This is a genomic window from Vibrio sp. Vb1729, from assembly GCF_033338655.1.
In the GTDB taxonomy this organism is placed as follows: Bacteria; Pseudomonadota; Gammaproteobacteria; order Enterobacterales; family Vibrionaceae; genus Vibrio; species Vibrio alginolyticus.
On record NZ_JAWOTB010000012.1, the window covers coordinates 1 to 57671 of the forward strand.

General features: G+C 45.4%; 54 protein-coding genes (1 of these 54 running past the window's edge). 31 read left to right on the forward strand and 23 right to left on the reverse strand.

All coding sequences use genetic code 11. The features are described from left to right. Positions 1–93: 93 nt before the first annotated feature. Positions 94–1272 (reverse strand): 2-octaprenyl-3-methyl-6-methoxy-1,4-benzoquinol hydroxylase, encoded by a 1179-nt coding sequence (locus R7E29_RS08435; RefSeq protein WP_025768908.1) that lies wholly within the window; start codon positions 1270–1272, stop codon positions 94–96. 257 nt (positions 1273–1529) lie between these two features. Here R7E29_RS08435 and miaB point away from each other — a divergent pair, with 257 nt between their 5' ends. The 5 genes from miaB to lnt all read left to right on the forward strand — a co-directional run bounded on the left by miaB (position 1530) and on the right by lnt (position 7148). After that, complete coding sequence (miaB, locus tag R7E29_RS08440; protein ID WP_005373038.1) at positions 1530–2954, forward strand: tRNA (N6-isopentenyl adenosine(37)-C2)-methylthiotransferase MiaB; 1425 nt, start codon at positions 1530–1532, stop codon at positions 2952–2954. Between the two features lie 73 nt (positions 2955–3027). Further along, entirely contained in the window at positions 3028–4125 is a 1098-nt protein-coding gene (locus tag R7E29_RS08445; protein ID WP_005373033.1) for a PhoH family protein, read from the forward strand. A gap of 2 nt (positions 4126–4127) precedes the next feature. Beyond that, complete coding sequence (ybeY, locus tag R7E29_RS08450; protein WP_005373030.1) at positions 4128–4592, forward strand: rRNA maturation RNase YbeY; 465 nt, start codon at positions 4128–4130, stop codon at positions 4590–4592. A gap of 105 nt (positions 4593–4697) precedes the next feature. Beyond that, positions 4698–5597 carry a CNNM family magnesium/cobalt transport protein CorC gene (gene corC, locus R7E29_RS08455; protein ID WP_005384118.1) on the forward strand — a complete coding sequence of 300 codons (900 nt, stop codon included), beginning with the start codon at positions 4698–4700 and terminating at the stop codon, positions 5595–5597. Between the two features lie 33 nt (positions 5598–5630). Continuing rightward, entirely contained in the window at positions 5631–7148 is a 1518-nt protein-coding gene (gene lnt / locus R7E29_RS08460) for an apolipoprotein N-acyltransferase (RefSeq protein ID WP_054576929.1), read from the forward strand. A gap of 84 nt (positions 7149–7232) precedes the next feature. Here lnt and R7E29_RS08465 read toward each other — a convergent pair whose 3' ends face one another. After that, on the reverse strand, positions 7233–7703 hold the full coding sequence (locus R7E29_RS08465) for a zinc ribbon-containing protein (protein ID WP_005373024.1): 471 nt from the start codon (positions 7701–7703) through the stop codon (positions 7233–7235). A gap of 153 nt (positions 7704–7856) precedes the next feature. Here R7E29_RS08465 and leuS point away from each other — a divergent pair, with 153 nt between their 5' ends. The 12 genes from leuS (at position 7857) to lipA (ending at position 20390) form a co-directional block, all read left to right on the forward strand. Continuing rightward, complete coding sequence (gene leuS / locus R7E29_RS08470) at positions 7857–10430, forward strand: leucine--tRNA ligase (protein ID WP_005391313.1); 2574 nt, start codon at positions 7857–7859, stop codon at positions 10428–10430. 152 nt (positions 10431–10582) lie between these two features. Further along, positions 10583–11122, forward strand: a complete 540-nt coding sequence (gene lptE, locus R7E29_RS08475; RefSeq protein ID WP_005384122.1) for an LPS assembly lipoprotein LptE — start codon at positions 10583–10585, stop codon at positions 11120–11122. A 5-nt stretch (positions 11123–11127) separates the two neighbouring features. Continuing rightward, positions 11128–12147 (forward strand): DNA polymerase III subunit delta, encoded by a 1020-nt coding sequence (holA, locus tag R7E29_RS08480; protein WP_054576930.1) that lies wholly within the window; start codon positions 11128–11130, stop codon positions 12145–12147. An 88-nt stretch (positions 12148–12235) separates the two neighbouring features. Further along, positions 12236–12553, forward strand: coding sequence for a ribosome silencing factor (gene rsfS, locus R7E29_RS08485; RefSeq protein WP_005373015.1), 318 nt, complete (start codon positions 12236–12238; stop codon positions 12551–12553). A 4-nt stretch (positions 12554–12557) separates the two neighbouring features. Next, complete coding sequence (gene rlmH, locus R7E29_RS08490) at positions 12558–13028, forward strand: 23S rRNA (pseudouridine(1915)-N(3))-methyltransferase RlmH (RefSeq protein ID WP_017821762.1); 471 nt, start codon at positions 12558–12560, stop codon at positions 13026–13028. Between the two features lie 29 nt (positions 13029–13057). Then, positions 13058–14974: a penicillin-binding protein 2 gene (gene mrdA / locus R7E29_RS08495; protein ID WP_005384126.1), complete on the forward strand. Its 1917-nt coding sequence runs from the start codon at positions 13058–13060 to the stop codon at positions 14972–14974. Then, positions 14974–16095, forward strand: a complete 1122-nt coding sequence (rodA, locus tag R7E29_RS08500; RefSeq protein ID WP_005384128.1) for a rod shape-determining protein RodA — start codon at positions 14974–14976, stop codon at positions 16093–16095. Before mrdA ends, rodA begins: the two co-directional genes overlap by 1 nt. A gap of 2 nt (positions 16096–16097) precedes the next feature. Then, entirely contained in the window at positions 16098–16901 is an 804-nt protein-coding gene (locus R7E29_RS08505; RefSeq protein WP_017635670.1) for a septal ring lytic transglycosylase RlpA family protein, read from the forward strand. Positions 16902–16992: 91 nt separating this feature from the next. Then, complete coding sequence (locus tag R7E29_RS08510) at positions 16993–18171, forward strand: serine hydrolase (protein WP_005384132.1); 1179 nt, start codon at positions 16993–16995, stop codon at positions 18169–18171. 139 nt (positions 18172–18310) lie between these two features. Beyond that, a complete protein-coding gene (gene ybeD, locus R7E29_RS08515; protein ID WP_005384135.1) occupies positions 18311–18589 on the forward strand; it encodes a DUF493 family protein YbeD in 279 nt (92 codons plus the stop codon). 176 nt (positions 18590–18765) lie between these two features. Further along, positions 18766–19428 carry a lipoyl(octanoyl) transferase LipB gene (gene lipB, locus R7E29_RS08520; protein WP_005384137.1) on the forward strand — a complete coding sequence of 221 codons (663 nt, stop codon included), beginning with the start codon at positions 18766–18768 and terminating at the stop codon, positions 19426–19428. Beyond that, on the forward strand, positions 19425–20390 hold the full coding sequence (gene lipA, locus R7E29_RS08525) for a lipoyl synthase (RefSeq protein WP_005391329.1): 966 nt from the start codon (positions 19425–19427) through the stop codon (positions 20388–20390). Before lipB ends, lipA begins: the two co-directional genes overlap by 4 nt. Before the next feature lie 418 nt (positions 20391–20808). On the opposite strand, the gene glyA is transcribed toward lipA, so the two are convergent. Further along, entirely contained in the window at positions 20809–22059 is a 1251-nt protein-coding gene (gene glyA, locus R7E29_RS08530) for a serine hydroxymethyltransferase (protein ID WP_054576931.1), read from the reverse strand. Positions 22060–22406: 347 nt separating this feature from the next. On the opposite strand from glyA, the gene R7E29_RS08535 reads away from it, so the two are divergent. The 3 genes from R7E29_RS08535 to R7E29_RS08545 all read left to right on the forward strand — a co-directional run bounded on the left by R7E29_RS08535 (position 22407) and on the right by R7E29_RS08545 (position 25651). Further along, the gene (locus tag R7E29_RS08535; RefSeq protein WP_017635671.1) at positions 22407–23009 is read left to right on the forward strand and encodes a YitT family protein; all 603 of its coding nucleotides are present in this window, start codon (positions 22407–22409) and stop codon (positions 23007–23009) included. A gap of 90 nt (positions 23010–23099) precedes the next feature. Then, positions 23100–24620 (forward strand): transcriptional regulator, encoded by a 1521-nt coding sequence (locus tag R7E29_RS08540; protein ID WP_005381956.1) that lies wholly within the window; start codon positions 23100–23102, stop codon positions 24618–24620. 131 nt (positions 24621–24751) lie between these two features. After that, on the forward strand, positions 24752–25651 hold the full coding sequence (locus R7E29_RS08545; RefSeq protein WP_054576932.1) for a hypothetical protein: 900 nt from the start codon (positions 24752–24754) through the stop codon (positions 25649–25651). A gap of 89 nt (positions 25652–25740) precedes the next feature. On the opposite strand, the gene treC is transcribed toward R7E29_RS08545, so the two are convergent. The 4 genes from treC to gmhB form a co-directional block, all read right to left on the reverse strand. Next, a complete protein-coding gene (treC, locus tag R7E29_RS08550) occupies positions 25741–27426 on the reverse strand; it encodes an alpha,alpha-phosphotrehalase (protein WP_054576933.1) in 1686 nt (561 codons plus the stop codon). 87 nt (positions 27427–27513) lie between these two features. Continuing rightward, on the reverse strand, positions 27514–28938 hold the full coding sequence (treB, locus tag R7E29_RS08555; protein ID WP_005383602.1) for a PTS trehalose transporter subunit IIBC: 1425 nt from the start codon (positions 28936–28938) through the stop codon (positions 27514–27516). A 176-nt stretch (positions 28939–29114) separates the two neighbouring features. Continuing rightward, positions 29115–30062 (reverse strand): trehalose operon repressor TreR, encoded by a 948-nt coding sequence (gene treR, locus R7E29_RS08560; protein ID WP_054576934.1) that lies wholly within the window; start codon positions 30060–30062, stop codon positions 29115–29117. 74 nt (positions 30063–30136) lie between these two features. After that, a complete protein-coding gene (gmhB, locus tag R7E29_RS08565) occupies positions 30137–30688 on the reverse strand; it encodes a D-glycero-beta-D-manno-heptose 1,7-bisphosphate 7-phosphatase (RefSeq protein ID WP_005381961.1) in 552 nt (183 codons plus the stop codon). 341 nt (positions 30689–31029) lie between these two features. Between gmhB and metN the strand changes: the two genes are divergently transcribed. The 3 genes from metN to R7E29_RS08580 are packed head-to-tail and all read left to right on the forward strand — an operon-like array spanning position 31030 to position 33573. Continuing rightward, entirely contained in the window at positions 31030–32064 is a 1035-nt protein-coding gene (gene metN, locus R7E29_RS08570; protein ID WP_005381962.1) for a methionine ABC transporter ATP-binding protein MetN, read from the forward strand. After that, positions 32054–32731: a methionine ABC transporter permease gene (locus R7E29_RS08575; protein ID WP_005383604.1), complete on the forward strand. Its 678-nt coding sequence runs from the start codon at positions 32054–32056 to the stop codon at positions 32729–32731. Before metN ends, R7E29_RS08575 begins: the two co-directional genes overlap by 11 nt. A 32-nt stretch (positions 32732–32763) precedes the next feature. After that, complete coding sequence (locus R7E29_RS08580) at positions 32764–33573, forward strand: MetQ/NlpA family lipoprotein (RefSeq protein ID WP_005381966.1); 810 nt, start codon at positions 32764–32766, stop codon at positions 33571–33573. Positions 33574–33699: 126 nt separating this feature from the next. Here R7E29_RS08580 and R7E29_RS08585 read toward each other — a convergent pair whose 3' ends face one another. Beyond that, positions 33700–34476 (reverse strand): Zn-ribbon-containing protein, encoded by a 777-nt coding sequence (locus R7E29_RS08585; RefSeq protein WP_005383605.1) that lies wholly within the window; start codon positions 34474–34476, stop codon positions 33700–33702. 2 nt (positions 34477–34478) lie between these two features. After that, positions 34479–35024, reverse strand: a complete 546-nt coding sequence (gene syd / locus R7E29_RS08590) for a SecY-interacting protein (RefSeq protein WP_005381970.1) — start codon at positions 35022–35024, stop codon at positions 34479–34481. Positions 35025–35132: 108 nt separating this feature from the next. On the opposite strand from syd, the gene queF reads away from it, so the two are divergent. From queF to xni, 5 genes are all read left to right on the forward strand, one after another. After that, positions 35133–35978 (forward strand): NADPH-dependent 7-cyano-7-deazaguanine reductase QueF, encoded by an 846-nt coding sequence (gene queF, locus R7E29_RS08595; protein WP_005383608.1) that lies wholly within the window; start codon positions 35133–35135, stop codon positions 35976–35978. A gap of 164 nt (positions 35979–36142) precedes the next feature. Further along, positions 36143–38425: a tetratricopeptide repeat protein gene (locus R7E29_RS08600; protein ID WP_017635678.1), complete on the forward strand. Its 2283-nt coding sequence runs from the start codon at positions 36143–36145 to the stop codon at positions 38423–38425. 98 nt (positions 38426–38523) lie between these two features. Then, complete coding sequence (locus R7E29_RS08605) at positions 38524–40089, forward strand: sensor domain-containing diguanylate cyclase (RefSeq protein WP_005381978.1); 1566 nt, start codon at positions 38524–38526, stop codon at positions 40087–40089. Positions 40090–40380: 291 nt separating this feature from the next. After that, complete coding sequence (gene ppnN, locus R7E29_RS08610; RefSeq protein WP_005383611.1) at positions 40381–41757, forward strand: nucleotide 5'-monophosphate nucleosidase PpnN; 1377 nt, start codon at positions 40381–40383, stop codon at positions 41755–41757. A 58-nt stretch (positions 41758–41815) separates the two neighbouring features. After that, positions 41816–42598: a flap endonuclease Xni gene (xni, locus tag R7E29_RS08615; RefSeq protein ID WP_005381982.1), complete on the forward strand. Its 783-nt coding sequence runs from the start codon at positions 41816–41818 to the stop codon at positions 42596–42598. A 109-nt stretch (positions 42599–42707) separates the two neighbouring features. Here xni and rlmM read toward each other — a convergent pair whose 3' ends face one another. The 7 genes from rlmM to pomA all read right to left on the reverse strand — a co-directional run bounded on the left by rlmM (position 42708) and on the right by pomA (position 49602). Next, entirely contained in the window at positions 42708–43799 is a 1092-nt protein-coding gene (rlmM, locus tag R7E29_RS08620) for a 23S rRNA (cytidine(2498)-2'-O)-methyltransferase RlmM (protein WP_017820611.1), read from the reverse strand. Beyond that, positions 43796–44194, reverse strand: a complete 399-nt coding sequence (locus R7E29_RS08625) for a DUF423 domain-containing protein (RefSeq protein ID WP_047010151.1) — start codon at positions 44192–44194, stop codon at positions 43796–43798. The genes rlmM and R7E29_RS08625 overlap by 4 nt, the downstream gene beginning before the upstream one ends. Next, positions 44184–44807: an alpha/beta family hydrolase gene (locus R7E29_RS08630; RefSeq protein ID WP_054576935.1), complete on the reverse strand. Its 624-nt coding sequence runs from the start codon at positions 44805–44807 to the stop codon at positions 44184–44186. The genes R7E29_RS08625 and R7E29_RS08630 overlap by 11 nt, the downstream gene beginning before the upstream one ends. Then, positions 44788–45708, reverse strand: coding sequence for a transcriptional regulator GcvA (locus tag R7E29_RS08635; RefSeq protein ID WP_005383616.1), 921 nt, complete (start codon positions 45706–45708; stop codon positions 44788–44790). Before R7E29_RS08635 ends, R7E29_RS08630 begins: the two co-directional genes overlap by 20 nt. 510 nt (positions 45709–46218) lie before the next feature. After that, positions 46219–47667: a tRNA uracil 4-sulfurtransferase ThiI gene (thiI, locus tag R7E29_RS08640; RefSeq protein WP_053302994.1), complete on the reverse strand. Its 1449-nt coding sequence runs from the start codon at positions 47665–47667 to the stop codon at positions 46219–46221. Positions 47668–47878: 211 nt separating this feature from the next. Further along, positions 47879–48826, reverse strand: coding sequence for a flagellar motor protein MotB (locus tag R7E29_RS08645; protein ID WP_042521210.1), 948 nt, complete (start codon positions 48824–48826; stop codon positions 47879–47881). Positions 48827–48840: 14 nt separating this feature from the next. Beyond that, positions 48841–49602 carry a flagellar motor protein PomA gene (pomA, locus tag R7E29_RS08650; protein WP_005381564.1) on the reverse strand — a complete coding sequence of 254 codons (762 nt, stop codon included), beginning with the start codon at positions 49600–49602 and terminating at the stop codon, positions 48841–48843. 263 nt (positions 49603–49865) lie between these two features. On the opposite strand from pomA, the gene xseB reads away from it, so the two are divergent. From xseB to dxs, 3 genes are read left to right on the forward strand one after another with little or no spacing between them, the layout of a single operon-like run. Next, positions 49866–50108 (forward strand): exodeoxyribonuclease VII small subunit, encoded by a 243-nt coding sequence (gene xseB, locus R7E29_RS08655; protein ID WP_005381566.1) that lies wholly within the window; start codon positions 49866–49868, stop codon positions 50106–50108. 21 nt (positions 50109–50129) lie between these two features. Beyond that, positions 50130–51014, forward strand: coding sequence for a (2E,6E)-farnesyl diphosphate synthase (gene ispA, locus R7E29_RS08660; protein WP_042521208.1), 885 nt, complete (start codon positions 50130–50132; stop codon positions 51012–51014). 20 nt (positions 51015–51034) lie between these two features. Beyond that, entirely contained in the window at positions 51035–52900 is a 1866-nt protein-coding gene (gene dxs, locus R7E29_RS08665; RefSeq protein ID WP_054576936.1) for a 1-deoxy-D-xylulose-5-phosphate synthase, read from the forward strand. A 58-nt stretch (positions 52901–52958) separates the two neighbouring features. On the opposite strand, the gene pgpA is transcribed toward dxs, so the two are convergent. The 7 genes from pgpA to ribD form a co-directional block, all read right to left on the reverse strand. Then, entirely contained in the window at positions 52959–53465 is a 507-nt protein-coding gene (gene pgpA, locus R7E29_RS08670; protein ID WP_005381569.1) for a phosphatidylglycerophosphatase A, read from the reverse strand. A gap of 91 nt (positions 53466–53556) precedes the next feature. Beyond that, a complete protein-coding gene (thiL, locus tag R7E29_RS08675) occupies positions 53557–54522 on the reverse strand; it encodes a thiamine-phosphate kinase (RefSeq protein ID WP_047102095.1) in 966 nt (321 codons plus the stop codon). 78 nt (positions 54523–54600) lie between these two features. Beyond that, positions 54601–55068, reverse strand: coding sequence for a transcription antitermination factor NusB (nusB, locus tag R7E29_RS08680; RefSeq protein WP_005381571.1), 468 nt, complete (start codon positions 55066–55068; stop codon positions 54601–54603). After that, positions 55068–55538, reverse strand: a complete 471-nt coding sequence (ribE, locus tag R7E29_RS08685) for a 6,7-dimethyl-8-ribityllumazine synthase (RefSeq protein WP_005381572.1) — start codon at positions 55536–55538, stop codon at positions 55068–55070. Before ribE ends, nusB begins: the two co-directional genes overlap by 1 nt. A 169-nt stretch (positions 55539–55707) precedes the next feature. Then, a complete protein-coding gene (gene ribBA / locus R7E29_RS08690; RefSeq protein WP_005381573.1) occupies positions 55708–56817 on the reverse strand; it encodes a bifunctional 3,4-dihydroxy-2-butanone-4-phosphate synthase/GTP cyclohydrolase II in 1110 nt (369 codons plus the stop codon). A gap of 172 nt (positions 56818–56989) precedes the next feature. Then, on the reverse strand, positions 56990–57643 hold the full coding sequence (locus R7E29_RS08695) for a riboflavin synthase (RefSeq protein WP_005383626.1): 654 nt from the start codon (positions 57641–57643) through the stop codon (positions 56990–56992). A gap of 8 nt (positions 57644–57651) precedes the next feature. After that, on the reverse strand, positions 57652–57671 hold the 3' portion of the coding sequence (gene ribD / locus R7E29_RS08700) for a bifunctional diaminohydroxyphosphoribosylaminopyrimidine deaminase/5-amino-6-(5-phosphoribosylamino)uracil reductase RibD (RefSeq protein WP_017635684.1). It continues 1108 nt past the right edge of the window; only the last 20 of its 1128 coding nucleotides appear in the window; its start codon lies off the right edge, out of view; its stop codon occupies positions 57652–57654.

Consider the following 57671-nt stretch of genomic DNA (forward strand, 5'->3'; position numbering starts at 1 on the left):
TTTAAAATACAAAACGCCCGATGAAGTACATCGAGCGTTTTAGTTAAAAAGTGTCAACCCATATCAGGACGGGTCAGTGATTTGAGTAGCTTACTACATACCTAACGCGTATTTCAGTACTTGAGCCTTAATTGGCCCTGAGTTTTCAGCAAGCTTCAATGCAGCATTACGTACGAACTTCAATGGCCCTAGATCGTTGCTAAAACCTTTATAGAAAAAGTCCATGCCCGTCTGCATGAGTAAGTTGTCAGGTCGACGTGCGCGTTCGTATTTCGCGAGTAAGGTATCTTCCAGCTTTTCTTGTTGTTCTGTTACCGAAAGGAGAACGTCTACATCTTTGAAGCCTAAGTTTACCCCTTGCCCTGCAAGCGGGTTGATCGTATGGGCAGAGTCACCCACTAACACGCAATTTTTGCTTGAGTAGCTTTGCGCATGACGACGAGTGAGTGGGAATGAGCCAAACTGTAAAACTTCAATATCGCCTAATTCAGCAGGGAAATGACGTAAAATTTCTTCTCTTAGTTGAGGTTTACTCATCGCACACAGTTGTTTAATACGTTTAGGCGAGTCATACCAAACCAAAGAACCTTGGCCTACTACTTGACCATCGTCGTTACTCAAAGAGCACAGAGGTAAAAATGAACGTGGGCCTGAAGGTGTAAATTGTTGCCAAGTAATATCTTGCTGAGGCAATTCTGTTTTCACGTTAATCAACATGCAGTGTTGTCGGTAATCCCACGCAGTTACACCAATTCCAGCCAATTGACGAACTTTAGAGTTTGCACCATCAGCACCAATCACCCAGTTAGCTTCAAACTGCTCCCCACTTTCTAGTGTCACAAGATTTATATCTGCAAACTCAATGGCTTTTAATCGCTCAGGACACATCACGGTTAGATTTTCATGCTGAGAGAAGACTTGCCAAAGACCTAATTGGATTAGGCGGTTTTCAACGATGTAACCTAGCTGATCCAATGACAATTCATCAGAGTGAAAACGAGTACGGCACTCTGGGTGCTCCCAAGTTTCTAAGCGCCGATAAGGACAAACTCGCATGCTCTTGATCTCTGACCATGCTCCGAGTGAATCAAGTAACTCCACCGACTGGTGCGAGATTGCAGATACACGAATATCCATCGCCTGAGCGGCATCAAAAACTTTAGGTTTTGTACCTTCAACCAAGACAACGCTTCTGCCCTGCTTGGCAAATCCAACAGCGACGGCTGCCCCGACCATACCGCCACCGATCACGGCGATGTCATACTTGTTCATTTTTCACTCTTCATCGTGCTGATTAATTGGCGTTTTTTATTGTACTTTCCATGGCTATTTTTACAAAATTGTTTAACAAAAAACCTTGTTCTGCATAGGGCGAAAAACTAGATTTCATCAGGCTTTGCAGAGAATTAGCTAGATCACTAGTCAGGTGCTTTTTAAAGCAGTACAATACGCCGCTTACCGCCGTGATGGCGGCTATAATTTGAGCAATAGCTCTCCGATTTAAGTACAACTGAACGAGCGAAAGTGAGATGAGTAAGAAACTGCTAATTAAAACCTGGGGCTGCCAGATGAACGAATACGATTCATCAAAAATGGCCGACCTGCTTAATGCTGCAAACGGCTACGAGCTGACGGAAGAGCCAGAGGAAGCAGACGTACTTCTACTTAACACCTGTTCGATCCGTGAAAAAGCGCAAGAGAAAGTTTTCCACCAGTTAGGCCGCTGGAAAACACTAAAAGATAAAAAACCTGGCGTAGTTATCGGTGTAGGTGGTTGTGTAGCAACGCAAGAAGGTGACCATATTCGTGAACGTGCACCATACGTTGACGTTATTTTTGGCCCACAAACTTTGCACCGCCTACCTGAGATGATCAAACAATCTCAGTCCGATGATGCACCAGTTATGGACATTTCGTTCCCAGAGATCGAAAAATTCGACCGCCTACCTGAACCTCGCGCTGAAGGTGCGACAGCATTCGTTTCTATTATGGAAGGCTGCTCTAAGTACTGTACTTACTGTGTCGTACCGTACACTCGTGGTGAAGAAGTAAGCCGTCCAATGGATGACGTACTGTTCGAAATCGCCCAACTTGCTGAACAAGGCGTACGTGAAGTAAACCTTCTGGGTCAAAACGTAAACGCGTACCGTGGTCCTATGCACGATGGTGAGATCTGTTCATTTGCAGAGCTGCTTCGTTTGGTTGCGTCTATCGATGGTATCGACCGTATTCGTTTCACGACGAGCCACCCGTTAGAATTCACAGACGACATCATCGCAGTATACGAAGATACGCCAGAACTTGTGAGCTTCCTGCACTTACCTGTGCAAAGTGGTAGTGACCGTATCCTAACGATGATGAAACGCCCTCACACCGCTATCGAATACAAATCGATCATCCGTAAACTGCGTAAAGCTCGTCCTGATATCCAAATCAGTTCAGACTTTATTGTTGGTTTCCCTGGTGAGACAGACAAAGACTTCCAAGACACCATGAAGCTAATCAAAGATGTAGACTTTGACATGAGCTTCAGCTTTATTTTCTCTCCACGTCCAGGTACGCCAGCAGCGGATTACCCTTGTGATGTGTCAGAACAAGTGAAGAAAGAGCGCCTTTACGAACTACAGCAAACTATCAATGCTCAAGCGATGCGTTACTCTCGCTTAATGCTTGGCACAGAACAACGTGTTCTAGTTGAAGGTCCTTCGAAGAAAAACCTAATGGAACTACGCGCTCGTACAGAAAACAACCGTGTAGTAAACTTTGAAGGTAGTGCAGACCTAATTGGTCAGTTCGTTGATGTGAAGATCGTAGACGTATTTGCAAACTCACTGCGTGGTGAGCTAGTACGTACTGAAAAAGACATGGATCTTCGTAGTGTGATTTCCCCAACGCAGATGATGGCGAAAACACGTCGCGAAGATGAGCTGGGTGTAGCTACTTTTACGCCGTAAGCTCGTATAAATAGCCATAGAGAGCCTGGTCGTTATCAGGCTCTCACTAAGTGGCAAAAAATGAGAGGCAACATTGAGCAATAAAATCGTAACTCTAGAAATTAACCTAGAACCTTCAGACAACCGCCGACTAGCTAGCCTGTGCGGTCCATTCGATGACAACATCAAGCATTTAGAACGTCGTCTAGGCGTTGAAATTAACCACCGTAGTGACCACTTTACGATTGTCGGTAAACCTCATACCGCATCAGCTGCGCTGGATATCCTGAAAACTCTATATGTTGATACCGCACCTGTACGAGGTGAGATCCCAGATATTGAGCCTGAGCAAATCCATCTAGCGATCAAAGAGTCTGGTGTTCTTGAGCAGAATACTGAGTCTAACATCGAGCATGGTAAAGAAGTCTTCGTCAAAACCAAGAAAGGTGTGATCAAACCACGTACGCCAAACCAAGCGCAGTACTTGGTTAACATGGTCACGCATGATATTTCTTTTGGTATTGGCCCTGCTGGTACAGGTAAAACCTACCTTGCTGTAGCAGCAGCTGTTGACGCACTAGAGCGCCAAGAGATCCGCCGTATTCTACTTACTCGTCCAGCGGTTGAAGCTGGTGAGAAATTGGGCTTCCTGCCTGGTGATTTAAGCCAGAAAGTCGACCCATACCTACGTCCGCTATACGACGCCCTATTTGAAATGCTGGGCTTTGAGCGCGTAGAGAAGCTGATTGAACGTAACGTGATTGAGGTCGCCCCTCTTGCTTACATGCGTGGTCGTACTCTAAACGACGCCTTCATCATTCTTGATGAGAGTCAGAACACCACTGTTGAGCAGATGAAGATGTTCCTAACGCGTATTGGTTTTAACTCTCGCGCGGTTATCACTGGTGATGTCACGCAGATTGACTTACCTCGTGGTGCTAAATCGGGTCTTCGTCATGCTATTGAAGTACTAAGCGAAGTTGACGACATCAGCTTTAACTTCTTCTTAGCCGACGACGTTGTACGTCACCCTGTGGTTGCTCGTATCGTTAACGCGTACGAGAAGTGGGAAGCGCAAGACCAGAAAGAGCGTAAAGAGTTCGAGAAACGCCGTCGTGAAGAACGCGATGCGAAGTTACTAGAAGCAGCAAAGGCCGAACTGAATGCACAAGTTGCTTCAACTAAGGAATAATCATGGCGATTGAACTTGATCTGCAACTGGCAGTCGAAAATGAAGAAGGTCTGCCTTCGCAGCAAGATTTCCAATTGTGGCTAGATAAGACAATTCCTCTCTTCCAGCCACAAGCCGAAGTCACCATTCGTATTGTTGATGAACAAGAAAGTCATACGCTCAATCATGAGTATCGCGGCAAAGATAAACCAACTAATGTGTTGTCGTTTCCATTTGAAGCACCTCCTGGTATGGAAATAGATTTACTTGGTGATTTGATTATTTGCCGCCAAGTTGTTGAAAAAGAGGCGGTTGAACAGAGCAAGCCTCTGCTAGCACATTGGGCGCATATGGTTGTACATGGCAGCTTGCATCTGCTAGGTTATGATCATATAGAGGATGACGAAGCCGAAGAGATGGAGTCCCTCGAAACCGAAATCATGCAAGGTATGGGTTATGAAGATCCTTACATTGCTGAAAAAGAGTAGCTATTGGCCACTCGACAGGGAAAGGCGAACCACCTAAATGACTCTCGTGTTCGCCTCTCTATGTGTGCTATCACACTTCTGATAGCGTTACTTAATTGAGAAACAATGAACGAAGATAATTCTCCCTCTTCTAACGAAGATAAGAAAGAAAAGGCAGAAGGTCCGAGTAGAAAGTCCTTCTTTGAACGTCTAGGTCAACTATTTCAGGGCGAACCAAAAGATCGCCAAGAGCTTGTGGATGTTATCCGCGACTCTGAAGTTAACGACCTGATTGACCATGACACTCGCGATATGCTCGAAGGTGTTATGGAAATCTCCGAAATGCGTGTGCGTGACATTATGATCCCGCGTTCGCAAATGGTTACCGTTGAGCGTACTCACGACCTTGATACCTTGGTTGCTTTGATTACCGATGCTCAACACTCTCGCTACCCTGTGATCAGCGAAGATAAAGACCATGTGGAAGGCATACTTCTAGCGAAGGACTTACTTAAATACTTAGGCTCAGGCAGTAATCCATTTGATATCGAAGAAGTCATTCGACCAGCGGTTGTGGTACCGGAAAGTAAACGCGTTGATCGACTGCTGAAAGAATTCCGTGAAGAACGTTATCATATGGCCATTGTTGTCGATGAATTCGGTGGTGTTTCTGGTCTTGTGACCATTGAAGATATCCTTGAGGAAATCGTCGGGGATATTGAAGATGAATTCGATGAAAGTGAAGAGACGGACATTCGTAAGCTGAGCAAGCATACGTTTGCTGTCAGAGCGCTGACAACCATCGAAGAGTTTAATGAGACATTCGGAACCAACTTCAGCGATGAGGAAGTTGATACCGTTGGTGGTATGGTCATGACTGCCTTTGGTCACTTACCTTCTCGTGGTGAACTGGTTGAAATTGAAGGCTACAACTTCAAAGTCACCGCTGCCGATAACCGTCGTGTCATTCAACTCCAAGTGACGATCCCAGACGAAGAAACCCTGGTTGAAGCCACTCAAGAGTAACGCGATACCCATTGGGAATCTCAGAAAATTACAATGATGAATGAACTCTTTCATCGCCTTAAGCGGCCCTTAGTGGCCGCTTTTGTTGGCGCCTCTACTACACTCGCTTTCGCTCCTTACCAGCTGTGGCCTATTGCCATTCTTAGCCCTGCAATTCTACTGATTCTTCTTGCTAACCAAACTCCGAAACGCGCACTATGGATTGGTTATGCTTGGGGGTTAGGTCAATTTGCAACTGGCGTTAGCTGGGTTTACGTCAGTATCTCCGGTTTTGGCGGTATGCCGCTCATTGCCAATTTATTTTTAATGGGCTTGCTTGTTGCCTACTTGGCTGTTTATTCAGGCTTATTTGCTTGGCTCAACAACAAGCTGTTTCCTCAATTTACGCTCACAAAAGCACTTCTCGCTGCACCTGCTTTATGGCTGATCAGTGATTGGTTACGTGGTTGGGTGATGACTGGATTCCCTTGGTTATGGCTAGGCTATAGCCAGATAGATGCTCCACTCGCAAGCTTTGCACCAATTGGCGGCGTAGAACTGCTTACTCTATTTATCCTTATCAGCGCAGGGGCGTTAGCCTATGCATGGATTCATAAGCAGTGGCTGATGGTGATTATCCCTGCGGTACTACTCAGTACTGGCTTTGGGATTCGCAACTACGATTGGGTAACACCCCGACCAGAAGACACGACTAAGCTCGCACTGATTCAAGGTAACGTAGACCAAAACCTAAAGTGGCTACCAAGTCAACGCTGGCCAACCATCATGAAATATGCTGACTTAACTCGTGAAAACTGGGACGCTGACATTATCGTTTGGCCAGAAGCAGCAATTCCCGCTTTTGAAATTGAAGTGCCTTCATTTTTGAGCAATATCGACAGCGCTGCAAAAATGAATAACAGCGCAATCATCACCGGTGTCGTCAACCAAGCTGAAGACCGACAGTTCTACAACAGTATTCTGTCCCTCGGCATCACACCATACGGTGACTACAGCTTCGATTTAAGCGAACGTTACCATAAGCATCACCTACTACCGTTTGGTGAGTTTGTACCATTTGAAGATATTTTGCGCCCATTAGCGCCATTCTTTAACCTACCGATGTCGTCGTTTAGCCGTGGGGCTTTTGTGCAGCCAAACATCGTTGCGAATGGCATGCACATGGCACCAGCGCTTTGCTATGAGATCATCTTTAATGAGCAAGTGCGTCAAAATGTGACTGACGAAACAGACTTCATTCTAACGCTTTCAAATGATGCATGGTTTGGTCACTCTATCGGTCCTCTTCAGCATATGGAGATCGCCCGTATGCGTGCCTTAGAGTTAGGTAAACCGCTCATCCGCTCGACTAACAACGGATTAACAGCGGTAACCGATCACAAAGGTAAAATCGTTGAGCAAGTACCGCAGTTTGAAACTGCAGTACTGCGCGCAGAGCTCACCCCAACCAATGGACAAACGCCATATCGAGTCCTTGGTACTTGGCCATTGTATATTTGGGTTGGGTTAAGTTTAGCGCTGGCTTTCGGCTTAAGAAGAAAACAGAGCTGATAACAGCTTGAAAGTAGAAAAGACAAAAAAGAGGCGACTAAGCCTCTTTTTTATTCATAGCATTATACTGTCGTTACGCGCCATTTATGGCTTTAATGACTGACGAGTAAAGCCTTTGTGACCACATTTAATACACGGAATGATTACAGTTGGGTGGTTATACGTTGTCTTGTGACCACACTCATCACAGACTAAAGTGCCTAAGCCTATCACCTCTCCTGCTTCATATAGCCCTTGATGCTCTAAGTCATCGAACAACTCAACCCACTCAACTTTAGTTCGGTCAGTAATCTCTAACAGCCCTTGCCATATCGAGTCCGCAATCGTTAAGTAAAACGGGCCGCTTTTGCTATCCTCGTAACTCTCTGAAAACTCTTTTAAGTCTGCTTTAAGGTACGCTTTGATTAAAGCCAATTCATCTTTGGTCAAGTCATTAGCAGCATCCACCACTTTGCCCGACGTCTCAATCGCTTTGTTAACTTCTTCCGGACTGTGCTTCAAGGTTTCAATCACATCCTCGAGCATTTCCTCATAACCTGTTTTACGTTTAGGCATAACTGACCTCCATCTTTCTCCTACCTGCGTCACTTAAGGGCGCATGGGTACAGATTGGCTATTGTTGTGATCCCTAGCTTTAGGTATTCTATGACGATCTATTTAAGTCTGTTCTAACCGAACTCACAAATTCCAAGATAACGGATACCATCGATGCAAGAACAATACAACCCACAAGATATTGAACAAAAAGTTCAAAAGCACTGGGATGACAACAAAACCTTTGTTGTAAGTGAAGACCCAAATAAAGAAAAATTCTACTGTCTGTCCATGTTCCCATACCCAAGTGGTCGACTGCACATGGGTCACGTGCGCAACTACACTATCGGTGATGTAGTATCTCGTTTCCAACGCCTACAAGGTAAAAACGTGATGCAACCAATCGGTTGGGACGCATTCGGTCTACCTGCAGAAAACGCAGCAGTAAAAAACAAAACTGCGCCAGCACCTTGGACTTACGAAAACATCGAATACATGAAGAACCAACTTAAGCTTCTAGGCTTTGGTTACGATTGGAACCGTGAATTCGCAACATGTACACCGGAGTACTACCGCTGGGAACAAGAGTTCTTCACTAAACTTTACGAGAAAGGTTTAGTTTACAAAAAGACTTCTTCTGTTAACTGGTGTCCTAACGACCAAACTGTTCTTGCAAACGAGCAGGTTGAAGACGGTTGTTGCTGGCGTTGTGATACGCCTGTAGAGCAAAAAGAAATCCCTCAATGGTTCATCAAAATCACTGAATACGCTCAAGAGCTACTAGACGACCTAGACAAGCTTGAAGGTTGGCCTGAAATGGTGAAAACCATGCAGCGCAACTGGATTGGCCGCTCTGAAGGCGTTGAGCTGAAGTTTGAAGTTAAGGGTCAACAAGACCTAGAAGTTTACACAACACGTCCAGATACGCTAATGGGTGTGACTTACGTGGGCATCGCAGCCGGCCACCCTCTTGCAGCTCTTGCTGCAGAGAACAACCCAGAGCTTGCAGCGTTTATCGACGAATGTAAGAACAACAAGGTTGCAGAAGCTGAGCTAGCGACAATGGAGAAGAAAGGTATGGCTACTGGCCTTACTGCTATTCATCCATTGAACGGCCGTGAAGTTCCTGTTTACGTAGCAAACTTCGTACTGATGGACTACGGTACAGGCGCGGTAATGGCAGTACCTGCACACGACCAACGTGACTACGAGTTCGCAACGAAGTACGGTCTAGACATCGTGCCTGTTATCAAGCCTGCTGATGGCAGCGAGCTAGACATTTCTGAAGCGGCATACACAGAGAAAGGCGTACTGTTCGATTCTGGTGAATTCGACGGCCTAGAATTCCAAGCGGCGTTCGATGCAATTGCAGCGAAGCTAGAAGCAGAAGGCAAAGGCACTAAGACTGTAAACTTCCGTCTACGCGACTGGGGTGTATCTCGTCAACGTTACTGGGGCGCACCAATCCCAATGGTAACGACTGAAGACGGTGAAGTTCACCCAGTACCTGCTGACCAACTACCAGTGATTCTTCCAGAAGACGTGGTAATGGACGGCGTAACTAGCCCAATCAAAGCAGACAAAGAGTGGGCGAAGACAACCTTTAACGGCGAACCTGCTCTACGTGAGACAGATACGTTCGATACGTTCATGGAATCTTCTTGGTACTACGCGCGTTACTGTTCACCACAAGCGGACGACATCCTAGACCCAGAAAAAGCAAACTACTGGCTACCAGTAGATCAATACATCGGTGGTATCGAGCACGCTTGTATGCACCTACTGTACTCACGCTTCTTCCACAAACTACTGCGCGATGCGGGTTACGTAACGTCTGACGAACCGTTCAAGCAACTACTGTGTCAAGGCATGGTACTGGCTGATGCGTTCTACTTCGAGAACGAGAAAGGCGGCAAAGAGTGGGTAGCTCCAACAGACGTAGCCGTTGAACGTGATGGTAAAGGCCGCATAACTTCTGCTAAAGACACTGAAGGTCGTGATGTAACGCACTCAGGCATGATCAAGATGTCTAAGTCTAAGAACAACGGTATCGACCCTCAAGAAATGGTAGACAAGTACGGCGCAGACACAGTACGTCTATTCATGATGTTCGCGTCTCCAGCGGACATGACACTTGAATGGCAAGAGTCTGGCGTAGAAGGTGCGAACCGCTTCCTAAAACGTGTTTGGAAACTAGTGAAAGAGCACACAGCGAAAGGCGCAGCAGAAGCAGTAGATACCGCAGCGCTTTCTGGTGATCAAAAAGCACTTCGCCGCGACGTTCACAAGACTATCGCGAAAGTGACGGACGATATCGCTCGTCGTCAAACATTCAACACCGCGATCGCTGCGATCATGGAGCTGATGAACAAACTAGCGAAAGCGCCTCAAGAATCTGCGCAAGATCGTGCAATCCTTGACGAAGCACTGAAAGCTATTGTTGTCATGCTTTACCCTATCACTCCGCATATCTCATACGAGCTATGGGCAGCACTAGGTGAAACAGACATTGATAACGCGGCATGGCCGACGTTTGACGAAAAAGCGCTAGTTGAAGACGAAAAAACTATCGTTGTTCAAGTTAACGGTAAGCTACGTGCGAAGCTAACAGTCCCAGCTGATATCTCTAAAGACGATATCGAACAGCTTGGTCTAAACGACGAAAACGTGGTTAAGTTCACTGATGGCCTGACTATTCGTAAAGTCATTTACGTTCCAGGTAAACTGCTGAACATCGTTGCAAACTAATCACAGCTGTCAATTTGTCTCTGTGTAGCGAACTTATTTGTTAACCAAGAGTCATTAAACAGGGTAGTTAGCTACCCTGTTTATTTACCTCAAACCATTCACATGAGTGGTTTAAGGTAAATAACCCCTTCAATTTAGGATGAATACAATCAATGCGCTTTTTCTCTTTGATTAAACTACCAGTGGTATTGGTATTAGCGGGGCTTCTTTCTGCCTGTGGTTTTCACCTTCGCGGCGAGTATTCCGTACCGGAAGAGCTGCACACTATGTCTTTCTCCAGCTACGATGAATACAGTGAATTAACTCGCTATGTTCGCTCTCAACTCGAACTGAACAAAGTTGAACTTGTTCAACCATCATCGACGGTACCCAACCTTCATTTGACGGAAGCGACAATCGATGAGCGTACACTATCGCTTTATCAAAATAGCCGTGCAGCAGAAAAAGAGCTGACATACGTAGTAAAATACCGTGTGACAATTCCTGGCTATGGTTCTAAAAACTTTACGACAACAGTAAACCGCAACTACCTAGACAACCCGTTGACCGCACTTGCAAAATCTGTTGAGCGTGACGTAATTGAAGACGAGATGCGCTTGCAAGCTGCAAAACAGATGATGCGCCAGTTGGGCCGTATTCGTGCCGAATATGAAGCAGGACAAATCTCTGAGCCAGCGAACAAAAACTCTTAGTCACTATGCGAATTTATGCCGATAAGCTAACGGATCATTTAACTAAACAAGTTAAACAGGTTTACTTAATCTTTGGTAATGAGCCGTTACTGATTCAAGAAAGCCGCCAAGCCATCCAAAAGGCAGCGTTTCAGCAAGGTTTTGAGGAAAAACACCGTTTTGCGGTGGATGCTAGCATCGACTGGAACCAAGTTTACGACTGTTTCCAAGCGATGAGCCTGTTCTCAAACCGTCAATTGATCGAGCTTGAAATTCCAGAGAGTGGCGTGACAACCGCCGTCAGCAAAGAGCTGCAAACACTGTGTGATATGCTGCATGATGACATCATGCTCGTCATTGTTGGTAGCAAACTGACCAAAGCCCAAGAAAATGCGAAATGGTTCAAAGCATTAAGCTCAAAAGGCGACTGGGTAAGCTGTTTGTCGCCAGATCTACAACGCTTACCTATGTTCATTCAGGCACGTTGCCGCACGTTGGGCCTAAAACCCGATCAACAATCACTGCAAATGTTGGCTCAATGGCATGAAGGTAACCTATTTGCATTGACACAAAGCTTAGAGAAATTGGCCCTACTCTACCCGGATGGTGAGCTGACCATCATACGTTTAGAGGAAGCCCTAAGTCGCCATAACCACTTCACTACCTTTAACTGGATCGACGCCTTACTGGCAGGTAAAGCAAACCGTGCACAACGTATTCTTCGCCAACTTGAGGCGGAAGGGGTTGAGACCGTGATCTTGATTCGAAGTGTACAAAAAGAGTTGAGCCAACTTTTAAATATGCATCAAGACTTAACTCAAATGGGAATGAACCAGGTATTTGAGAAATATCGAGTTTGGCAAAACAAGCGTCCACTCTATAACGCAGCACTGGCCCGCTTATCAGCGAGTCGTATTTGTGCATTGCTCTCCTTGTTGGCTCAAGCCGAGATAAAAGCCAAAACTCAGTATGACGAGTCTGTATGGCCAACTATTCATCAGTTGAGCTTAGAAACCTGCTCTCCTGATATTAAGCTGGCAATTTAAAAATCAAAGCGTGATATAGTGCGCGACCTGTTTTGCAAGCAAGAATGTAAAACACTGTAGAGATAAGAGACAAACCGAGGAAAACCGAGTGCTTCGCGAAGAACTGAAAGACTTTTTAGCTGATAAAGCCGACGACATGAAAGCGGAAGACATTATCGTCCTAAATGTGGAAGATAAATCAAGCGTGACAGATTACATGATCATCTGTACTGGTACATCCAAACGCCACGTTTCATCCATCGCTGACCATGTTGCAACAGAGGTGAAAAAAGCCGGTCTTGAGCCACTAGGAATGGAAGGTGAAAACGAAGGTGAATGGGTAGTCCTTGATATGGGCGACGCCATGCTTCACGTGATGCAAGAAGAGCACCGCGAACTCTACCAGCTAGAAAAACTCTGGGGTTAATCTTTTGAAAATTCAACTAATTGCTGTTGGCACAAAAATGCCAAAATGGGTTGAGGAAGGCTTTCAAGAATATCGTCGCCGTTTCCCGCATGATATGCCGTTGGAGTTGATTGAAATCTCTGCTGGCAAGCGTGGTAAGAATGCCGATATCGCTCGCATCCTGCAAAAAGAAGGGGAAGCGATGCTCGCTGCGGTACCAAAAGGCAACCGTATCGTCACGTTAGATATCCCAGGTAAAAAATGGGACACTCCTCAACTCGCTGAGCAGTTAGAAGCTTGGAAATTAGATGGCCGTGATGTATCAATATTAATCGGCGGTCCTGAAGGACTCGCTCCTGCATGCAAAGCTGCAGCAGACCAAAGCTGGTCATTGTCTGCCTTAACGCTACCCCACCCTCTAGTGCGTATCGTAATGGCAGAAAGCTTGTACCGAGCGTGGAGCATCACCGCTAACCACCCTTATCATCGCGAATAATCATTGTTTAACTTTAGAGCCAAGCGTTAATGATTCGTAAACGCCGCAGTCAAATCCGAGATTATCAAGCCGAAGCGCGTCTGTTTGCCAGCCGCGCTATTGTTGCTTTTATCGGCATTGTTGTCTTGATGGGAGCTCTGGTTGCCAACATGTACAACATTCAGGTGAACCAGTTTCAAGACTATCAAACCCGCTCGAACGATAACCGCATCAAAGTGGTGCCTATCGCGCCTAACCGAGGTCTAATTTATGACCGAAATGGCGTTTTACTGGCAGAGAACCGTCCCGTCTTTAACTTAGAACTGACCCCAGAAAAAATTAAAGACATTGATGCAACCATCCAAGAATTACAAACTATTCTGGAAATTACACCAGACCAGATTGAACGTTTCCACCACGAGCGTAAACGGACTCGTCGATTTAAATCGGTCCCACTGCTTACCCAACTGAACGAAAAACAAGTAGCGGTATTCTCCGTCAATCAGTACCGCTTTCCAGGTGTGGAAATAAGTGCGACCTTAAAGCGCTACTACCCTTTCAGCGAAGTCTTAACCCACGTGATTGGGTATGTTTCTCGAATTAATGATCGCGACATGCAACGCCTGATCCGAGAAGAAAAAGACGCAAACTATCAAGCCACTCGCGACATTGGTAAGCTGGGTATTGAAAAATACTACGAAGACCTCTTACACGGTACAGCCGGATATCAAGAAGTCGAGGTAAACAGCCGCGGCCGAGTAATTCGTACCTTAAAGTACGTTCCACCTGTACCCGGAAAAGACATCGTTTTAAACCTTGATATCAACTTGCAGTTGTACGTACACCAATTGTTGGACGGCCGCCGAGGCAGTGCTGTAGTAATCGATCCTAGAGACAACGGCGTACTGGCTATGGTTTCAAGCCCTAGCTACGATCCTAACTCGTTCGTGCACGGAATCTCAGGTAAAGATTATCGCGCCCTTTTGAACGATAAAAACCGTCCTTTGGTCAACCGCACTACACTTGGCATTTACCCTCCGGCCTCTACCATCAAACCATTTATGGCGGTAGCCGCGCTGCAAGAAGGTGTCGTCACACCTAACACCACACGAAATGATCCTGGTTATTGGCGCATACCAAACTCTAACACACGTCCGTTCCGGGACTGGTTGCGTTGGGGACACGGACGCGTCGATATCATTAAGTCGATCGAAGAGTCTGTTGATACCTTCTACTATCAAATCGCTTATGACATGGGCATTGACCGTATTTCGAATTGGATGATGATGTTCGGTTTTGGTGATTACACTGGCATTGATATCTACGAAGAAAGTAAGGCGAACATGCCGACTCGTGACTGGAAAATGTCTCGCCATAAAACCCCGTGGTATAAAGGTGATACGATCCCTGTAGGTATCGGCCAAGGATATTGGACAGCAACACCAATGCAAATCGCCAAAGCAACCTCCGTATTAGTAAACGAGGGAGAAGTGATCGCACCTCACTTGCTCAAAGCGACGATAGAAAATGGTAACGACTTCGAAGAGCAGCAAACGACAGAATACGTGACTTACCCACCAATCAAGAATGTGCCTAAAAAGTACTGGGATATGGCGAAAGAAGGCATGCGTCGGGTAAACCATGGCACGCGCGGAACAGCTCGTCGCTCATTCTACAAAATGAATTATGAAACAGCGGGTAAATCAGGTACTGCACAGGTCTTCGGTCTGGGTGAAAACGAAGAGTACAACGCCGATGAGATCGCCGAGCACTTACGTGACCATGCGTTATTTACTGGCTTTGCACCATTTGATGATCCTAAAGTGGTCGTCACTGTAGTACTAGAAAATGCCGGTGGTGGTTCTAGTAACGGTGCCCCAGTAGTAAGGAAAATTTTTGACCGAGTCGTTCTTGGTCCAGAAGAAATTGAGCCTGAAAACAATGCGAAGAAAGAGGTAAAACAGTAATGAAGATGGATCCCTCTACAGGTAAAAATCGCGCCCTGTTTGAACGCTTCCATATCGACTTACCACTCCTACTTGGCATACTGGCCCTGATGGGGTTTGGCCTGGTGATCATGTACAGCGCCAGTGGCCAAAGTTTACTGATGATGGATCGCCAAGCCATGCGAATGGTGCTTTCACTCGTTGTGATGCTCGTCCTTGCACAGCTTTCTCCACGAACTTACGAAAGCTTGGCACCTTTGATGTTCGTTGGTGGCGTTATACTGCTTTTCGGCGTGCTGTTTTTCGGTGAAGCATCGAAAGGCGCGCAGCGTTGGCTTAACCTCGGTTTTGTGCGCTTTCAACCGTCAGAGCTATTGAAGCTCGCGGTGCCATTAATGGTGGCTCGCTATGTTGGTAGACAGCCCCTCCCACCAACGCTAAGAACACTCATTGTTGCACTGATTATGGTCTGCTTACCAACCATTCTCATTGCAAAACAGCCTGACTTAGGTACCTCAATCCTGATCGCGGCTTCCGGTATTTTTGTTATCTTCCTCGCAGGCATTAGCTGGAAAATAATTGCTGGTGCTGCGATTGCATTAGGTGGTTTCATTCCAATTCTGTGGTTTTTCTTGATGCGAGAGTATCAAAAAGTGAGAGTTCGTACTCTATTTAACCCGGAGTCTGATCCGCTAGGAGCGGGCTACCACATTATTCAGAGTAAAATTGCGATTGGCTCCGGCGGTATTTCCGGCAAAGGTTGGTTGCAAGGTACGCAGTCACAACTAGAATTTCTTCCTGAACGACACACTGACTTTATCTTTGCAGTAATTGCTGAAGAATGGGGTATGATTGGCTTCCTTTGCCTTTTAGCCATCTATCTATTTATTATTGGACGAGGTTTATATCTCGCCAGCCAAGCGCAAACCGCATTTGGACGAATGATGGCAGGCAGTATTGTACTCAGCTTCTTCGTGTATATTTTTGTAAATATTGGCATGGTAAGTGGCATCCTACCTGTAGTAGGTGTACCGTTGCCACTCATCAGTTATGGCGGCACATCAATGGTAACCTTGATGGCTGGTTTTGGTATTCTAATGTCGATTCATACGCACCGAAAAGCATTCTCTAAGGCGACCTAGACATGCAAAAACGCGCTTTATATTCCTTGGTTTTCTCTGCTCTTATTTTGGCAGGCTGTTCATCAACTAGCCAAAAAGAACAAGAAGGCCGTTACGAACTCGAATCCGATGTTGCACCGGATACACCGCTTTCAGTCGAACACATCGAGGATGCGCATCCTAAATATGAACCGTACAGCCTAGGTGGGAACAAAGATTACCACTTGCGTGGCAAAGACTACAAAATAGTTCGCAATGCGAAAGGCTTTAAAGAAAAAGGCCGCGCATCTTGGTATGGGAAAAAATTCCAAGGTCATTTGACTTCTAATGGCGAAATCTATGACATGTACTCAATGACGGCAGCGCATAAAACGCTACCGTTACCAAGTTACGTAAAAGTTACCAATACTGACAACGGCAAAACCACCATAGTACGAGTTAATGACCGAGGTCCTTTTCACGATGGCCGTATCATTGATTTAAGCTATGCCGCCGCGCACAAGTTAGATGTCATAAAAACAGGCACCGCGAACGTGGAAATTGAAGTGATCAGTATCAATCAGCCCACGGACAAAAAGTCATTAGAAGCGCACCCTAGGTACGTTATTCAAGTGGCATCATCAAAAAATGAAGAGCGCGCGCGAACTTTAGGTACCGAGCTTGGTCAAAAATTGGATACAGAAACTTTCCTAGAGAGTGCGAAAGAGTCTTATCGCTTGTTGTTAGGGCCATTTACTGACTATTCCCTGACGCAAGCCACACTAGATAAAGTAAAGTTGCTCGGCTATTCGTCTGCATTTATTAAAAAACACAACACTGCCAAATGACCTCGTGTCATGAATTTCTCTTTGATCCCCCTCTTACATAACTAGGGATTCTGATAAGATGTCTGCAGTTAACCCAAAAATTTGAATTACCATGAATAAAAATAAGTTTGTGAAATCTATTCTCGTTTCTTCGGTTGCCCTTTCTGCAACTTTCGCTCAATCTGCTCTTGCATCACCTATCGTTGTTCCAGATGCCCCTCAAATCGCGGCGAAGGGCTACGTGCTGATGGATTACCATTCAGGTAAAGTACTGGCAGAGAAAGAGATGAACACAAAATTGTCTCCAGCTAGTCTGACTAAGATGATGACCAGCTATGTAATCGGCCAAGAGCTAGCGCGTGGTAATATCTCAGAAGATGATGATGTCACCATCAGTAAAAATGCGTGGGCGAAAAACTTCCCTGATTCATCAAAGATGTTCATTGAAGTAGGCACAACAGTTAAAGTACGTGACCTGAACCGAGGTATCATCGTCCAGTCAGGTAACGATGCCTGTGTTGCGATGGCAGAACATATTGCAGGTTCAGAAGATGCATTTGTTGACCTAATGAACGCTTGGGCCAACACATTGGGTATGACTAACTCGCACTTTGCCAACGTTCATGGCTTAGATAACGCAGAATTGTACTCAACACCATACGACATGGCACTGCTAGGTAAAGCACTTATCCGTGACGTACCAAATGAGTACCGAGTGTACTCAGAGAAGAAATTTACTTACAACGGCATCACCCAATACAACCGTAACGGTCTACTTTGGGATAAGAGCATGAACGTTGACGGCATCAAAACGGGTCACACAAGTAATGCGGGTTACAGCCTAGTAAGTTCAGCAACTGAAGGTCAAATGCGCTTGGTTGCGGTCGTTATGGGTACTAAAGATGCCAATGCTCGTAAGTCAGAAAGCAAAAAGCTGCTAAGCTACGGCTTCCGTTTCTTCGAAACAGTGGCACCGCACAAAGCAGGTGAAACGTTCGTAGAAGAAAAAGTGTGGATGGGTAACAAAGACACCGTAGCACTGGGTCTTGACCAAGATACTTACGTAACACTACCGCGTGGTGAAGCGAAAAACCTAAAAGCAAGCTTCGTCCTTGAAAAAGAGCTAGAAGCCCCAATTAATAAAGGTGATGTAGTTGGTAAGCTATACTATCAGATCGATGGTGAAGATATTGCCGAGTACCCACTAATGGCACTAGAAACCGTAGAGCAAGGTAGTCTATTTAGCCGCATGTGGGATTACATCGTATTGTTATTCAAGAGCTTCTTCTAAAAAGAACGTTAGAGTAGCAAACTTATTCGCAAAGCCGCCTGAATGGGCGGCTTTTTAAGTTTGAGCTCCTCGTCTTGAGTTCCCCCTAATTTGACTGTACTATTTCGCACCGCAACGAATATCTACTGGAGTTATCGATATGCTAACCATCAACTCTGATGCAAAATTAAAAGACCTGCTTGAGTTCCCTTGTTCATTTACTTACAAGGTAATGGGTCATGCAAAGCCTGAACTTCCAGAGCTTGTTCTTGAAGTTATTCAGCGCCATGCTCCAGGTGACTACAGCCCGACCGTTAAACCAAGTGCTAAGGGCAACTACCACTCTGTGTCAATCAACATTACTGCAACCTCTATCGAGCAGGTCGAGACACTGTACAAAGAGTTAGGTGAAATTGACATCGTACGCATGGTTCTATAATTTTTTGATAGATTAAATTTTTTTTGAAAGCAGCCTTGGCTGCTTTCTTTTTATTTATCAAATAGATAACGAGGCTTTACATCACTTTCAGTTAAAAATCTGTTACGCAGCGGTAGAGCATCAGGGTTATCCGGTTTATAATCCAAAAACTTTATATATTAGCAACAGGAATTCCCATGCAACACCAACTTGTTGTAAAACGACTTGGCCGCCAAGACTATGAGCCTGTATGGAAGGCGATGCATGAGTTCACCGACCAACGCACAGAAGAAACCCGTGATGAAGTCTGGTTGGTAGAACATAACCCAGTATTTACGCAAGGACAGGCAGGTAAAGCTGAGCACTTGATTAACACTGGCGATATTCCTGTTGTACAAAGTGATCGCGGAGGTCAGGTTACGTATCATGGCCCTGGTCAGTTGGTCGCCTACTTCTTGATCAACCTACGCCGCAAAAAATTAGGTGTACGAGATCTCGTTACCACAATCGAGAACCTCGTGATCAACACGCTAAAAGCATACAATATTGACTCAGCCGCGCGACCTGACGCACCAGGTGTCTACGTTGCCGGTAAGAAAATATGCTCTCTCGGTTTACGCATTCGTAAAGGATGCTCGTTTCATGGTTTAGCCTTGAACGTAAATATGGATTTAACACCGTTTCTGCGTATTAACCCTTGTGGTTATGAAGGTATGGAAATGGTTCAGGTCAGCCAATTTGGCGGCCCAGACAATGTAGAAGCCGTAGAAAAACAATTAATAGAAGAACTCGTTACTTTGCTCGATTATGAGCAAGTAGAATTCAGCACAGAAGCACCTTCTCAAGGTAATAAAGCATGAGCAAACCAATCCAGATGGAAAAAGGCGTTAAATATCGTGACGCCGATAAAATGGCATTGATTCCCGTAAAGAACATGCCTACAGAGCAGAAAGAAGTGCTACGTAAGCCTGATTGGATGAAGATCAAGCTACCAGCCGACAGCCAACGAATTCAAGACATCAAAGCGGCGATGCGTAAGAATAAACTTCACTCCGTATGTGAAGAAGCATCTTGCCCGAACCTAGCGGAATGTTTTAACCACGGTACAGCAACCTTCATGATCTTAGGTGCTATTTGTACTCGTCGTTGTCCTTTCTGTGACGTTGCTCATGGCCGCCCATTACCACCGGAAGCAGAAGAGCCTCAAAAACTGGCGAAAACCATTGCCGATATGAAGCTGAAATACGTAGTAATCACTTCTGTTGACCGTGACGATCTGCGTGACGGCGGTGCACAACACTTTGCCGATTGTAACCGCGAGATCCGTGCGTTAAACCCGCATATTAAGATTGAAACACTGGTTCCTGACTTCCGTGGTCGCATGGATGTAGCGCTTGATCTAATGAAAGACAATCCGCCAGATGTCTTCAACCACAACTTAGAAACAGCGCCACGTCTTTACCGTAAAGCTCGCCCAGGTGCGAACTATAAATGGTCACTTGAGCTTCTTAAGAAGTTCAAAGAGCAGCATCCCGATGTACCGACCAAGTCTGGTTTGATGATGGGCCTTGGTGAAACCAAAGAAGAAATCATCGAAGTACTGAAAGATCTACGCGCACACGGCGTAACGATGCTGACTCTAGGCCAGTACCTAGCGCCAAGCCGTCACCACTTGCCAGTAGAACGTTACGTTCCACCATCAGAGTTTGACGAGCTAAAAGAAGTTGCACTAGAACTTGGCTTCACGCATGCAGCGTGTGGTCCATTTGTGCGCTCTTCTTACCATGCCGATATGCAAGCTCAAGGTATCGAGATTAAATAAGCTCTCGCTTGTTTTGAAAAGCTTGTTTTGAAAAGAAAGGTTGGCTCAGTGCCAACCTTTTTTGTATCTGGAAAATGATGATAAAAAGCCATTCTACCACTGTCATTCTGAACAGCGAGGAACGAGCGTGATTCAGAATCAGTTTTCAGAATACTGATGATTTTTAGGGAAACTCTGAGTAAAAGAGTGTGCCTCAACAAGATTCCTGATCTCGCCTAGGCTCGTCGGAATGACGTGGTTTGGATATATTGAAAAGGGACAGTGTTGGTAGCCATCCCCTTATCACACTCTCTCGCTATATCTCATTCCAAACGCCAGACAAACAAAAAGGCCCTCAAATGAGGACCTTTCATCAATCAAATAATCAAACCGAATCGCAGAAATAGAACGAGTTCGCCTGAGTTATTTTCAAAAAATGTTAGGCGTAAACTGGTAGACGCTTACAAATTTCTAGCACTTTCTGTTTAGTCGCTTCGATAACTTCTTCGTTGACGATGTTATCTAGAACGTCACACATCCAGTTTGCTAGCTCTTTTGCATCTTCTTCAGTGAAGCCACGGCGAGTGATCGCTGGCGTACCTACACGGATACCAGACGTTACGAATGGGCTGCGTGGGTCATTTGGTACTGAGTTCTTGTTTACAGTGATGTTTGCTGCACCTAGTGCCGCGTCTGCGTCTTTACCAGTGATATCTTTGTCGATTAGGTCAACAAGGAACAAGTGGTTTTCTGTACCGTTAGATACGATTTTGTAGCCACGCTCTTGGAACTGACCAACCATTGCTTTTGCGTTTTTCACTACGCGAGCTTGATAAGCTTTGAACTCTGGCTCCATCGCTTCTTTGAACGCTACTGCTTTACCAGCGATAACGTGCATTAGAGGGCCACCTTGACCACCAGGGAACACTGCTGAGTTCAATTTCTTGTACATATCTTCGCCAGCATTTGACAAGATAAGACCACCGCGAGGACCTGCTAGTGTTTTGTGCGTCGTTGTTGTTACCACGTGAGCATGCGGTACTGGTGTTGGGTATTCACCGGCAGCGATAAGACCAGCTACGTGCGCCATATCAACAAATAAGTAAGCACCTGCTTTGTCAGCGATTTCACGCATGCGTTTCCAATCAACGATTTGCGAGTAAGCAGAGAAACCACCGATGATCATCTTAGGTTTGTGTTCAAGTGCTAGCTGTTCCATCTCGTCGTAGTTGATTTGACCAGCTTCATCGATACCGTAAGGGATAACGTTGTAGTGCTTACCCGAGAAGTTTACTGGTGAACCGTGAGTTAGGTGACCACCGTGTGCTAGGCTCATGCCTAAAACTGTATCGCCAGGGTTAAGAAGCGCCATGTAAACTGCGCTGTTTGCTTGAGAACCTGAGTGAGGCTGTACGTTAGCGTACTCACAACCAAATAGTTGGCATGCACGCTCAATTGCTAGTGCTTCAGCTTTATCTACGTACTCACAACCGCCGTAGTAACGCTTACCTGGGTAGCCTTCAGCGTATTTGTTCGTTAGCTGAGAACCTTGCGCTTCCATTACACGTGGGCTTGTGTAGTTTTCAGAAGCGATAAGTTCAATGTGTTCTTCCTGGCGAAGAGTTTCTTCCTGGATAGCTGCGAACAGTTCCGCATCGTAATCTGCGATGTTCATATCACGCTTAAGCATCTGTATCTCCTGACTCAGATTAGTACTGAAAGTTGCAAAAAAACTGTTGAATGACCCGACGCAAACGTTTTCGTCACCCTAATGGCGCGCATTCTACATAATTTGATTTAGGTCATAAAGAGAAATTTACAATTTTTCTCATGCAGTTTTTTCATGATGACAAGCAATGTTTATCATGCCAGCATTGCAATCGCATAACGACAATCTATTGCCTGTCAAATTTGTGCTTTACACCCTGTAAAACAGCAATTACATAGGTTTACCGTAAATTTTACCCTCTAGCTACCGAAAAGATCATCTTTTTACTACTATGCACGCCTTATTTATCACTAATGACTGCAACATTGATGGAAAAACACTCATTAAAAGAAGACTGGATAGCGATTCTCACGGGTACCTTTTTAGTAGCTCAAGGCGTTTTCTTTCTCCAATCCGCTAACCTTCTAACGGGAGGCACGACTGGATTGGCTCTGCTTATTAGCCAATTTACACCTTTTACCTTTGGTGTGCTGTACTTTTTAGCAAACAGTCCTTTTTACTTACTAGCATGGAAACGCTTCGGCCGTCATTTCGCCATTAATAGTGCCATTTCTGGCGCGTTGGTTTCTATCTTTGCCGATCATCTTTATTTGCTAATCTCGCTCGAATCGGTAAATGAAGTTTATTGCGCCGTCGCAGGCGGGCTTTTAATGGGGCTCGGTATGCTGATCCTATTCCGACATCGCTCCAGCTTGGGTGGCTTTAACGTGCTGTGTTTGTTTATCCAAGACAAATTTGGCATTTCAGTTGGCAAAAGCCAAATGGCAATCGATGCATGTATCCTGTTTGCTTCATTCTTCTTTGTCACACCAGAAGTGATTGGCCTTTCAATTTTGGGGGCGTTTGCACTCAATCTCGTGTTAGCGATGAACCACAAACCGCACCGCTATTCCGTGACCTACGGTTCATAAATTTTTGATAATGATTGAAGTGCGATTTATAAGATTTCGCGCTCCCATCGCTATATAATACTTCGCGATTTCCAAATAGATCGGTACGGTATGCGCGACTTTCTGCAACAAGCTAAACAGACTCACAGTTGTATTGCGATTGGAGAGCTGATCTATAACCCGAAGACACAGACCCTTCATCAAGATGCTATCGCGATTGATCTTGAACCTCGCACCATTGAATTATTAGAACTGCTGCTAACAAGCGTGGGACATCCGCTCTCTGCCGATACCATTATCGAAACCATTTGGCAGAGCAAATTCATCTCTAAGAATGTACTCACTAACCGCATTAGCACCTTACGTGCGCTGCTACAACAGCATCTCCCCGAGTACGATGCGACTAAGCTCTTGGTCACTTATCCTCGCAAAGGTTACTTTCTAAACCCAGCGAATATCCGTTTAGTGCCACCAGAGAAAAACCATCGACGTGCTATTACAGCTCAAGTTGCGAACCGTAAAAACTTCAAGCTAATTTTTGCTTATAGCTTGTGTGCCATACTTGCGGTATGTAGCATGACACTCGCAAGCTTGTTATGGCAACGCCAAGAAATCTCAACACAGCAAACACGTCATCAACTACTGATTCCCAAAGTCGAGCTACTACTCAACCGTGTCGATTCAATCGGCTCTCAGGCGCGAAAATACCGCATACTGGTCAAAGCCATCTTGCTGCAACAACAGGTCGAATATCCATACACCGACATCGCCAACCAAGATGCTCCCAGTTACTTTCTTGATCCTATCGGTCATACGCCATATTTCCCTGGCGCACGAAACATGCAGACCAGCGACTACGAGCTCAATATCGAGTTAAAAGACGGCGCAGAGCAAGGCATCTTGAAAGCGCAGATGAACCTTATTTATCCTGCGACGGGCAAGCTGGCGTTTCGCAATGAGTACACACTGCGTTTATCTGACCTACAATCGGATATTTTCCAAATGCACTCGGATGTCGCGCAATACTTCAATCTGCCTGCACCTTCGGCAAGTACGTGGCAGCTTTCGGGTGTTCACAAAAAAATGTTATTCGAGAATGCCTTTTCTAGCCAACCTCTCCGACAATCTGATGAGTTTGCGGCTATCACAACGGCAAGACATCTCGCCTTATACGAGCACGAACATCAAAAGCTGGAAGCGTATTTAACTCAAGTACAATCGTCGTTTGATGTTTTGCCAGATGAGCTGAGCCTCTGGTTAGGTCTATTGCATTTCAAATTAGGTAACTTAGACAGGGCAAAAGCTCTGTTAACGACACCAGATGGCGACTCACGCATCCAAAACGCACTGATTTATACCTTTGTGTCTCACATTGCTTATAAGCAGAACAAACTTGAACAGTTCCGTCTCAACTACATGGAATCACTGGTGGCGCTGCTGCGCGTTTTACCTTCCGAAACCTTGTTTGAACGTCTTTCTCAATCTGAATCAAAAGAGACTTGCCTCCAACCGTGGAAAACGTTGCATGTTAGTGTGACCGATCAAGAAATCATAAGCCGATGGAAAGCGCTCATTAACGAGTATTGCACTAACGTAGCCAACGAAATAACCCCAAATAAAACAAAGACCTAAATATAAAATTAAGCTTTCATTAACCCCTGTTAGCTTTTGTTTTTTGCCCTTTTTCTCTCACTGAACTTAGCATGCTCGCATTCAAGCAACGGCCCAACATGAAACGGCCTTATCAATCAGGAATGTAAACCATGCTAAACAAAATGACGCTTATCGCAGCAGCAACTCTGGCTCTTTACGGCTGTGGCGGAGGTTCGTCTTCTGGCAGTGCGAATCCAAACAAAGTGCCTCAAGAAAGTTTCGACGTCTCGATTCACAACTCAATCTTCGCTCCCACGCCAAGCACACAGCTAAACTACGCATTTAGCTTGGATGGCCAACCAGAAGGCGACATGAAACTGAGCTTCCAAGCGATGGGTCGCGAGCAAATATTGGCAGCATTGGCACAAATCCCAAACAGCGAGGCAATGGTCCAGTTGGTTAATGACTTGGTGAACTACGGCGCCGAACAGTTCTACTATTCAGACGAGCAGTACAACGACGACGAAGAGAGCAATACGCTTTACTTTGCAGGATCAGATGGTGCACTCCATGAAATCACTGACGCTTATTTCATTGGTCATCAGTTTATTGCCATGCTTATGCACAGCAGTCCGATTTTCCGCCTAAACGGTGACGACGTAAAAGAGAAAAGCCCGAATATTGACATCGGTGAAGAAACTATGTCTCTGCAAACCACTCTTACAGGCTACGCAGTTCACAACCTTCTAGACCGTTTTGAAGATCATGAGTGGGTACAAAACCTTCCTATGACAGCATCTTGCCAAGTGGTTTGGCAACAGCAAATCCGAGAGACTGGTGTGCGTAAAGCGTTCTCGATCTCAGGCAAGAAAATTGAAGCGGCATACCTGATGGAAGAGAACATCTACAACCTAAACTGTGATGATATGGAATCAATGGAGTTCGCCACTTCGGCAGAACGTTGGTTTAATCCGAGCTTAGGTCTGATTGAACAAATTGAACTGCTGAAAGTACAACAAGTACAAATCAATGAAGAGAAAGTGCAGCTAACAGCGATTGAAACAAAATAAGCTAGGATATCTCAATAAAAGAAGGCTTTGGGGAGCACACCAAAGCCTTCATCTCGAACATCAACCTTAGGGGGTGATGACACCCGAGTTTATTCTTCTATCAATAAAATACGAGTTTCGTAAGGTCGTAACACTTGATGGTTTGACGCGACTGCGCTCGCTGAGTTTTGATAGTTAGATAGCAAGTTTTTCGCTTTACTCATATCAAAACGTTCTGGCAGAACGCATTCCACCTCTTCTGCGTAGTAGTTATTGATACACAGCAGCGTTTGCTTATCGTTCTGACGAGCGTAAGCGAAAATACGTTTGTGCTCTGGCAGCAGGTCCTCGTAACGGCCATCGGTGATAACTGGAACCTGTTTACGCAGTTCAATCAGACGCTTGTAAAAGTAGAACACCGAGTTCAAATCGGCAACCGCAGCTTCAGCATTGATTTCAGAGTAATTCTGCGCCACTTCAAGCCACGGCGTGCCCTCAGTAAAGCCCGCGTGTTTTGCACTGTTCCATTGCATTGGTGTACGTGAGTTATCACGCGACTTCTGTGCCAAGATCGCCATCATATCGTCATGAGATACACCATCACGGTTGACCATGATGTCGTACATGTTAGTACTTTCAACATCACGATATTGGCTGATTTCGGTATAACCCGGGTTGGTCATGCCGATCTCTTCCCCCTGGTAAACATAAGGTGTGCCTTGCATCATGTGCACTGATGCCGCAAGCATCTTGGCAGATTCAACACGGTATTGCTCGTCGTTACCTAATCGGCTCACAACGCGTGGCTGGTCGTGGTTACACCAGAACAGCGCCCCCCACCCTTTGCCATTTAAGCCCGTTTGCCAATGATTGAAGATCTGTTTTAACTGAATGAAATCAAACGGCGCTTTGGTCCATTTTTCACCATTTGGATAATCGACTTTCAGATGATGGAAGTTGAACACCATGGATAGCTCTTTGCCGTCTAGCGAAGAATATTGCTGGCAGTGATCTAGTGTGGTGGAAGACATTTCACCCACTGTTACGCTGCCGTATTTTTGAAACACAGATTCGCTAATCTCTTGAAGGTATTCGTGCACACGTGGACCATCCGTGTAGAAACGACGACCATCACCAATATCGTCACTTGGAAAATCTTGCTGCTTGGAAATCAGGTTGATAACGTCGAGACGGAAACCATCGACACCTTTGTCTGCCCAGAAGCTGATGACTTCTTTCACTTCTTCACGCACTACTGGGTTTTCCCAGTTTAAGTCCGCTTGCTCTTTAGCAAAAAGGTGCAAATAGTACTGGCCTGTTTTTTCATCCAGCGCCCAAGCGTTACCACCAAACTTAGATTGCCAGTTGTTTGGTTCTACACCATCTACCGGATCTTTCCAAATGTAGTAATCACGGTATGGGCTGTTTTTATCACCCAGTGCGGATTGGAACCACTTGTGTTCTGTCGACGTGTGGTTCACTACAATGTCCATGATAATACGAATGCCCAACTGATGCGCTTCTGCTAGCAAAGTATCGAAATCTTCCATAGTGCCGAACTCAGGGTTGATCGAGTAGTAATCGGATATGTCATAACCGTTGTCGATCATTGGTGATTGGTAAACCGGCGTCAGCCAAATCGCATCCACACCAAGATGCTTAAGATAATCCAGCTTAGAAATGATCCCTTTGATGTCGCCCGTGCCTTTACTGCCACTGTCACAAAAGCTTTTTGGGTAAATTTGATAGATGGTTGCGGTTTTCCACCAGCTCTCATCATGCTTGGTCATAGCCATTTCTAACACTCACTTACCAGTAATCGGAAACTTAAAATTTGAAAAGAAAAATAGGAGGAGGCAGCCAAGTCACTGCCTCAAATAGAATTACGCGTTTGCAGGCTCAAGCTCACCTTTGGCTTGTGCACGCTTATAAAGAATTAACGTTAATGCAGCAGGTACCAGCATTGCGACTAACATAGCCAAAGCAAAAATGCCCCAGAACTGCGGTTGGATAGATAAGATGCCCGGCAAACCGCCCACACCGATACCGTTCGCCATTACGCCCGCACTACCACAAATAGCAGCAGCACACGCACTACCGATCATCGCGCTCAGCATTGGGAACTTGTATTTCAAGTTGATGCCGTACATCGCCGGCTCGGTCACACCAAGGTAAGCAGAGATAGCCGCAGGTACTGAGATATCACGCTCGCCATGTTTTTTACTGATGATAATGATGCCGACGACCGCAGACGCTTGAGCAATATTTGAAAGCGCAATCAGAGGCCAAATTGGCGTGCCGCCTAGCTCTTGCATTAATTGAAGGTCAACCGCGTTGGTGGTGTGGTGAATACCAGTAATGACCAATGGCGCGTATAGGAAGCCGAAGATGGTTGAGCCAATCATTGCGAAGTCACCCGTCATGGCTGCTTTTGCTGCGAAAGCAACGCCGTCACCCAACATACGACCGAATGGACCAATGATAGAGTGCGCAAGAATCACAGACACAATGATTGAGACAAACGGCACGACCACTAGGTAAAGGTAAGACGGAATGATGCGTTTTAAGTTGGTTTCAATAAACGCCAGAGCCATACCAGCAAGCATTGCTGGAATCACTTGCGCCTGATAGCCCACTTTTTCGATGGCGAATAAGCCAAAATCCCACACTTCGGGTACTTGCTTACCAATCAGGTAGGCGTTCATCAACTGCGGCGAAACCAATGTTACACCAAGCGTGATACCCAGAATCGGAGTACCGCCGAGCTTTTTCACTGTCGACCAACACACGCCAACTGGTAGGAAGAAGAAGATCGCCTCACCAATCAGCCATAAGAAAGAGTGTACCGTTGCCCAAAACTGGCTGATTTCCGTTAGCGTTTGACCATCAAACATCTTGATGTCGCCAATCACGTTACGGAAACCAAGGATCAGACCACCGGTGATGATCGCTGGTAGCAGTGGTACAAAGATTTCTGCAAGGTGGGAAATACCACGCTCAACGATATTCATGTTTTGACGAGCAGCGTTCTTCGCTTCGTCTTTGCTGGCTTCACTTTTACCCGTCAGTCCGATCAGTACCTTGTAAACTTCATCCACTTCAGTACCGATAACCACTTGGAACTGGCCTGCGTTGGTAAAACAGCCCTTCACCATCGGTAATGTTTCTAACTGTTTCGTATCTGCTTTGTCCGTATCATTTAGAACAAAACGCAAGCGAGTTAAACAGTGACTTACACTGGCAATATTGTCCGGCCCCCCGACCAGCTCAATAAGACGCTCCACGTCTTTACGCGCAATCTTACTCATAACTTTGTCCACCCTGTATTGGATACATTCGATTCATCATTTTGTTTTTATAAATGGGAACATTCCCATTTCTTAATTTTAATATTGCCATTCGAAGACAAAAAACAAAATGGGAACAGTCCCATTAATTGAGAATGATCACAGTATAATTTTAGAGCAGATCGTTTTAGTGTGGATTAACAAACGATAGGCTGTTGAGTAAAGTGAACCACTTCCTCATCGCCATTTAATTGATTGATCAGCATGTTAGCGGACTTCTCACCTGCAAGGGTATAACCTGGGTCGACACTAAATACTTTAGGGAAAAGGAAAGAGAGCAATTCATTACCTCCAACACCTGTCACAACCACGTCTTCACGTCCTAACTCTTGAAGACGCTTAATCACGCCCAACGCGATGGTGTCACTGGCGCACACGATGGCCTGAGTGTCAGATTGAAGGACTTTGTCTACCAACTGATAAGCACTTTCATGGCTCAGCTTACCCGTCTGGAAACAAGGTGTAATTTGTTTGCGTTGACACCAAGCTTTATAAGCATTTAGACGAGCTAAGCCAGTGGTTTTGTCTTCAGGGTCAACACCAATATAAGCAATGCGAGATAAAGATTGCTGCTCAAGATGAGACAAAGCCATGTCTATCACACCTTGGTTGTCGTAGTTGATCGAAGAAACCATTTGCGTGTCCATCGCGATCACGACGATACGATTCCCCCACTCCGCCAATGCTCGCTCATCACATCCAGTAAAGCCAAACACGATCACCCCATCGACGTTGCGACGTTTAAGCACATCCAAATGTTCATTGGTTTTATCGCGATCGAATTGGCTCTCCATGATCACCGCATCATAACCAGCGGAATACAAAGCATTGAGCATTGTACCAACGGCGCGATTTTCTGATGGTGAATCTAAACGGGAGATGATAACCCCAATAACTTTTTGGCGGCCGCCACGCATTGATTGCGCAGATTTGGACGGCACATAACCAGATTCACGAATGATTTGCTCAACCTTCTCTCGCGTTTGCGGTTTTACCTTGGGATCATTGGTAAGCACACGGCTGACCGTCGATTTGCCCACGCCAGCCAATTTCGCGATATCAAGAATGGTGAGTTTTTTGCTCATAAGTGTTCAGACTAAAAGAAGGAATCAAACAAAAGGGAAGCAGCGGCTTCCCTTATCTCAGTCAGTAATGAAGATTACTTGTTTAAGTACGCAGGCACATCTGCAATGCTATCTAATACTACCGTTGCAATGGCTTCGCCCTGTTCCGTTACTGGCTTACCAGTGCGAACCAAAATCTTAGTGCCAACGCCTGCCGCTTCTGCTGCCATCATGTCTTCAGCTTTATCGCCGATCATCACAGATTTCTCCATGTCGATCTTCAAGAAGTCACGCGCAGAAATGAACATGCCTGGTTTTGGCTTACGGCACTCACAATCTTGCTTGTACTCGCCAATGCCATGTTCTGGATGATGTGGACAGTAATAGATACCATCGAACTCAACACCATTATCAGCAAAGTTCCAATCCATCCATTGAGTCAGAGACAAGAAACGGTCTTCACTGAATTTACCGCGTGCGATGCCCGATTGATTCGTCACTAACACTAGAAGGTAGCCTTTATCTTTTAGCGCTTTCGTCGCTTCAAATACACCATCAATGTACTCAAAATCATGTTCGTCATGAACGTAGCCGTGGTCAACGTTTATCACGCCATCACGATCGATAAAAACAGCAGGTTTTGCCAAAACGTATTTCTCTATTAACTCGGTTTAATCAGATTATTACATACCTTATAAACTTCAACACTATCTAATTCATTCTAGGCCTCGACAAAACGGTTGATTTGTTGGGCAAGAATCGGTAAATCTGAGGGTGCCCCGCCGTCTACCTCCTGCTTGTTATCTATACATCTTCGTTTTAAAACAGAACATCCATACATTTAGACGTCTAGACGTAAAAATATCTATTGACTTCATTCTGCTTAACCCATAGCATCAACTGAAAATTGAGATAAAGCTCAACATTAAGTTCTGTCAAAGGCCGTTTTTGACAGCGAAGTTCCCCGTATCTTTGGGCAGGTTGAAACATGATAGAAATAAAAAACGTCAATAAAGTGTTCTACCAAGGCAGTAAGGAAATCCTTGCCCTGAAAGACATTAACCTACACATCGACAAAGGCACCATCTTTGGTGTTATCGGTTCATCAGGTGCTGGTAAAAGTACGCTGATTCGCTGCGTAAACATGTTAGAAGCGCCGACCTCTGGTTCCATCATCGTTGATGGTGTGGATCTAACCAAACTCAGCAAAAAACAACTAGTCGAAACACGCCGTAACATTGGCATGATCTTCCAGCACTTTAACCTGCTTTCGTCTCGTACTGTGTTTGATAATGTAGCACTGCCACTAGAACTGGCAGGTAAAGACAAATCGCAAATCACAACAAAAGTAACTGAGTTGCTAAAGCTTGTAGGCTTAGCCGACAAACACGAGAGCTACCCATCTAACTTAAGTGGCGGCCAAAAACAGCGTGTGGCAATTGCTCGTGCATTGGCATCCGATCCTAGCGTGCTGCTTTGTGATGAGGCCACTAGTGCGCTAGACCCGGCAACAACTCAATCTATCCTTGAGTTATTGAAAGAGATCAACCGCAAACTCAACATCACGATTTTACTTATCACTCACGAAATGGAAGTCGTAAAAAGTATCTGTCACGAAGTAGCAATCATCGGTGGTGGTGAGCTGGTGGAAAAAGGCACCGTTGGCGATATTTTTGCGCACCCTAAGACAGAGCTAGCGCACCAATTCATTCGCTCAACGCTGGATCTTTCCATTCCTGAAGATTACCAAGCTCGTCTGCAAGCAGAGCGTGTTGATGGCAGCTACCCGTTGGTTCGCTTAGAGTTTACTGGCGCAACCGTCGATGCACCGTTAATGTCGCAAATTTCTCGTAAATACAATATTGATGTGAGTATTTTGAGTTCCGACCTTGATTACGCTGGTGGCGTGAAATTCGGCATGATGGTCGCAGAGCTATTTGGTAACGAAGAAGATGACAACGCAGCTCTTGAATACCTGCGTAAGCACAACGTAAAAGTAGAGGTACTTGGTTATGTCCTTTAATACGATTTCTGAATGGCTGAGCTTAAACAGCAAACTACTTTTAGGTGCAACGTGGGAAACGCTTTACATGGTTGCGGTTGCCGGATTAGTCGGCTTTGCTGTGGGTATTCCATTAGGCGTAATCCTCCATATTACTAAGAAAGGCGGCCTACTTGAAAACACCAAACTAAATAGCGGCTTAGGCGCTATCGTTAACATTGGTCGCTCAGTGCCATTCCTCGTACTGATGGTTGCGATTATTCCAGTGACAAAAATGCTGGTTGGAACCTTTATCGGCACAACCGCAGCAATCGTCCCACTGACTATTGGCGCCATTCCTTTTGTCGCTCGTCTCATTGAAGGTGCTTTATTAGAAGTACCGACAGGCTTGGTGGAAGCAGCGCAGTCAATGGGGGCGACACCAACACAGATCATCACAAAAGTTCTACTACCTGAAGCAATGCCGACTATTGTTAACTCAGTAACGATTACGTTGGTCACTCTCGTTAGCTACTCAGCTATGGCGGGTACGGTAGGCGGCGGCGGCCTAGGCGACGTAGCCATTCGTTACGGTTTCCACCGCTACGATGTAACTATCATGGCCGTGACTGTCGTGATGTTGATTGTTCTAGTACAGATTATTCAGTCTATCGGCGACGCAGTGGTGCGCCGTGTAGACCACAGATAAGCATCAAAAATACAAATTATAAGGAGATAAAGATGAAATTTAGCCTTAAAGGTCTTTTGACTGTAGCAACGGCCGCCTCTGCTCTTGCTCTAGCGGGTTGCGGCGACAAAGAAGTAGACGTAAACAAAGTAAAAGTTGGCGTTATTGCTGGTGCTGAAGCACAAGTAGCCGAAGTTGCCGCTAAAGTAGCAAAAGAGAAATACAACCTAGATGTTGAGCTAGTAACATTTACCGATTACGTAACACCAAACGCCGCTCTGGATGATGGTTCAGTAGACGCGAATGCGTTCCAGCACAAACCATACCTAGACCAACAAGTGAAAGACCGCGGCTACAAACTGGCTATCGCGGGTAACTCATTCGTTTACCCTATTGCTGGTTACTCAAAGCAAGTAAAATCAATTGATGAAATTCAAGATGGCGCACGCATCGCAGTACCAAACGACCCAACTAACCTAGGTCGCTCACTACTGCTTCTTGAGCAGCAAGGTTTAATTACGCTACGTGATGGCGTTGGTCTACTCGCTACAGTACGTGACATCGTAGGCAACCCTAAAAATATCGAAATCATTGAACTAGAAGCCCCACAGCTTCCACGTTCACTGGATGACGTAACGCTATCTATCATCAACACCACTTACGCAAGCTCTATCGACCTATCGCCAGAGCGTGACGGCGTGTTCGTTGAAGATAAAGACTCACCATACGTAAACCTAATTGTCGCTCGCGAAGAAAATGTTAATGCGCAAAACGTACAAAACTTCGTAAAAGCTTACCAAACGGAAGAAGTTTACGAAGCGGCAAAAGAGCTGTTCAAAGGCGGTGTTGTGAAAGGTTGGTAATCCCACTTTTCAAAACATGACTGAAAACAACGTTCTAAACATAAACGTTCTAAACACAAAAGGGCTGATGTGAAAACATCAGCCCTTTCTATTTGTCTATCTACCCATTTAAGTAGCTTCAATTCGCTACTTAAGATGGTCCCAAGAGATATTCGACACGATTCGGCAGTCATCACACTTAAAATGAAATATGTCATGTAGTGGCTCATCGAGTAGCCACTCGCCATCGCATTTTGGACACTTGCGCGCTTTCTCGCTCTCCAGCGACTGACCTCCGACACGATACTGGTAATAGTACGTAGGGATCTTCGTGATGTATTCGATACGGCCACGTAAGTCCCAACCTCGGCGAAACAGCACACTATCCACATCGCAAATTTCGTGCAGCGCCGCATGTTCCGCTCGGCAACCCCCTGCCATTTGGATTTCATCACACGCTTGCCACTCAGTCTGCCACTTAATGACGGCTTTATGGTCTCCATTAAGTGTTGGCTCATTGCGATACAAAGGAATTGGCAACAGGGTTTCACCACTTCGCAAAGGCGAACACGTATGAACATAAGTCGTGTACAACACTTGCCAGCTAGGTGTCTCTTCTTCGGCTGCTTGTTCTGAATTCAAATCACGCCCCAGCATACGCATTTTCGGAGCAAGCAAAGACGCATCCGACAAACGGTTCATGCACACTTTGACGAAATCTGAGTGATAACGTGGATGCAAGCTGTCTTGTTCTGGGCAAACAACACGAACGAAAAATTCACCTTCTCCCATCACTATCGGGAATTCACGACCTAATACTTGGCCGTTGTAACGCAGAGCATCCATCAAGCCATTAATGGCTTTGTCTACCGCGCTGACGGTGGTGTTATCAAAACACTCAAACTGCAACTCAACAACATACATACTTAGACGGCAGCCTCTAACTTATTCAAGAACTCAACCAATGAATCTGCCAATACATCACGTTTAGAGGTGCCCAAACGCTCTAGAATCACATTGCCAGTGAGGTTACAAATAGAAATCACATCCATTTCCTCATCTGTCGCTGCGATAAATACTGTTGGTTTAAGTTTCAAGCGGCGCTGCGTCACCAAATGACCAAGAATATTTTCTTGTAGACGCACGAAATCGTCATCGCTCCACACTTGCAGCAGCGTCAACGAATTACCTTGCCAAGTTGCCTCCATATCGGCGCAGTATTGAGAACCATAAAAGGCTTTAACATCATCTTGCAGTGACAACTCAATCGCATTTTCCACATTGGTGAAATCGGCCATTTCATCACGTGCGACCGCTTTCCAAAGCACCTTTCCATCACGCTTCTCTTCGACACAAGGAGAAACAAGCTCTGCAAGCTCTTCACTGCTTGGCAACTCATTGTGCTTAGCTTGCCAAGCTTGTTGGTAGCGCAGGCTGAACTCTTGTAGCGCCTGAGTAACGTTTTGGGTCATGAAGGTCTCCTCATTCCTTATTTATCAGATAGCCGTACTTGCCGGATGGCAATTGACCAGCGGATTCAGTAAAATTCTCGCCATTCTAATCGAAAACGACCACAAAGTATGAGCAAATATTCTGACGCTAAAGAGCTTGCTGGCCTAACACTAGGTAAAACGACCGAGTATGCGAACCAGTATGACCCAAGCTTGCTGCAACCAGTCCCTCGCAGCCTGAACCGAGATGACCTTCAGTTAGGCGATACTCTGCCTTTCATGGGGCACGACATTTGGACGCTGTATGAACTGTCTTGGTTAAATAGTAAAGGTTTACCACAAGTGGCCGTTGGCGAAGTATACATTCCAGCCACCAGCGCAAACTTGATTGAATCGAAGTCTTTCAAACTGTACTTAAACAGCTATAACCAAACCCGCTTTGCAAGCTGGGAAGAAGTGACTGAGCGTTTAACACAAGACCTTTCTGAATGCGCAGGTGAAAAGGTGCTGGTTGAGGTGAATCCAGTGACCCACTATACCAATCAACCTATCGTAACAATGGACGGTGAATGTATTGATGACCAAGACATTAACATCACCAGTTACGATTTCGATGCCGATTTGCTTGAAGGTGCAGCAGGTGAAGTACAAGTTGAAGAGGTGCTACATAGCCACCTATTGAAATCAAACTGTTTGATCACTAACCAGCCAGACTGGGGCAGCGTAGAAATTCGCTACCAAGGCGCAAAAATAGATCGTGAGAAGCTGTTACGTTACTTAGTGTCTTTCCGCGAGCACAATGAGTTCCACGAACAGTGTGTAGAGCGTATTTTTACGGATCTAATGAAATACTGCCAACCAAGCAAACTGACCGTATTTGCCCGCTATACGCGCCGTGGAGGCTTGGATATCAACCCTTACCGCTCAACGGAACAAGATAAGCCAGCTCACAATCACCGTATGGCTCGTCAGTAAGCGCATAGGCAACAGAAATAAGTTCGGCAATCTAAAGGGTTGCCGGACGTTTTTATTGTCCAAGCATGTTACTATATCAAATGGCTTCAACCCGCATTTAAACGGCTAATTGAGGCTTTTCGCCGTTATCGCCATATCTAAAAACAGTTCGAGGGAACGAAAGGATGTTTTGGGACAGTTCGCGTCTATTCAAGTTGATTGGCTTTCTTTGCTTGCTGTTTGTACAGCCACTTCATGCTACCATTTTATCGTCCGCGTTACTCAACGAAGCACAACAATTGGCGGAAATAGAGCCATCACAAGCAAAACAAGCGGCAACCAACTATTTGTCACAGCGTGAGCTAACAGAACGCAAAGAAAGTGACAGCCCTTCAGCCATGTCTCGCGACGAAACAGATCGTAGCGTTCGCACACCAAGCAGCACCATCGAAGCGCACAAGATTATCGCTCAGGCAGATTACGCCATGGGTAATGTTCGTTCGGCTATCGAGCACCTAAATAAAGCGGAACGCTTAGCGCAAGAATATCAATTGCCGTACATGGACTTAGATCTCCAGCTGATGCGCAACCAAATGATTTGGATGTACGACGAAAACTACTCAAAAGCGGAAGACACGCTTAACCAAATTGAACAACAGCTCGATGAAGCCGATGCCGTATTACAACGCACCGACAGCGTTCGCTACCGACTAGTGATGCAAAGAGCACTCCTCGCTTCACATAGTGGCGATATCATTAAAGCGGAAAACTTGTACTCTGAAGCAAAGACCATGCTTGACGATAGCCGCTCTGAGTTAGCCTTGATCGACTACTACACAGCCGTCGGCGAGTTTTACCTCAATAGCAAGAAATACAATTTGGCTTTGTCAGAGCTGCTATACGGTTATTGGCAATCTATTGAAAGTAACAGTGGTGCAAGATTAGCAAAAGTGAATCGCCTTTTGGCTAGGCTCTTCCAGGAGCGACGAGTGTACGACAAAGCGATCGAATACTTATCTCAAGCCGCAGATTTTTATGACTCTTACCCTAGCTCTCCGATCCTAGCGGACGTCCTAGAGCAAATGGGCGACATCTACTTTTATCAGGGTAAGTTTAACCTTGCGTTAGTGCATTACTTCAACGTGCTTGACCATGAAAGTACCAGTAAGAACATCAATAGAATCATTAAAATTCGCTTAAGCTTGGCGGCTACCTACCTACAACTCTATAACTACGCGCTAGCAGAGCAGTACTTAGACCGCTCTAAAGAGCTTTTAGAATACACCAATATTCCTAAGCTTGAAGCAAAGGCTGCCCTGCTTCAGTCAGGTCTGGCTTATCATCAAAATGACAGTAAAGACGTCATTACTAATGCTAAGCTGGCGTTAGCACTTGCTGAAAAGTCACCTGAAAATAACAACTTCATTAAGCAGCAGTCATACCGTTTACTTGGGTTGGGTTACGAGCAGGCAGGCGAATACAAACTTTCTCTGCAAGCTTATAAAAAATACACCAACCTCGTTCGTCTAGAACAAAAGCAGCTTAACCAAATCAGTGAGGATGCGTTCCGTCAGCAAAAAGAATTTGCCGAACAAACCATCCATTACATCGGTCAATCAGAACGCTTAGAGCAAGTGGAAAGAGAGCATCGTAAATTCCAGAAAATCTCATTTGCATTGTTTATTACTGTCTTGGTCATGTTTTTGTTCATTATGCGCCGTGGTGTCATTATGCAGCGCCAAGCAAGTGAAATCGAAAAACTGCGTAACGACCTCTTCACCCACTCTCGCTCTCGTTTACGTAACTTGCGTATGCTGAATGTTAAGCTTTCTCGCTCATTGAAAAAGTCGAGCGAAACTTTCGAGCAATGGCAAATGGGTGAACTGATCCACGAACCACTTAATGATCGCCTACGCTTTGTTATGATCGATTTGCCATTCTTACGAAGCATGTACGTCCATAACGGCTATAAGGCAGGTCTAGAACTAGAACGGGCATTTGGCGACTTCCTTGCGGAAAAAATAGAAAAACCGTCGCGTCTTTACCATTTCTCAGATGCGAACTTACTCTACATAGAACCGAACGCTGACCGTGATGCTTCTGCCGAAGTCATGTTCGAAAAATTCCAGACTTGGGTGGATGAGTTCGCACAGCAGCACAACGTCAATCGTATTATTCGTATGGGCATCAGCGATTATCCGTTCTTACCCCGAGCCTACACTGCAATTAACGATGAGGAATTACTCGATCTGTTATTGCTTGCTACTCACATCGCACGAGAAGTCAGCTTGAAGGATAAGCAAAGCCACTGGGTGTTCTTAAAAGCCATCGATAATGCGCCTGCTGCTAGCTTTGCAACAGGTAACATAAGAACTGCCTGTCAACATGCCATTAGCCAAGGCCTGATCAAGATCCATTCGTCCTACAAGAATGAGGACGACATCAAGAAAATATTAAAAAATGGATAATTAAACGCCTGTTGAACGTAATAACTAATGACGCTATAAAGTTTTTTGTTATTATCAGATAATTGTCAGTAGTACATGGACTTAACCGTAGTCACTTCATGGGAATCTTGGAATCCGATATTCAGTCGCAGCTGCATCAGCTGAGTTGTCAACTTGACCAACTCAGACTGACTCATCGTGATACTTCACTCAAATTCAAACGTGAACAACAAGTTCTTAAACGCGTTGTGGCATCATTGTCTTCAGCTTGCCAGGGTTCGAACACTCAGGTATCCAACTACCTATTTGAAATCCAACAAGAGCTGCAACATCAAAAAGATATCAGCACTCTTATCCCGCGTTTAGCGGTATTAGAGAGGATGCTCAAACAGCAGTCGAAGACGATGGATAAACAGAACGGTTACCTTGACGAACAAATCAAGCACAGTGGTGAAACACTGCAACGTGTCACTGGCTTACCTGCGCAGTTAAAACGTGAACTACGGAACCTGATGAGTTTCTCTGAAGTTCACGCCAGCAATAAAGCTGATCAAGCCACTAAGCTACTGAGTATTTACGAACGCGCTCTGAAAATCATTACGTCTAATTCACGTCTACATCTTAGTGAATTTGAAAACAATCCTGACAGATCTCAACTTGAATGCTTGGCCAGCGACCTTCAACATACTATTACAGAGCTGGATTTCGAGGGAGAATCAGGCGATAGATTGCTGGATATTCGCGCTAAGTTGCTCCTTGGCGTGAGTGCCGAGTCTCTCATTGAGCTTACGCTCTCAACGCTGAAATTGGTTGTCGAAGCAACAAAGTTCGAGCGCGAGGCGTCTAGCCAATTCCTTGATCAGCTGAACACTTCTCTCGCAAGTAACCTAAAAACCGTTCATCAGAACGTCGACCAGCATCATACCTACTTTGAACACCGCCAAGAGCTCAACACAGAAATGAACAGCTTGGTTGAATTAAGCCAAAAGTCACTTAATCAAGCTCAAGATATCGCGGTTGTGAAAAAAGAAATCACGCCTCTTCTCGAAAAAATGGCGTCGCTGACAGAGCGACTGAAAATGACGGAAGAGCGAGAGCAAGCGCTGCAAGAGCGGTTAAGTTACAGTAAGAACCAACTCGAAGCGGTATTTGAAACTACGCAAGATTATCGTCGACGCTTAGATGACCAAGCTCAGCGTATGTTGCTCGACCCGCTGACTAAAGTTTATAACCGCACTGCATTTAACGATCGACTAGAGCTAGAGTATCGCCGTTGGATTCGCTCTCAGCAAAACCTTCGTGTTGTGCTATTTGATGTAGACAACTTCAAAGCGGTGAATGATAGCTATGGTTATACGGCTGGCGATAAAGCGCTGAAGATCATCGCTCGTACTATTAACAAGCGCGTATCAGAAACGGAAACAGTGGCTCGCTTTGGTGGCGAGGAGTTTATTCTACTCGTCCCGGAACAATCTGAAGAATACACACTGGATCTGATTAAGCATATCCAGCGTGATATTAGCCAATTACCCTTTAAGTTCCGTGAGCAAAATATCATGATTACCTTAGCTGCTGTATCGACGTCTTTCAAAGAGTCCGATACGCCAGAGTATGTGCTCGATCGTCTTGGCAAGATGCTTGCGGACGCTAAAAAACGTGGAACAAACCAGCTTAACTGGAGCTAAGATTCGTACAAAAAGCGAGCAAACAAACCAAATTTGGTGCAATCTACGCTTTATAACCACCCATTTTCAACGAGTTATCACATTTCTTCCCTTTTAGTCTGCTAAGCTGTAAAAACCCAAGTCACTTCAAGATGATGTATTTATAAAAGGCAAATGTATCATCTTGAGGTTGCTTGGGAGTTGATAACCATAAAACCAAATCGGCCAACTACCTTTCATCAAACCATACGTATAACACCAAAAAGGTAAGTTGGTACTTTCCCTCAAATTAATGCAACACAAGGAGGCGTTATGATTACCCATATAAGCCCCGCTGGTAGCATGGACTTGCTATCTCAACTAGAAGTAGAGCGCTTAAAGAACACAGCCTCGAGTGAACTTTATCAGCTGTACCGTAATTGCACATTAGCGGTGTTGAACTCCGGTAGCCATACCGATAACTCGAAAGAACTGCTCGATAAATACCAATCGTTTGATGTCAACGTCGTGCGTCGTGAGCGTGGTATTAAGCTTGAGCTGACTAATCCGCCAGAGCACGCTTTTGTTGACGGCGAAATAATTAAAGGTATCCAAGAGCATCTGTTCTCCGTATTGCGTGATATCGTTTACGTAAACATGCATTTGGCAGACGCCCAGCGGCTCAACCTTACTAACCCAATTCACATTACGAACCTCGTGTTCGGCATTCTTCGTAATGCCAGAGCATTAACTCCAGGTATCGCACCGAATCTTGTCGTATGTTGGGGTGGTCACTCTATCAATGGAGTGGAGTATCAGTACACACGTGAAGTGGGTAACGAACTGGGCCTGCGTGAACTTAACATCTGCACAGGTTGCGGCCCTGGTGCAATGGAAGGGCCGATGAAAGGTGCAGCAATTGGGCACGCAAAGCAACGTTATACTCAGCAACGTTATCTTGGTTTAACCGAACCCTCGATTATTGCGGCCGAGCCACCAAACCCAATAGTAAATGAGCTGGTCATCATGCCCGACATCGAAAAGCGCTTGGAAGCTTTCGTCCGTATGGCTCATGGTATCGTTATTTTCCCAGGTGGCCCGGGCACAGCGGAAGAGCTACTGTACATTCTTGGCATCATGATGCACCCGGATAACGCCGATCAGCCAATGCCTATCGTATTAACAGGACCAAAAGAGAGTGAAGAGTACTTCCGCTCTATTGATGAGTTCATTCGCGACACACTTGGTGAGGAAGGGCAAAAGCACTACGAGATCATCATTGACGACCCGGCAGAAGTCGCTCGTATTATGAAACGCTCCATGGACTCGGTACGCCTTCACCGAAAAGAGAAAGGCGATGCGTACAGCTTTAACTGGTCATTGAAAATTGAGCCAAACTTCCAACTGCCATTTGAACCTACTCATGAGTCGATGGAACAATTGGATTTAAGCCTAGATCAAGAACCGCAAGTTTTAGCGGCCAACTTGCGTCAAGCCTTCTCTGGCATAGTGGCAGGTAACGTAAAGGCTGAAGGTATTCGAGAAATAGAACGTAGAGGGCCTTTCACCATTCATGGCGACGCAGTCCTCATGAAAAAACTCGATAAGTTGCTAAAAGACTTTGTCGAACAGCACCGAATGAAATTACCTGGCGGTTCAGACTACGAACCGTGTTATCGAATCGCTCACCCGGAAATTGGTGGTCGATAGTCAGGCTAGCATTCGTTACACTAGGGGCATTACGCCCCTTTTTTATTGCTAAGTCATTATGTCTATTCATCTTGTTATCATTGATGCCCTAAACCTGATCCGCCGAGTGCACTCAGCACAACCAGATCCAACCGACATAGCAAGAACCATAACCACAACGCAAAGAACCCTCACTCGCATTCTGTCAGAGGCCAACCCGACACACATCATCGCAGTTTTTGATCACCACGAACAAGACAGAGGTTGGCGCGCTGAAATTCTCCCTGACTATAAGCAAAACCGAAAACCAATGCCTCTGCCACTACTGCAAGGGTTAGATGCGATTCAACAAGCGTGGTGGGAGCAAGGTATTGATTCATTGCTGTCTGAAGGCGATGAAGCAGATGATTTGGTTGCTACACTCGCAACGAAAGTGGCCAGCCATGGTGAAAAAGTCACCATCGTTTCGACTGACAAAGGTTACTGCCAGCTACTTTCCCCTACCCTACAAATCCGTGATTATTTCCAACATCGTTGGTTAGATGAACCATTTATCGAAAAAGAGTTCGGCGTAAAACCAAGTCAACTAGCGGATTACTGGGGATTGACAGGGATAAGCTCTAGCCAGGTTCCGGGCGTACCTGGAATTGGCCCGAAAGCAGCGAAAGAGATTCTCACTCAGTTTGAGAGTATTGAAGCTGCCTACGCTAGTGAAGATCTCGTACCGAAATACCGTAAAAAATTGGATGAGCACATTGAGTCTGCTCGTTTATGTAAACGCGTCGCCGCTTTAAAGTGCGATATAGAACTAGGCTTTAACTTGCAAGATATTCGCTTTTTAGGGCCAAACAAAGCGGAGTAGTGTCCGATGGTAGTTTCACACCATGAAATCCGGCAGATATTAAAAAAGCGCCATTTGAAGGCGCTTTTTCTATTCTAATCACTATTCCCAAAAGACTCGGGGAATAAAGTTAGTAAGGTGAAATATTCGACAGACATTGGATATGAATCGTGATCTCTTCACGATCATGATACAAATGTTTAGCTTGTAGCTTGAACTTTACCTTATTATCAATGAGGAACTGCTTCAGATTTTCAAGGTCTTGCAGCACTTCGTCATAACGCCCTTTCATTGGCAGCTTAAGGTTAAAGATAGCCTCTTTTGCCCAACCTTTTAACAGCCACTGTCCCATCAGGTGAGCAACACGAGCTGGCTTTTCCACCATGTCACAAACAATCCATGTTACGTTCTTGCGGTCTGGTTCGAACTTAAAACCATCCACCATATGGTGTTTGATCTGGCCAGTTTCCATCAAACTGTCTGCCATCATGCCGTTATCAACGCAGTGAACGAACATTGAGCGCTTCACTAATTGGTACGTCCAACCGCCTGGACATGCACCTAAATCCACACCCCACATACCTGGTGCCAAACGCTCATCCCACTCTTCACGTGGAATAAAGACATGAAATGCTTCTTCCAGTTTAAGTGTTGAACGACTTGGGGCGTCTGCTGGGAATTTAAGGCGAGGGATACCCATGAAGAACTGTGAGTTGTTGTCAGTGTAAGAGTAACCAACGTAACAGTGGCCAGGCTCAACAAAGCAAATGTGCAGTACTGGTTTTTTCGCGTTATCTTTGTTCAGCATTAAGCCTTTGCCGCGCAACGCTTGACGCATTGGGACGGTAAACTTACGGCAGAATTTCAGTAGCTCTTTCGCTTCATTTGTATCTGGCGTTTCAATTCTCAAATCACCACAACGAGGGAATGCTTCGATGTCTGCTAGTTCATTCAAAATTGGACTAATTCGGTCATCACTTGGCAACGATTGAAACTCAGCTGCTACCGCAAACATTTGTCGAGCAAAAATTAAAGACTTAAAGTCTAAACCTCTCGCAAGTTTGTCGGCATCTCCATCTTGGTAACACTCGAAGACAACATAACCTGAGTTTCTCTTCACACGAGGGAAGCCATACACTTCCAACTGTGTCGCTTTGTCCTGAATTTCACCAGCACACTCTTTCTCAAAGCCAGAACGGCAATAGAGCATTAGTTGTTTCACTTGGAGACCTCTTTGATATTGAACGCAGCAAAAAAGAACAGACACCAACCAATCATGAACAGTAATCCTCCCACAGGAGTAATTGGCCCAAACCACTTAATGCCCGTCAGCGCCAGCGCGTAAAGACTGCCGCTAAAACAAAAGATGCCGATAATAAAGCAAATCGCCGCAATGAAAAAATATTTTTGTGCTTTTTGTCCCAAATTGAGCAGAAGCAGAATGGCACAAAACACAATCGCCAACGTGTGAATAAATTGATACAGAACTCCGGTCTCAAATACACCGAGCAAATAAGGGGCCAGTGTCGCTTTTAGCCCATGAGCAGCAAATGCTCCAAGAGCGACCGAAAGCAGCCCAGACAGACCAGAGAATGAGAGTAACCACTTACTTTTCACTGTACACCTCTTTTATAAACGCCGCTAACTGCTCTATCGCGAGTGCAATGTTACCCACTTCAGTATGACCTGAGCTCTTGCGCGGTTTGAAGCTGTGGTCACCATCAGGTAAAAAGCTCACCGTTACTTGTGACGAAAGGACGAAATCATCGAATTCCTCACGCTTACCAAAGGTGTCTCGTTCCCCTTGCAGAATCAGCGTAGGTTTCTCAATGGTTGCTAAGTGCTCGCCTTTGTATTTCTCTGGCTTTCCTTGCGGGTGAAATGGAAACCCTAAACAGGCAATGCCCGACACCAGCTCATTTTCAGCCAACAAGCTCGACATACGACCGCCCATTGACTTACCACCAATAACCACGGGAGAAGAAGTAAAGTGAGCGATCACTTCGCTGTATGCTTCGAGCAACTTTGGCGCGCGATCGGGCGGACGCTTTTTGCCATCTTCCGAACGTTTCACCATGTAAGGGAAATTAAAACGCACTACACGAATACCTTGCTCCACTAATCCTTTGGCGACCGCTGTCATGAAATCATGCTCCATCCCCGCACCTGCGCCGTGAGCAAAAATAAACAGCGGTCCGTTTTCAGGTCCCTCAGCTATCCAGTGATTCATCCAATACTTCCTCTTGTTCTTTTCTCGCGGTTGCTAACATCCAGTCTCTAAACGTTGCGATTCGGCCCATATCTGCCTGCTGTTCATGACACACCACATAGAATGCATTCTTAGATATCAACACCTCGTCGAATGGTGCAATGAGTCGTCCGGCTTCCATTTCAGGTTTGGCGAGTACGTTGTTACCGAGCGCGACCCCCTGACCGTGCGCAGCAGCCTGTAGCACCATCGTTGAGTGACTAAAAATAGGACCGTGGTTTACGTTGATGCCTTCAATGTTGTAATGACGAGCAAACTGCTTCCAGTCTTTACGCGAAGTATCGTGTAACAAAGTATGTAATTTGAGGTCACTTAAAGATTCTAATGGTTTGTTACCCAAAAGTAATGAAGGTGAACAAAGTGGGATCAAAAACTCTTGGTACAATTTATCTGCTCGCAAACCTGGCCAGTTCCCACGGCCATAGTAGATCGCCACATCAACATCATCAGTCAGTGAGCCTTCATCCATATCTACGGCTTTAATACGTACATCGATATCGGGCTCTTGAGCATTAAAATCGGCCAAACGAGGTACAAGCCATTGGATAGCAAAACTCGGCGGTAGGCTAATCGTCAATGCCCCTTTTTCGCTACGTTCCAACACCTTATCTGTCGCTTCCGCAATCGAGGTGAAAATATCTTTGATATCGAGAAAGTAACTTTGGCCTTCTTCTGTTAACAACAAAGAACGATTACGTCGACGGAAGAGCTTCAATGATAAGAACTCTTCAAGCGCTTTAATCTGGTGACTGACCGCGGCTTGAGTAACAAATAACTCTTCTGCTGCTCGTGTAAAACTGAGATGACGAGCAGCCGCTTCGAAGACTCGAAGCGAATTTAATGGAGGCAATCTGCGAGACATATGGGACCTCTAATAGGATTAGTTTTTTTAATCTGAAACATTATAAAATGTCCGTTGTCGAACAGCCAGATAAATTCTATATTTCACCCCGCAACACGGGCCTGAACGGCTTGATTTCTTTGGAAATCAATTGGCTTCGTTGTTGCGATGTTGTGTTTGCAAACTCGTATTTCGAGTTAGGTAGATTTCTACCATAATGTTTTGTCCACACTCCCTGTGACAAAACATATACTTCCTGTATTTATTTTTGACCTGTCTGTCAAATTTGTTACACCGCCTAAATTAGGCGGTGTTTTTTTATCTATCAAAAATCTCATCCGCATATCTGGCAGCAATATCACTTTATTACTCTTCTTTCGGATTAATTATCGTTATATCAACACAAAGTGTATGGCTTTGCGATGAGCCTCAACATTATGCTAAGTAATGGTTGTCTGTAACGCGATCAAAAACAAAAAAGGCGCAAATTGATGTCTCAATTTGCGCCTTTTAACGTATTTTATCAGTCAGCTATGGACGGTAAACTTTTACGTTGCTGAAGCCTTGCTCTTGCAAGTAAAGCGCTTGCAGACGGCTCATCACACCGCGGTCACAGTAAAGTAGGTATGTCATAGACTGGTCTAAGTCACCAAACTGTGTACCCAGCTTGTAGAAAGGGATATGTTTCACATCCACACCTTCGATTTCAAGTGGGTTATCGTCTTCCTCTTCAGGACTACGAATATCTAGCACAACCGCGTGCTCTTCTACCGCTTGAACTTGCTCTACTTCTGGTGCGGCTTGCTCAGACTCTTTCGCGATATCACGAATGTCCATCATGCGAGCTTCTTGAACCACTTGCTCAAGGATACTAAAGTCGAATTTCTCTTCTTCAGCTTCTAGCTTGCCTTTCACCGCTTTCACGGTTGGCTTCTTAGAGATAACACCACAGTATTCTGGCATTGTCTTTGCGAAATCTTCTGTGCCGATTTCACGTGCTAGATTGATGATGTCTTCTTTATCCCAGTTGATAAGTGGACGCAGAATCAGCGTGTCAGTTACGTTATCGATGTGGCGTAGATTGGTTAGCGTTTGGCTCGATACTTGACCTAGTGCTTCACCTGTTACCAATGCTTCGATCTTCATCTTCTGAGCGATCATGCCTGCTGCACGCATAAACATACGCTTCAAGATCACGCCCATTTGGCCGTCATCGACTTTCTCTAGGATTTCCGCAACCACAGGCTCGAAATCAACTGAGATAAAACGTACTTTTGCTGAAGAACCGTATTTGTTCCATAGGTAGTGAGAAACCTGCTTAACGCCGATTTCGTGTGCTGGACCACCTAAGTTAAAGAAGCAGTAATGTACTTTTGAACCACGCTTGATATGAAGATAGCTTGAAACACCAGAATCGAAACCACCCGAGATCAGGCTTAACACGTCTTCTTGCGTACCCAGAGGGAAACCACCTAGGCCTTTATGACGAGACAATACTTGGTTTAGCTTGTCGTTCGAGACTTCTACCTTGATCGTCACGTCTGGGTTTCGTAGCTTAACACTAGCGCTTTCAATCGCTTGATTTAAACCACCGCCTACATAACGCTCTAGTTCAATGGAGGTAAAGTCATGCTTGCCACGACGCTTCGCACGTACAACAAAGGTTTTATTTTCGAGTGCAGCACGGTTGAGTTCTAGCACTTGCTCGAAGATATCGTGCAAGTCTTTAAATTCAGTTTGCTTCACTTCCAGTACGTGGTGAATGCCTGGTGTATGAGTCAAAACCTCAAGAACTTCAGCGTGGAATTCGTTACTCTCAGAGGTCACTTCAATGTGATCACGACGGTTAAATACCGCGACAGACTCCGTGCGGCTCTTAATGATGTTACGAATGTTGCACTCTAAAATCTTTGTGAAGCGCTTACGCACAGATTCACTTTTTACAAAAATTTCTGGATGGGGCTTTACAATAAATTTCATAGTCTAATTCGCAGGTTAGTTTCGCAATCAACAAAGAGTGACACTCAACTTCAATACTTCATACGCAGTAAAACCGCGTTTCAGTCACAAAAAGTAGTCTGAGCTCACTTTTAAGGCGCAAGATTATACACCCAAGCGGATTGGAAAAACAAAAAAAGCGAGCAATCTGCTCGCTTTCTTATCTCTTTACTGACTTAAAACTAAAGCCTAGTTATTGAATTACCGGCACTTCTTCACTGTAGAGAGGCTCGCCTTGCATAATGCTGATTTCAACCCGTCGGTTAAGCGCGCGATTTTCATCAGAATCATTCGGTAACAAGGGTTCCGTATCCGCCATGCCTCGTACTCTTAAACGTTGATGAGAGAAGCCTCTCACTTTCTCCATCTCTTGCGCGACTGATACTGCACGCTGAGAAGAGAGATCCCAGTTAGAACGATAAAGTTCCGAGTCTAGCGGTCGATTGTCTGTATGGCCAGATACTCGAACAATGCCTGGCACGTCTTTTACTAGCTCTGCAATCTGACGAACTAAAGGACGAAACTTAGGCTGCAAGAAGGCCGAACCTTCTGGGAATGCACCTTTTTCACGCATACGTATAACAATCTGCTGACCGAGGTTTTCAACTTCAATGGCGCCTTGTTCAATCTCTCGCTCTAAGGCTTTCTTGATGCTTTCCATCAAGGTTTCCATCTCTTGCGACATCTCTTTAGATTGCTGTTGCTGCATGTCCGCTTCGGCAGATTCATTGTTTTGAGTTGACGTTTCTGGCGATTGCCCACCCGTTAACTTGCCTTCATCACGTTTTGTGCCACCAGCTCGATCAGACTCCCCTTCATGAAATTCGAGCGTCTGCTGAGTGATGTCCATGGTTTGCTGCATGATGACATCAATCGGAGTTGGTTCCGGCCGACCCGGTCGAAACTCTTGGGCAATAATGCTAGTGCCTTTGGGAATGTCTTTCACTTCAAGCTGATTTTGCACACCGAAGGCAAATTTCATTGATCCTGCAATTTGTTTGAACTTCAGTACATCCATCTCAGAAAAAGAGAGCAGAAGAACAAAGAAACACATCAGTAGCGACATCAAATCTGCGAATGTCCCCATCCATAACGGGAGGCCAGGTGGCGGACAATCGCATTTGTTATCTTCATCATCCATCACGACTCTCCAAGTTACTCGTCAATCTCAAGGGCACGTTTACCTTCATTGAGGTAGTTCTTCAAGTAACTATCGATCACTCGCGGGTTTTGGCCATCTTGAATCGCTAATACGCCATCCATGATCAAACGGCGATTTAGCGTTTCTTGGTCACGGCGAAGAGAAAGCTTATCCGCAATAGGGAAAAACACCATATTGGACAGGATCGCGCCATACAATGTGGTCAAGAGTGCAACGGCCATTGCTGGTCCAATCGCTTTAGGGTCATCCATGTTTGAAAGCATCGCAACAAGACCAACCAAGGTGCCAATCATTCCCATCGCAGGAGCAACGTCGCCAAAGGCGCGAAATACGCCAGTACCTTGCGTATGTCGTTCATCCGTAAGCGCGATGTCTTTTTTGAGTGCCGCTCTCACAACGTCGGCATCATGGCCATCAACCAGTAGATCAATGCCTTTCTGCATGAATGTGTTGTTTATTTCCATCTCTTCAAGAGCAAGAAAACCACCTTTACGCGCCGCATCGGCCATTTCCACAATTTTTGCGATCAGGTCTTCGGGTTCATCCGCTTTAAACATGAAGGCTTTGCCAGCAATCTTTGTCGCACCAAAAAACTGTCCCATTGTGAACTTCATCAACACGACGAATATTGAGCCGCCAACGACAATAAGGATCGACGTGACATCGACAAACATGCCGATGCTGCCACCAAGCACCATCGCCATAATGACGAATGCAAAACCACCAATCAAACCTAATAGGGTTGCTAAATCCACAAAGCACTCCTCACGCTATACTCAAATACTGCCATTGGGCGGATTATTACCTGTATCGACAACTCGCGCAGAATTTTTAGAAAAATCTTAGCTAATGGATCACAAATTACACTTAACAACCTCAACCAAAATATGGGGTTTCATCGCTTAGACTCGTTGAACGCTAATTTTGTGACAATTATATAAGGTTAAATTTGACCAAGTTACTAGGCTAAGGTAACTTTCGTGCATCTTACCCGAGGCTTGATTAAGGCAGAAAAAAGATGGCGGTCAAGAAACCAGAAAACATGACCTTTGAAGCAACCATTGAAGAGCTTGATAGCTTGGTTGATCAATTAGAAAATGGCGATCTTGCTCTAGATGATGCCCTGCGTAAGTTTGAACGAGGCATTGCCTTAGCTCGTGCAGGCCAAACTAAATTAAGCGACGCCGAACAGCGCGTGAGCATTCTTCTTAGTGAAGATGATGAAGCACCACTGAGTGACTTCAAACCAGATTCAGAATAACAATCAGTAGTGAGCAATGTGATGCAACAGACATTGACGTCTTTTCAACAAAGAAACAATCAGCAATTGAATTTGTGGCTCGATCAGCTTCCATATCAAGAGCAGCCATTGATTCAAGCAATGAAATACGGCCTTTTGCTAGGTGGGAAACGCGTTCGCCCTTTTCTTGTTTACATCACAGGTCAAATGCTCGGCTGTAAACCTGAAGACTTAGACACCCCCGCCGCTGCTATCGAATGTATACATGCCTACTCACTCATTCATGATGATCTGCCAGCCATGGACGATGATGAACTGCGTCGAGGTCAACCAACTTGTCATATTAAGTTTGATGAAGCAACCGCAATACTGACAGGTGATGCACTACAAACTCTTGCCTTCACTATTATTTCTGATGGTCAATTAAGCTCGGCGGCAGAAGCTCAACGCATCAATATGATCAAAGCCTTAGCGCATTCCTCTGGTGCCAGCGGCATGTGTGTAGGGCAAGCCTTAGATTTAGGCGCGGAAAATCGCCTAGTTTCTCTTGAAGAAATGGAAGAGATACACCGTAAAAAAACCGGAGCTCTGATTGATTGTGCGGTAAAATTAGGTGCATTAGCTGCTGGTGAGAAAGGTATCGAGGTTCTACCTCACTTGGAGCGCTACTCAAAAGCAATTGGTTTGGCGTTTCAGGTTCAAGACGATATTCTTGATATCATCAGTGACACAGAAACACTGGGTAAGCCTCAAGGTTCCGACCAAGGTCTGAATAAGAGCACTTATCCTTCCCTGCTGGGTTTAGAGGGAGCCATAGAGAAAGCTCACACTCTGTTACAGGAAGCACTTCAAGCATTGGAAGCTATCCCATACAATACTCAGTTACTCGAAGAGTTCGCCCGATATGTCATCGAGCGCAAAAATTAACACTATAAGCGCGCATTTATATGACTCTTGATATTTCAAAGTACCCAACACTGGCGTTAGCAAATACACCGGAAGAATTACGTCTTCTTCCGAAAGAAACATTACCAAATCTGTGTGATGAACTGCGAACGTATCTGCTAAATTCAGTGAGCCAATCTAGCGGACACTTAGCGTCTGGCTTAGGCACCGTGGAGCTAACTGTCGCTCTGCATTATGTTTACAACACCCCTATCGACAAATTGATCTGGGATGTTGGTCATCAGGCTTACCCGCATAAAATCCTCACCGGACGTCGCGATAAAATGCCAACAATTCGCCAAAAGGATGGTCTACACCCTTTCCCTTGGCGTGAAGAAAGTGAATATGACACCTTATCTGTCGGCCACTCTTCGACATCGATTAGTGCAGGTCTTGGCATGGCCATCAGCGCACAAAAAGAAGGTAAAGGTCGCAAAATCGTCAGTGTGATTGGTGATGGCGCAATTACAGCAGGCATGGCATTCGAAGCCATGAACCACGCTGGCGACGTTCATCCTGATATGTTGGTGATTTTGAACGACAACGAAATGTCGATTTCAGAAAACGTCGGCGCCCTGAATAACCACCTTGCGAAAGTACTTTCTGGCAGCTTGTACACTTCTATCCGTGAAGGCGGTAAGAAAGTGCTGTCTGGTGTTCCACCTATTAAAGAGTTGGTTCGCCGTACGGAAGAACACCTCAAAGGCATGGTAGTGCCTGGTACTCTGTTCGAAGAGTTCGGCTTTAATTACATTGGCCCGATTGATGGACACGACGTCAATGAACTCGTCAAAACGCTAAAAAACATGCGTGAGCTCAAAGGCCCTCAATTCCTGCACATCATGACCAAGAAAGGCAAAGGTTATGAGCCTGCCGAGAAAGATCCTATCGGCTACCATGGTGTTCCTAAATTCGATCCAACGCATAATTGTCTGCCGAAGAGCAGTGGCGGTAAGCCAACTTACTCAAAGATCTTCGGTGACTTTTTATGTGACATGGCGGCCCAAGATCCTAAGCTAATGGCAATTACGCCAGCAATGCGCGAAGGATCAGGTATGGTGCGTTTCTCAAAAGAGTACCCAGACCAATACTTTGATGTGGCGATTGCTGAGCAGCACGCAGTGACACTGGCAACAGGCATGGCAATTGCGGGCGATCATCCAATCGTTGCTATCTATTCGACTTTCTTGCAACGTGGTTATGACCAATTGATCCACGACATCGCGATCATGGACTTACCAGTGATGTTTGCGATCGACCGCGCAGGTCTCGTTGGCGCAGATGGTCAAACTCACCAAGGTGCGTTCGATTTGAGCTTTATGCGCTGTATTCCGAACATGGTGATCATGGCGCCAAGCGACGAAAACGAGTGCCGACAAATGCTTTACACTGGCCATAAGCATTCTGGCCCGAGTGCGGTTCGATACCCTCGTGGTAGCGGCATGGGCGTAGAAATCGAAACTGAGTTTACGGCGTTAGAAATCGGTAAAGGGCGCATGGTTCGCCAAGGTGAAAAAGTTGCTATTCTGAGCTTTGGTACTTTCTTGGGTAACGCGCTAGAAGCGGCAGAATACCTTAACGCCACTGTTGCTGATATGCGCTTTGTGAAGCCGCTCGATGAAGCATTAATTCGTCAATTAGCCGCAGATCATGACGTGCTCGTGACGTTAGAAGAAAATGTTATCGCAGGTGGTGCAGGTGCGGGTGTCGTTGAGTTCATGATGAAAGATAAAATCATTAAGCCAGTCTTAAACCTAGGTTTACCCGATGAGTTTATTCATCAGGGAACACAAGATGAACTGCATGAAGAGCTTGGTCTCGATGCAAAAGGAATTGAAAAAGCCATCTTGGATTATTTAGCAAAATAGCATGTAAAAAGGGATGCTCATGGCATCCCTTTTTTACGTCCAGTGTTTAGTTCATGGTTTAATTCATCCAGCCAGCGTATTTTGCGACTAGAAACAGGGCAACACCAGCCATAATTCCCGCCACGATATCATCAACCATAATACCCAGCCCACCGTGAACTCGCTTATCTAGCCACCCAATTGGCCAAGGTTTTACCATATCGAAAAAACGAAATAAGATGAAGCCAGTGATCAACCACTTCCATTCAGTGAGTGGAATATTCAGTGCAGGTACAATGCTCATCGTAATCCAAAAGCCCGCAAACTCATCCCATACGATTGAACCATGATCATGTACTTTCATGTCTGCAGACGTCACTTGGCATATTTGAATGCCGATCACACACGAAATCAGAACAACAATGACATACGCCGTAAATGGTAATTGTGCCAACAGCAAAAAGAAAGGCACGGCCGCCAGTGTGCCCATTGTTCCAGGGATAAACGGGGATAATCCACTGCCAAAACCCGTCGCCAATAGATGCCACGGATTCTTTAATGAAATCAGAGAAAGAGGGTTGGTCATATCCTTAAACCTATACTGCTAGTTTGGTTTCAATCGTCATGCCTGCGAGTTACTCAATAGTAACAGGCTCTTGGCTAGAGCTTAGCTCAGATCATTTAAAGTGGTCGAAGCCACTTAAGTCCCAATCAAGTGGTTGATTGTTATCATGCAGCTCGAAGGTTCCATTTGGTCGGATTTGACCAATACATGTGACCTTACAGCCAGTATGAGATAAAGCGCTTTGTAACGAGCCTCGATTTTGCTCCGGCACGGTAAAACACAACTCGTATTCTTCGCCACTTGCTAAAGCATACTGCTGCGCGCTGATCTTATCATCTAAAAACTGGACTAATTCTGAAGAGATCGGTAGCTGAGAGACATCAATACTAACCCCAACCTGAGATCGCTGTAAAATGTGCTTAATATCAGAGATTAAACCATCTGAAATATCTATCGCCGACGAGGCTAAGCCAACAAGAGCTTGTCCAGCAAGCACACGCGGAGAACTAAGGTAATGAGCTCGCTCTAGTGCTTCCGCGCCGGCTCTGCTGCGCAGAGAGTCATCTAGAATCACATCCAAGCCAGCTTTTGCATCGCCAAGGTTTCCCGTTACATATACCCAATCCCCAGGCTTGGCTCCGGATCGCGTGAGCGCTTTGTCTTCAGGTACAAAACCTTGCACCGTGAGTGTCAGACACAATGGCCCTTTGGTGGTATCACCGCCTATTAACTGAATACCATAGTAATCAGCCAGTTCGAAAAATGCATCACAGAAAGGAGCAAGCCATTTTTCATCTGGCTCAGGCATCGTTAATGCAAAGCTCACCCACGCAGGCGTTGCGCCCATCGCCGCCAAATCACTGATGTTAGAAGCCAATGCTTTGTGTGCGACCCATGCTGGGTTCGCGTCGGCTAAGAAATGCGTTCCAGCTACCAATGTATCCGTGCTAATCGCAATCTGAACATTAGCTGGCGCTTTGACCAAAGCGCAATCATCACCAGCGGCTAGATGGACATCTTTACGTTGGCTCTGACGACCGACGAAGTATTTGTCTATCAGATTAAATTCACCAGACATAATTCACTTACTTTTTGATGTAAAAGCTTTTGATACAAAAAAGGTCAGCATGTGCTGACCTTTTCATTGAAGAAATCGTTATTTCTTACGAATGTGAGGTGCTGCTTTATCAAGTACACCATTCACAAACTTGTGGCTATCTTCTGCTGCGAAAACTTTTGCAAGTTCAATCGCTTCATTGATAACAACTTTGTAAGGAACATCTTCGCGACGAGTCATCTCGTACATAGCAAGGCGAAGAAGAGCAAGTTCCATCATATCTAAATCCTGCATAGGACGAGAGATGTATGGACGAATTTTGCTATCTAGCTCAGCGTGGCTAAGTACAACACCGCTTAATAGTTCACGGAAGTAAGCTACGTCTGTCTCTGGAGCAGCAAGCGCTGGCTCAGATGCATGAAGTTCTTCTTCATCGTATTTGTCGCCAGACAAAAACTGTTCTTCAATCTTGGCAACATTCTCTTTAGTAATTTGCCATGAGTAGATCGCCTGTAGAGCGAATTGACGTGCGTTACGACGTGCGGCTGGTTTCACACTGGCCCCCATTAGGAATCAATTTCAGATAGTACATTAATCATTTCAAGTGCGCTTAGTGCAGCCTCTGCACCTTTATTACCAGCCTTGGTTCCTGCGCGTTCAATCGCTTGATCGATCGTATCAACAGTCAAAACACCAAATGCTACTGGAATGCTGAATTCCATAGACACTTGTGCTAGACCTTTGTTCATTTCACTACAAACATAGTCAAAGTGAGGCGTTCCACCGCGAATAACAGACCCTAGAGAAACAATAGCGTCGAATTTGCCAGTTTTAGCAACACGCTGAGCTACTAGAGGTAGTTCTACGGCACCTGGACAACGCACAACCGTGATGTTGTCTTCGCTTACTTGTCCGTGACGCTTTAGTGTATCGATCGCACCAGAAAGTAGGCTTTCGTTAATAAAACTGTTGAAACGAGAAATAACGATAGCAATTTTTGCATTTGGCGCTGGGAAGCCACCCTCGATCACTTTCATAAGCTTTCCTTTAACTCTATTTATAAGTGAAATATGTTCATCAAGTGAGAATCGCCGGATTCTAGCACAAATTTGTGAGCAATATCTAATGGAAATTGGAGGCAAATCACCGGTTCCTAGCCATTGACGAGTTAAGCACGTCAAAGACTAGGAACTTATTGTTCGGTTGTTACTCGCAGACGTACTCAACAACGTTCAGACCAAAACCACCTAACGCGTGGTACTTTTTGTTGGTCGATGACAGAAGGCGCATATCATGTACACCGAGATCCGCAAGAATCTGTGAACCAACGCCAACACGGCGAGACGTGCCTTGTTTTTTAGCAAGCGTTGGGGCTTCACCTTTGTCTTGCGCTTCGAACATCTTCACGCGATGAATAAGTAGATCGGTCGATTCTTCATGGCCAAGAACAACCAGCACACCGCCTTCTTCACCAATGCGTTTCATTGCCTTATCTAGTGTCCAGCTGCGCTCTGCATTACGATCGCTACGTAGTAAGTCGGTAAAAACGTCTTGAAGATGAACGCGAACCAGTGGCGCTTTTTCTTTCAAATCGCCCTTGCACATTGCGTAGTGCACTTGGTTATCAATGGTGTCTTTGTAAGTGACTAACGTGAACTCGCCAAACTCTGTCGGTAGCTTGCACTCTGCCACACGTTCAATCGTTGTCTCAGTGTTATTGCGGTACTCAATTAGGTCGGCAATAGTGCCCAATTTAATACCGTGCTTCTCTGCAAAGATCTCTAGATCTGGGCGACGAGCCATGGTGCCGTCGTCATTTAAGATCTCAACAATCACCGATGCTGGCTCTAAACCAGCAAGACGAGCCAAATCACAGCCAGCTTCAGTGTGACCTGCGCGAGTCAGTACACCGCCGTCTTGAGCTGCGAGAGGGAAGATGTGACCAGGCTGCACCAAATCCGCAGCTTTAGCGTTTGGCGCGACTGCTGCTTGAACGGTACGTGCGCGATCTGCGGCTGAAATACCAGTCGTTACCCCTTCTGCTGCCTCAATCGAAACAGTAAAGTTGGTGGTGTATTGCGCATTATTGTCTTGCACCATTGGTGGCAGACCTAGACTTTCGCAACGATCTTTGGTCATGGTTAAACAAATCAGGCCACGGCCATAGGTTGCCATAAAGTTGATGGCTTCCGGCGTAATATGCTCGGCAGCCATGATCAAGTCACCTTCATTCTCGCGGTCTTCATCATCCATTAGGATGACCATTTTGCCTGCGCGAATATCATCAATAATTTCTTGTGGCGTACTGATTGGCATAGTCTGTTATCCCGTTATTCTAAATTTGTTATTGCGACAGCAATGAAAAATTACGTTGCAGTGAATGCTAGTTAGGTCAATAGTTTGGCTTTGCATTAAGCAAGTCAATGAATCTCGCGGTGTTCTGTGAGTCTGCTCTTTATCGCATGCCTCACGCAGCCACTCCCAAGACTTATGCAAAACCGTTTTGCTGTAAAAAGTCCATCGTGATACGAGACTCGGCCTTATCTTCTTGTTGTCCTTGCAGTAAACGCTCCATATAACGCGCAAGTACATCAACTTCTAAGTTGACTTTGCGCCCCACTTGAAACTGGTCAATCGTAGTTTCTTCACTCGTATGAGGAACGATCGTCAGCTTAAAAGCATTTTTACGTAAGTCGTTGACGGTTAGGCTAATACCATCAACAGTAATCGAGCCTTTCTCTGCAACGTACTTGCTAATTTCCGCAGGCATTGCAACCCAAAACTCTATCGCACGGCCAACTGAATTGCGTTCGACAATTTCACCAACCCCATCGACATGGCCAGAAACGATATGTCCACCCAATCGCGTTGTTGGCAACATGGCTTTTTCTAGATTCACCTTATCGCCTACTTGGTAATCAGCAAACCCAGTTTTCTTCAAGGTTTCTAATGACAGATCAGCACTGTAATAGTGGCTTCCGAAGTCAACTACCGTTAAGCAAACACCATTGGTCGCAATGCTATCGCCTAACTTAACGTCTGACATATCAAGCGTACCCGTTTCAACCGTGACGGTGATGTCTTCGCCCTTCGGCGTAATCGCAGCTAACTTGCCCACTGCTTCTACTATTCCTGTAAACATACTATTTCTTATCTAATTTCATTACGTT

What these genes read in the sequence shown, in the direction of transcription:
- ispA (WP_042521208.1), top strand. Translation starts at nt 50,130, where the DNA reads ATGCAACAGACATTGACGTCTTTTCAACAAAGAAACAATCAGCAATTG.
- pgpA (WP_005381569.1), bottom strand. Translation starts at nt 53,465, where the DNA reads ATGACCAACCCTCTTTCTCTGATTTCATTAAAGAATCCGTGGCATCTA.
- rodA (WP_005384128.1), top strand. Translation starts at nt 14,974, where the DNA reads ATGAAGATGGATCCCTCTACAGGTAAAAATCGCGCCCTGTTTGAACGC.
- nusB (WP_005381571.1), bottom strand. Translation starts at nt 55,068, where the DNA reads ATGGGGGCCAGTGTGAAACCAGCCGCACGTCGTAACGCACGTCAATTC.
- ybeY (WP_005373030.1), top strand. Translation starts at nt 4,128, where the DNA reads ATGGCGATTGAACTTGATCTGCAACTGGCAGTCGAAAATGAAGAAGGT.
- R7E29_RS08605 (WP_005381978.1), top strand. Translation starts at nt 38,524, where the DNA reads ATGGGAATCTTGGAATCCGATATTCAGTCGCAGCTGCATCAGCTGAGT.
- ybeD (WP_005384135.1), top strand. Translation starts at nt 18,311, where the DNA reads ATGCTAACCATCAACTCTGATGCAAAATTAAAAGACCTGCTTGAGTTC.
- ppnN (WP_005383611.1), top strand. Translation starts at nt 40,381, where the DNA reads ATGATTACCCATATAAGCCCCGCTGGTAGCATGGACTTGCTATCTCAA.
- mrdA (WP_005384126.1), top strand. Translation starts at nt 13,058, where the DNA reads ATGATTCGTAAACGCCGCAGTCAAATCCGAGATTATCAAGCCGAAGCG.
- R7E29_RS08630 (WP_054576935.1), bottom strand. Translation starts at nt 44,807, where the DNA reads ATGAATCACTGGATAGCTGAGGGACCTGAAAACGGACCGCTGTTTATT.
- queF (WP_005383608.1), top strand. Translation starts at nt 35,133, where the DNA reads ATGAGCAAATATTCTGACGCTAAAGAGCTTGCTGGCCTAACACTAGGT.
- holA (WP_054576930.1), top strand. Translation starts at nt 11,128, where the DNA reads ATGCGAATTTATGCCGATAAGCTAACGGATCATTTAACTAAACAAGTT.
- R7E29_RS08545 (WP_054576932.1), top strand. Translation starts at nt 24,752, where the DNA reads ATGCTAAACAAAATGACGCTTATCGCAGCAGCAACTCTGGCTCTTTAC.
- ribE (WP_005381572.1), bottom strand. Translation starts at nt 55,538, where the DNA reads ATGAAAGTGATCGAGGGTGGCTTCCCAGCGCCAAATGCAAAAATTGCT.
- thiL (WP_047102095.1), bottom strand. Translation starts at nt 54,522, where the DNA reads ATGTCTGGTGAATTTAATCTGATAGACAAATACTTCGTCGGTCGTCAG.
- lipB (WP_005384137.1), top strand. Translation starts at nt 18,766, where the DNA reads ATGCAACACCAACTTGTTGTAAAACGACTTGGCCGCCAAGACTATGAG.
- lptE (WP_005384122.1), top strand. Translation starts at nt 10,583, where the DNA reads ATGCGCTTTTTCTCTTTGATTAAACTACCAGTGGTATTGGTATTAGCG.
- metN (WP_005381962.1), top strand. Translation starts at nt 31,030, where the DNA reads ATGATAGAAATAAAAAACGTCAATAAAGTGTTCTACCAAGGCAGTAAG.
- R7E29_RS08600 (WP_017635678.1), top strand. Translation starts at nt 36,143, where the DNA reads ATGTTTTGGGACAGTTCGCGTCTATTCAAGTTGATTGGCTTTCTTTGC.
- miaB (WP_005373038.1), top strand. Translation starts at nt 1,530, where the DNA reads ATGAGTAAGAAACTGCTAATTAAAACCTGGGGCTGCCAGATGAACGAA.
- xseB (WP_005381566.1), top strand. Translation starts at nt 49,866, where the DNA reads ATGGCGGTCAAGAAACCAGAAAACATGACCTTTGAAGCAACCATTGAA.
- lipA (WP_005391329.1), top strand. Translation starts at nt 19,425, where the DNA reads ATGAGCAAACCAATCCAGATGGAAAAAGGCGTTAAATATCGTGACGCC.
- R7E29_RS08435 (WP_025768908.1), bottom strand. Translation starts at nt 1,272, where the DNA reads ATGAACAAGTATGACATCGCCGTGATCGGTGGCGGTATGGTCGGGGCA.
- R7E29_RS08540 (WP_005381956.1), top strand. Translation starts at nt 23,100, where the DNA reads ATGCGCGACTTTCTGCAACAAGCTAAACAGACTCACAGTTGTATTGCG.
- thiI (WP_053302994.1), bottom strand. Translation starts at nt 47,667, where the DNA reads ATGAAATTTATTGTAAAGCCCCATCCAGAAATTTTTGTAAAAAGTGAA.
- xni (WP_005381982.1), top strand. Translation starts at nt 41,816, where the DNA reads ATGTCTATTCATCTTGTTATCATTGATGCCCTAAACCTGATCCGCCGA.
- treC (WP_054576933.1), bottom strand. Translation starts at nt 27,426, where the DNA reads ATGGCTATGACCAAGCATGATGAGAGCTGGTGGAAAACCGCAACCATC.
- glyA (WP_054576931.1), bottom strand. Translation starts at nt 22,059, where the DNA reads ATGCTTAAGCGTGATATGAACATCGCAGATTACGATGCGGAACTGTTC.
- treB (WP_005383602.1), bottom strand. Translation starts at nt 28,938, where the DNA reads ATGAGTAAGATTGCGCGTAAAGACGTGGAGCGTCTTATTGAGCTGGTC.
- lnt (WP_054576929.1), top strand. Translation starts at nt 5,631, where the DNA reads ATGATGAATGAACTCTTTCATCGCCTTAAGCGGCCCTTAGTGGCCGCT.
- ribBA (WP_005381573.1), bottom strand. Translation starts at nt 56,817, where the DNA reads ATGCCAATCAGTACGCCACAAGAAATTATTGATGATATTCGCGCAGGC.
- R7E29_RS08535 (WP_017635671.1), top strand. Translation starts at nt 22,407, where the DNA reads ATGGAAAAACACTCATTAAAAGAAGACTGGATAGCGATTCTCACGGGT.
- R7E29_RS08510 (WP_005384132.1), top strand. Translation starts at nt 16,993, where the DNA reads ATGAATAAAAATAAGTTTGTGAAATCTATTCTCGTTTCTTCGGTTGCC.
- R7E29_RS08575 (WP_005383604.1), top strand. Translation starts at nt 32,054, where the DNA reads ATGTCCTTTAATACGATTTCTGAATGGCTGAGCTTAAACAGCAAACTA.
- R7E29_RS08465 (WP_005373024.1), bottom strand. Translation starts at nt 7,703, where the DNA reads ATGCCTAAACGTAAAACAGGTTATGAGGAAATGCTCGAGGATGTGATT.
- R7E29_RS08505 (WP_017635670.1), top strand. Translation starts at nt 16,098, where the DNA reads ATGCAAAAACGCGCTTTATATTCCTTGGTTTTCTCTGCTCTTATTTTG.
- R7E29_RS08645 (WP_042521210.1), bottom strand. Translation starts at nt 48,826, where the DNA reads ATGGATGATGAAGATAACAAATGCGATTGTCCGCCACCTGGCCTCCCG.
- corC (WP_005384118.1), top strand. Translation starts at nt 4,698, where the DNA reads ATGAACGAAGATAATTCTCCCTCTTCTAACGAAGATAAGAAAGAAAAG.
- leuS (WP_005391313.1), top strand. Translation starts at nt 7,857, where the DNA reads ATGCAAGAACAATACAACCCACAAGATATTGAACAAAAAGTTCAAAAG.
- dxs (WP_054576936.1), top strand. Translation starts at nt 51,035, where the DNA reads ATGACTCTTGATATTTCAAAGTACCCAACACTGGCGTTAGCAAATACA.
- R7E29_RS08580 (WP_005381966.1), top strand. Translation starts at nt 32,764, where the DNA reads ATGAAATTTAGCCTTAAAGGTCTTTTGACTGTAGCAACGGCCGCCTCT.
- R7E29_RS08635 (WP_005383616.1), bottom strand. Translation starts at nt 45,708, where the DNA reads ATGTCTCGCAGATTGCCTCCATTAAATTCGCTTCGAGTCTTCGAAGCG.
- R7E29_RS08585 (WP_005383605.1), bottom strand. Translation starts at nt 34,476, where the DNA reads ATGTATGTTGTTGAGTTGCAGTTTGAGTGTTTTGATAACACCACCGTC.
- R7E29_RS08695 (WP_005383626.1), bottom strand. Translation starts at nt 57,643, where the DNA reads ATGTTTACAGGAATAGTAGAAGCAGTGGGCAAGTTAGCTGCGATTACG.
- syd (WP_005381970.1), bottom strand. Translation starts at nt 35,024, where the DNA reads ATGACCCAAAACGTTACTCAGGCGCTACAAGAGTTCAGCCTGCGCTAC.
- treR (WP_054576934.1), bottom strand. Translation starts at nt 30,062, where the DNA reads ATGAGCAAAAAACTCACCATTCTTGATATCGCGAAATTGGCTGGCGTG.